General features: G+C 27.8%; 53 protein-coding genes, 1 pseudogene, 1 riboswitch and 1 other annotated feature (1 of these 56 running past the window's edge). Of the genes and pseudogenes, 13 read left to right on the top strand and 41 right to left on the bottom strand.

The window, feature by feature from the left end; genetic code table 11:
* Window positions 1-193: 193 nt before the first annotated feature.
* The 5 genes from ACTG45_RS09610 to ACTG45_RS09590 all read right to left on the bottom strand — a co-directional run bounded on the left by ACTG45_RS09610 (window position 194) and on the right by ACTG45_RS09590 (window position 6,066).
* Window positions 194-892: a response regulator gene (locus ACTG45_RS09610; RefSeq protein WP_479920231.1), complete on the bottom strand. Its 699-nt coding sequence runs from the start codon at window positions 890-892 to the stop codon at window positions 194-196.
* 27 nt (window positions 893-919) lie between these two features.
* Window positions 920-3,628 carry an ATP-binding protein gene (locus tag ACTG45_RS09605; protein WP_479920230.1) on the bottom strand — a complete coding sequence of 903 codons (2,709 nt, stop codon included), beginning with the start codon at window positions 3,626-3,628 and terminating at the stop codon, window positions 920-922.
* Between the two features lie 255 nt (window positions 3,629-3,883).
* Window positions 3,884-4,555, bottom strand: a complete 672-nt coding sequence (locus ACTG45_RS09600; RefSeq protein WP_479920229.1) for a DUF4097 family beta strand repeat-containing protein — start codon at window positions 4,553-4,555, stop codon at window positions 3,884-3,886.
* Between the two features lie 13 nt (window positions 4,556-4,568).
* Window positions 4,569-5,222 (bottom strand): hypothetical protein, encoded by a 654-nt coding sequence (locus ACTG45_RS09595; RefSeq protein ID WP_021384634.1) that lies wholly within the window; start codon window positions 5,220-5,222, stop codon window positions 4,569-4,571.
* 1 nt (window position 5,223) lies between these two features.
* Entirely contained in the window at window positions 5,224-6,066 is an 843-nt protein-coding gene (locus ACTG45_RS09590; protein WP_479920228.1) for an ATP-binding cassette domain-containing protein, read from the bottom strand.
* A gap of 110 nt (window positions 6,067-6,176) precedes the next feature.
* Between ACTG45_RS09590 and ACTG45_RS09585 the strand changes: the two genes are divergently transcribed.
* Window positions 6,177-6,959 carry a MerR family transcriptional regulator gene (locus ACTG45_RS09585; RefSeq protein ID WP_479920227.1) on the top strand — a complete coding sequence of 261 codons (783 nt, stop codon included), beginning with the start codon at window positions 6,177-6,179 and terminating at the stop codon, window positions 6,957-6,959.
* Between the two features lie 154 nt (window positions 6,960-7,113).
* On the opposite strand, the gene ftsH is transcribed toward ACTG45_RS09585, so the two are convergent.
* The 20 genes from ftsH to ACTG45_RS09485 all read right to left on the bottom strand — a co-directional run bounded on the left by ftsH (window position 7,114) and on the right by ACTG45_RS09485 (window position 29,667).
* Window positions 7,114-8,931, bottom strand: a complete 1,818-nt coding sequence (ftsH, locus tag ACTG45_RS09580) for an ATP-dependent zinc metalloprotease FtsH (protein ID WP_021384628.1) — start codon at window positions 8,929-8,931, stop codon at window positions 7,114-7,116.
* Between the two features lie 31 nt (window positions 8,932-8,962).
* Window positions 8,963-9,406: a MarR family winged helix-turn-helix transcriptional regulator gene (locus ACTG45_RS09575; RefSeq protein ID WP_021384632.1), complete on the bottom strand. Its 444-nt coding sequence runs from the start codon at window positions 9,404-9,406 to the stop codon at window positions 8,963-8,965.
* Window positions 9,407-9,726: 320 nt separating this feature from the next.
* The gene (locus ACTG45_RS09570; protein ID WP_021384610.1) at window positions 9,727-10,359 is read right to left on the bottom strand and encodes a TetR/AcrR family transcriptional regulator; all 633 of its coding nucleotides are present in this window, start codon (window positions 10,357-10,359) and stop codon (window positions 9,727-9,729) included.
* A 170-nt stretch (window positions 10,360-10,529) separates the two neighbouring features.
* The gene (locus ACTG45_RS09565; protein ID WP_021384614.1) at window positions 10,530-11,420 is read right to left on the bottom strand and encodes a homoserine O-succinyltransferase; all 891 of its coding nucleotides are present in this window, start codon (window positions 11,418-11,420) and stop codon (window positions 10,530-10,532) included.
* Window positions 11,421-11,441: 21 nt separating this feature from the next.
* On the bottom strand, window positions 11,442-12,707 hold the full coding sequence (locus tag ACTG45_RS09560; protein ID WP_021384635.1) for an O-acetylhomoserine aminocarboxypropyltransferase/cysteine synthase family protein: 1,266 nt from the start codon (window positions 12,705-12,707) through the stop codon (window positions 11,442-11,444).
* Window positions 12,708-12,814: 107 nt separating this feature from the next.
* A riboswitch (SAM riboswitch) is annotated at window positions 12,815-12,917 on the bottom strand.
* 53 nt (window positions 12,918-12,970) lie between these two features.
* A complete protein-coding gene (locus ACTG45_RS09555) occupies window positions 12,971-15,628 on the bottom strand; it encodes a cation-translocating P-type ATPase (protein WP_479920226.1) in 2,658 nt (885 codons plus the stop codon).
* A 126-nt stretch (window positions 15,629-15,754) separates the two neighbouring features.
* Complete coding sequence (yaaA, locus tag ACTG45_RS09550; protein WP_479920225.1) at window positions 15,755-16,498, bottom strand: peroxide stress protein YaaA; 744 nt, start codon at window positions 16,496-16,498, stop codon at window positions 15,755-15,757.
* A gap of 9 nt (window positions 16,499-16,507) precedes the next feature.
* A complete protein-coding gene (gene bcp, locus ACTG45_RS09545; RefSeq protein ID WP_021384605.1) occupies window positions 16,508-16,972 on the bottom strand; it encodes a thioredoxin-dependent thiol peroxidase in 465 nt (154 codons plus the stop codon).
* Window positions 16,973-17,234: 262 nt separating this feature from the next.
* Window positions 17,235-18,932, bottom strand: a complete 1,698-nt coding sequence (ade, locus tag ACTG45_RS09540) for an adenine deaminase (protein ID WP_479920224.1) — start codon at window positions 18,930-18,932, stop codon at window positions 17,235-17,237.
* Between the two features lie 374 nt (window positions 18,933-19,306).
* Window positions 19,307-20,452: a putative manganese transporter gene (locus tag ACTG45_RS09535; RefSeq protein ID WP_479918699.1), complete on the bottom strand. Its 1,146-nt coding sequence runs from the start codon at window positions 20,450-20,452 to the stop codon at window positions 19,307-19,309.
* 247 nt (window positions 20,453-20,699) lie between these two features.
* Window positions 20,700-21,539, bottom strand: coding sequence for a 4-hydroxy-3-methylbut-2-enyl diphosphate reductase (locus ACTG45_RS09530; RefSeq protein WP_021384615.1), 840 nt, complete (start codon window positions 21,537-21,539; stop codon window positions 20,700-20,702).
* A gap of 12 nt (window positions 21,540-21,551) precedes the next feature.
* Window positions 21,552-22,148: a lysophospholipid acyltransferase family protein gene (locus tag ACTG45_RS09525; protein ID WP_021384627.1), complete on the bottom strand. Its 597-nt coding sequence runs from the start codon at window positions 22,146-22,148 to the stop codon at window positions 21,552-21,554.
* A gap of 48 nt (window positions 22,149-22,196) precedes the next feature.
* Window positions 22,197-22,847 (bottom strand): (d)CMP kinase, encoded by a 651-nt coding sequence (gene cmk, locus ACTG45_RS09520; protein ID WP_021384609.1) that lies wholly within the window; start codon window positions 22,845-22,847, stop codon window positions 22,197-22,199.
* Between the two features lie 48 nt (window positions 22,848-22,895).
* A complete protein-coding gene (locus tag ACTG45_RS09515) occupies window positions 22,896-24,149 on the bottom strand; it encodes a BaiN/RdsA family NAD(P)/FAD-dependent oxidoreductase (RefSeq protein WP_479920223.1) in 1,254 nt (417 codons plus the stop codon).
* 23 nt (window positions 24,150-24,172) lie between these two features.
* Entirely contained in the window at window positions 24,173-24,814 is a 642-nt protein-coding gene (locus ACTG45_RS09510) for a histidine phosphatase family protein (RefSeq protein WP_479920222.1), read from the bottom strand.
* A 197-nt stretch (window positions 24,815-25,011) separates the two neighbouring features.
* A complete protein-coding gene (locus ACTG45_RS09505; protein ID WP_479920221.1) occupies window positions 25,012-25,425 on the bottom strand; it encodes a DUF1653 domain-containing protein in 414 nt (137 codons plus the stop codon).
* A gap of 146 nt (window positions 25,426-25,571) precedes the next feature.
* Window positions 25,572-25,913, bottom strand: a complete 342-nt coding sequence (locus tag ACTG45_RS09500; protein ID WP_021384618.1) for a LytTR family DNA-binding domain-containing protein — start codon at window positions 25,911-25,913, stop codon at window positions 25,572-25,574.
* Between the two features lie 1,609 nt (window positions 25,914-27,522).
* On the bottom strand, window positions 27,523-27,900 hold the full coding sequence (locus ACTG45_RS09495) for a BlaI/MecI/CopY family transcriptional regulator (RefSeq protein ID WP_021384626.1): 378 nt from the start codon (window positions 27,898-27,900) through the stop codon (window positions 27,523-27,525).
* Between the two features lie 564 nt (window positions 27,901-28,464).
* A complete protein-coding gene (locus ACTG45_RS09490; protein WP_479920220.1) occupies window positions 28,465-29,436 on the bottom strand; it encodes an MFS transporter in 972 nt (323 codons plus the stop codon).
* Between the two features lie 33 nt (window positions 29,437-29,469).
* A complete protein-coding gene (locus ACTG45_RS09485) occupies window positions 29,470-29,667 on the bottom strand; it encodes a hypothetical protein (protein ID WP_021384623.1) in 198 nt (65 codons plus the stop codon).
* A gap of 244 nt (window positions 29,668-29,911) precedes the next feature.
* Here ACTG45_RS09485 and ACTG45_RS09480 point away from each other — a divergent pair, with 244 nt between their 5' ends.
* Entirely contained in the window at window positions 29,912-30,391 is a 480-nt protein-coding gene (locus tag ACTG45_RS09480; RefSeq protein ID WP_021384617.1) for a DUF2798 domain-containing protein, read from the top strand.
* 129 nt (window positions 30,392-30,520) lie between these two features.
* Here the strand turns inward: ACTG45_RS09480 and ACTG45_RS09475 are convergent, their stop codons facing one another.
* Window positions 30,521-31,732: a diaminopimelate decarboxylase family protein gene (locus ACTG45_RS09475; RefSeq protein ID WP_479918697.1), complete on the bottom strand. Its 1,212-nt coding sequence runs from the start codon at window positions 31,730-31,732 to the stop codon at window positions 30,521-30,523.
* 460 nt (window positions 31,733-32,192) lie between these two features.
* Here ACTG45_RS09475 and ACTG45_RS09470 point away from each other — a divergent pair, with 460 nt between their 5' ends.
* On the top strand, window positions 32,193-32,795 hold the full coding sequence (locus ACTG45_RS09470; RefSeq protein ID WP_021384619.1) for a flavodoxin family protein: 603 nt from the start codon (window positions 32,193-32,195) through the stop codon (window positions 32,793-32,795).
* Between the two features lie 85 nt (window positions 32,796-32,880).
* On the opposite strand, the gene ACTG45_RS09465 is transcribed toward ACTG45_RS09470, so the two are convergent.
* From ACTG45_RS09465 to tnpB, 3 genes and pseudogenes are all read right to left on the bottom strand, one after another.
* A complete protein-coding gene (locus ACTG45_RS09465) occupies window positions 32,881-34,626 on the bottom strand; it encodes a cell wall-binding repeat-containing protein (protein ID WP_479920219.1) in 1,746 nt (581 codons plus the stop codon).
* Window positions 34,627-34,905: 279 nt separating this feature from the next.
* Window positions 34,906-35,667 (bottom strand): annotated as a pseudogene (locus ACTG45_RS09460) (MBL fold metallo-hydrolase); the annotation flags it as partial.
* 150 nt (window positions 35,668-35,817) lie between these two features.
* The gene (gene tnpB, locus ACTG45_RS09455) at window positions 35,818-36,927 is read right to left on the bottom strand and encodes an IS200/IS605 family element RNA-guided endonuclease TnpB (protein WP_479920218.1); all 1,110 of its coding nucleotides are present in this window, start codon (window positions 36,925-36,927) and stop codon (window positions 35,818-35,820) included.
* 875 nt (window positions 36,928-37,802) lie between these two features.
* On the opposite strand from tnpB, the gene ACTG45_RS09450 reads away from it, so the two are divergent.
* Window positions 37,803-38,663, top strand: a complete 861-nt coding sequence (locus ACTG45_RS09450; RefSeq protein WP_044213408.1) for a YitT family protein — start codon at window positions 37,803-37,805, stop codon at window positions 38,661-38,663.
* Between the two features lie 54 nt (window positions 38,664-38,717).
* Here the strand turns inward: ACTG45_RS09450 and ACTG45_RS09445 are convergent, their stop codons facing one another.
* A complete protein-coding gene (locus ACTG45_RS09445; RefSeq protein ID WP_479920217.1) occupies window positions 38,718-39,068 on the bottom strand; it encodes an SdpI family protein in 351 nt (116 codons plus the stop codon).
* A gap of 322 nt (window positions 39,069-39,390) precedes the next feature.
* Here ACTG45_RS09445 and ACTG45_RS09440 point away from each other — a divergent pair, with 322 nt between their 5' ends.
* On the top strand, window positions 39,391-39,957 hold the full coding sequence (locus ACTG45_RS09440) for a TerD family protein (protein ID WP_479920216.1): 567 nt from the start codon (window positions 39,391-39,393) through the stop codon (window positions 39,955-39,957).
* Between the two features lie 42 nt (window positions 39,958-39,999).
* Window positions 40,000-40,581 (top strand): TerD family protein, encoded by a 582-nt coding sequence (locus ACTG45_RS09435; protein WP_479920215.1) that lies wholly within the window; start codon window positions 40,000-40,002, stop codon window positions 40,579-40,581.
* 114 nt (window positions 40,582-40,695) lie between these two features.
* Here the strand turns inward: ACTG45_RS09435 and ACTG45_RS09430 are convergent, their stop codons facing one another.
* Window positions 40,696-41,613, bottom strand: coding sequence for a LysR substrate-binding domain-containing protein (locus tag ACTG45_RS09430; protein WP_479920214.1), 918 nt, complete (start codon window positions 41,611-41,613; stop codon window positions 40,696-40,698).
* Window positions 41,614-41,742: 129 nt separating this feature from the next.
* Here ACTG45_RS09430 and ACTG45_RS09425 point away from each other — a divergent pair, with 129 nt between their 5' ends.
* Window positions 41,743-43,374 (top strand): FAD-dependent oxidoreductase, encoded by a 1,632-nt coding sequence (locus tag ACTG45_RS09425; RefSeq protein ID WP_479920213.1) that lies wholly within the window; start codon window positions 41,743-41,745, stop codon window positions 43,372-43,374.
* Between the two features lie 2 nt (window positions 43,375-43,376).
* Complete coding sequence (locus ACTG45_RS09420) at window positions 43,377-44,324, top strand: 4Fe-4S dicluster domain-containing protein (protein WP_021384600.1); 948 nt, start codon at window positions 43,377-43,379, stop codon at window positions 44,322-44,324.
* A gap of 199 nt (window positions 44,325-44,523) precedes the next feature.
* Here the strand turns inward: ACTG45_RS09420 and mrpB are convergent, their stop codons facing one another.
* From mrpB to ACTG45_RS09405, 3 genes are all read right to left on the bottom strand, one after another.
* Window positions 44,524-44,787 (bottom strand): DUF1883 domain-containing protein MrpB, encoded by a 264-nt coding sequence (mrpB, locus tag ACTG45_RS09415; protein ID WP_021384598.1) that lies wholly within the window; start codon window positions 44,785-44,787, stop codon window positions 44,524-44,526.
* 98 nt (window positions 44,788-44,885) lie between these two features.
* On the bottom strand, window positions 44,886-45,131 hold the full coding sequence (locus ACTG45_RS09410; protein ID WP_479920212.1) for an MrpA family protein: 246 nt from the start codon (window positions 45,129-45,131) through the stop codon (window positions 44,886-44,888).
* Window positions 45,132-45,559: 428 nt separating this feature from the next.
* Entirely contained in the window at window positions 45,560-45,928 is a 369-nt protein-coding gene (locus ACTG45_RS09405; RefSeq protein WP_021384579.1) for a C-GCAxxG-C-C family (seleno)protein, read from the bottom strand.
* A gap of 445 nt (window positions 45,929-46,373) precedes the next feature.
* Here ACTG45_RS09405 and ACTG45_RS09400 point away from each other — a divergent pair, with 445 nt between their 5' ends.
* The 5 genes from ACTG45_RS09400 to ACTG45_RS09380 all read left to right on the top strand — a co-directional run bounded on the left by ACTG45_RS09400 (window position 46,374) and on the right by ACTG45_RS09380 (window position 50,083).
* Window positions 46,374-47,333 carry an L-threonine 3-dehydrogenase gene (locus ACTG45_RS09400; RefSeq protein ID WP_479920211.1) on the top strand — a complete coding sequence of 320 codons (960 nt, stop codon included), beginning with the start codon at window positions 46,374-46,376 and terminating at the stop codon, window positions 47,331-47,333.
* Window positions 47,334-47,575: 242 nt separating this feature from the next.
* Window positions 47,576-47,923 carry a hypothetical protein gene (locus ACTG45_RS09395; RefSeq protein WP_021384581.1) on the top strand — a complete coding sequence of 116 codons (348 nt, stop codon included), beginning with the start codon at window positions 47,576-47,578 and terminating at the stop codon, window positions 47,921-47,923.
* Window positions 47,924-47,962: 39 nt separating this feature from the next.
* Complete coding sequence (locus ACTG45_RS09390; protein WP_479920210.1) at window positions 47,963-48,934, top strand: 3'-5' exonuclease; 972 nt, start codon at window positions 47,963-47,965, stop codon at window positions 48,932-48,934.
* 106 nt (window positions 48,935-49,040) lie between these two features.
* Window positions 49,041-49,700 carry a DUF421 domain-containing protein gene (locus ACTG45_RS09385; RefSeq protein WP_021384595.1) on the top strand — a complete coding sequence of 220 codons (660 nt, stop codon included), beginning with the start codon at window positions 49,041-49,043 and terminating at the stop codon, window positions 49,698-49,700.
* Window positions 49,701-49,702: 2 nt separating this feature from the next.
* Window positions 49,703-50,083: a DUF4363 family protein gene (locus tag ACTG45_RS09380; protein WP_021384574.1), complete on the top strand. Its 381-nt coding sequence runs from the start codon at window positions 49,703-49,705 to the stop codon at window positions 50,081-50,083.
* A gap of 125 nt (window positions 50,084-50,208) precedes the next feature.
* Here the strand turns inward: ACTG45_RS09380 and ACTG45_RS09375 are convergent, their stop codons facing one another.
* The 7 genes from ACTG45_RS09375 to ACTG45_RS09345 form a co-directional block, all read right to left on the bottom strand.
* The gene (locus ACTG45_RS09375; RefSeq protein ID WP_479920209.1) at window positions 50,209-51,372 is read right to left on the bottom strand and encodes a MerR family transcriptional regulator; all 1,164 of its coding nucleotides are present in this window, start codon (window positions 51,370-51,372) and stop codon (window positions 50,209-50,211) included.
* A gap of 108 nt (window positions 51,373-51,480) precedes the next feature.
* Window positions 51,481-52,533, bottom strand: coding sequence for a BtrH N-terminal domain-containing protein (locus ACTG45_RS09370; RefSeq protein WP_479920208.1), 1,053 nt, complete (start codon window positions 52,531-52,533; stop codon window positions 51,481-51,483).
* Window positions 52,534-52,778: 245 nt separating this feature from the next.
* The gene (locus ACTG45_RS09365; RefSeq protein ID WP_479918685.1) at window positions 52,779-53,978 is read right to left on the bottom strand and encodes an argininosuccinate synthase; all 1,200 of its coding nucleotides are present in this window, start codon (window positions 53,976-53,978) and stop codon (window positions 52,779-52,781) included.
* 258 nt (window positions 53,979-54,236) lie between these two features.
* Window positions 54,237-54,444, bottom strand: a binding site (T-box leader).
* A gap of 113 nt (window positions 54,445-54,557) precedes the next feature.
* Window positions 54,558-55,295, bottom strand: coding sequence for a tRNA pseudouridine(38-40) synthase TruA (truA, locus tag ACTG45_RS09360; protein ID WP_021384584.1), 738 nt, complete (start codon window positions 55,293-55,295; stop codon window positions 54,558-54,560).
* 21 nt (window positions 55,296-55,316) lie between these two features.
* Window positions 55,317-56,750 (bottom strand): cell wall metabolism sensor histidine kinase WalK, encoded by a 1,434-nt coding sequence (gene walK, locus ACTG45_RS09355; protein WP_021384580.1) that lies wholly within the window; start codon window positions 56,748-56,750, stop codon window positions 55,317-55,319.
* Window positions 56,751-56,752: 2 nt separating this feature from the next.
* A complete protein-coding gene (gene walR, locus ACTG45_RS09350) occupies window positions 56,753-57,451 on the bottom strand; it encodes a cell wall metabolism DNA-binding response regulator WalR (RefSeq protein ID WP_021384573.1) in 699 nt (232 codons plus the stop codon).
* A 28-nt stretch (window positions 57,452-57,479) separates the two neighbouring features.
* On the bottom strand, window positions 57,480-57,671 hold the 3' end of the coding sequence (locus ACTG45_RS09345) for a hypothetical protein (RefSeq protein ID WP_021384577.1). Its footprint extends 1,188 nt past the window's final position; 192 of the gene's 1,380 nt are visible here — the last part of the coding sequence; the start codon falls outside the window, past its right edge — the gene reads right to left on this strand; the stop codon is at window positions 57,480-57,482.

Here is a 57,671-nt window from a genome sequence, read left to right as displayed (position 1 = left end):
TTTTACCATATATTTATTTTAAATCATATTTCATATTATTAATACTAAAAAATTATTGATACTAAAAAAACTAAAAAATAAAATGCATATGCTAAACTGACAATAACATATACACTTCATTCTTATTTTAATTAAATTATATAATTGTAATATATATTAAATATCTAATCTGATAATTAAATATACATAAAACCTATTCGTCGCTTAATCTATATCCTACACCAACTTCCGTAATTATATACCTTGGGTCAGCAGGTTGCTTTTCTATTTTTCTTCTTAATGTTGCCATAAAAACCCTTAAAGATTTAGTTTCATTTCCAATAATACTACCCCATATCTCTTTTATTATAAAATTATGAGTAAGTACTTTTCCATGATGTTTTGCAAGTAATGAAAGAATATTATATTCAATAGGTGTCAAATGGACTTCGTTATCGTCAACAATAACTCTTCTTTTATCAAAATCAATCAATAATTTATCCACCTCAAATGTAGACTTTACTTCTTCTCTTTGATGTAATTCCACCTGTGAGTGTCTAAATGCTACTCTAACTCTAGCCAATAATTCTACTATTGAAAATGGTTTTGTTAAATAATCATCTGCACCTGCATCAAATACTTCTACCTTTTCTCTATCTTGTTCTCTTGCAGAAACTACAATTATTGGTATCTTTGAAAATTGTCTAATAGCTTTTATTACCTCTATTCCATCCATATCTTCTAACCCTAAATCTAAGAGAACAACATCTGGAGAATATGAAACAGCAATCGATATTCCTTCTTTACCAGTTATAGCTTCCTTGACATCATAATCTTGTGTCAAAAGTGCAGTAGATATAAATTTTCTTATTGTCTTATCATCTTCTACTAATAATATAAGTTTTTTACTCATTTCTTCCTCCAAAATAACTCCCAAAATTTAATGCAATTCATTTTCCTTAGGCAAACTAAACTTAAAAGTTGAACCTTTATCTCTATTATTTTCTACCATAATTTCACCTTTATGAGCTTGAATTATGGATTTACAAATTGATAATCCAAGTCCAACACCTTTTCTAGAATCCTTAGAACCTTCTTCTCCTGTAAAAAATCTATCAAAAACATGCTTTTTCAATTCTTTTGATATACCAGGGCCATTATCAGATACTTCAAACCAAACATAATCTTCTTCTTCATATACATTTATATTTATCTTACAATCTTCTTTTGAATATTTTAAAGAGTTATCTATTAAATTAATTAAAACTTGCTCTATCAATTTTGCATCCATAGGAACGAATAATATCTGTTCTGGTATGTTAATATCTATAATCGTATTCTCAATTCTTTTTTTAATTTTTTGCAATGCCTCTGAGATAATCTCTTCAACAAGTTCAGAGTGTTTTTTGACTTCTAATTTACCTTCATCTATTTTAGTCATGCTAAGTAAATTTTCAACAAGTCTTATTAGCCATTGAGTATCTTCATATACACCACTAAGTAATTCGTCTATTATATCCTGACCTATAGTACCCTTATTTTTTATAATCGTACTTACTGCTCCAGATATTCCTGCCAATGGAGTCCTAAGGTCATGAGATACTGCTCTTAGAAGATTACTTCTTAATCTTTCTCTCTCTATTTCAAGATTGGTATTTTCTTTTGCCTCTGACAATATTTCTCTATCAAGAGCTATTGCCATTTGAGCGATTATTGTTTCAATTAAATTTACATCTTCTGCATCTAGTTTCGAATCAACACATGATATCCCAACAACACCCAAAGTTAAATTCATACCTACAATTGGTATATAGTATCCCTTTGAGCCTGGAAGTGTATCTGTGTCACTCCCTGCCACTGTTGAATTGGATAAAACCCAACTTGCAACAGCTTTTTCATCATCACTATCTAAATCATTTTTATCTTTATTAGAAGCATTTTTTTTATATAACTTTGATTTCTTATACTTATCTACACTTAAATAACAAACTACATCTCTACTCAAGCTAAGAGATAAAAGTTCTATCCCCTTATTTACTATATCGTCTTTATTTGATAACCTTAAAAATCCCTTGATTATCTGGTATATCATTTTTGTATTTTCTTCTCTTTTAGCAGCTGTTACTGCTTCATGTTGTATCTTAGATGTAAGTGTACTAGTTATTATACCAACTATTGAAAACACCACTAATGTAACTATATAATTTGAATTAGCTATTGATAATGTATATATTGGTTCTGTAAAAAAATAATTTAGTAGTATTATATTGAATACAGAGCTTATTATACCTGTACTATATCCTTTAGTCCACATTGAAACTAAAACTACTCCCAGCATATATATTAACAATATATTTTCTCTTATAAATCCTAGACTTTGCACTACATATGCTAAAACACTTATCATTAAAGTAACAATCATAAGTTTGATAAAATCAATCTTGCTAACTTTAAATTTTGATTTTATTGATAATTTATCTTTTTTAGGTTTATATTTAACTTCTGAAGCAAATTTGTAAGGTATTATATGTATATCTATATAATCCACTTCGTCTATTAATTTGTCAACTATATCTTTTCTAAATTTCTTATTAAATTTTTTATTATTTGAATGATTTCTACCTATTACAATTTTTGTTACATTTCTAAGCTTTGCAATTCTGAGTATCTGTTCAATTATATCTTCACCATGTAAAACAATTATTTCACCACCTAATTTCTTGGCAAGTTTTAAATTATTTTGTAATTGTTTTTGCTCCTGTAAAGGCAATCTTGCTGTATTTGGAGTTTCAACATATAGGGCTATCCATTTTGCAAATGTACTGTCTGATATTCTAGATGCAGTTCTAATTACTTTTGCAGAAGATGGAGATGGGCTTATACATGCAAGCAGTGTATCTGATGTAGGTATTACGCTTACACCTCCCTTTGATAATCTAGTCATTTGTACTTCCTTATTTACTCGTTCTGCTGTCTTTCTAAGGGCAATTTCTCTAAGTGCAACTAGATTATCTTTTATAAAAAAATTGTCTTTTGCTCTAATTGCTTGTTCTTTCTTATATATCTTACCTTCATTGAATCTTTCAAGAAGTACATCAGGTTCAACATCTATAAGTTCTAATTGTGTATTTGTATCCAAAAATTTATCTGGTATTGTTTCTTTAACTGATACATTTGTAATTATTTCAACAATGTCATTTAGACTTTCTAAGTGTTGAACATTTACAGTAGTATATACATTTATACCTGCTAACAATAATTCTTCTATATCTTGCCACCTTTTTGTATGCCTTAACCCAGCAACATTAGAATGTGCAAACTCATCTACCAATATAACTTCTGGTTTTCTTTGCAAAGCAGCATCTAAATCAAACTCTTTTAGTTTTATAGATTTATATTCTATCTCCTTAACAGGAAGAGTTTCTAATCCATCAAGTAAAGCTAATGTCTCTGGTCTTGTGTGTGGTTCAATATATCCAACTACTACATCGACACCTACTTTTTTCAGGTTTTGTGCAGATTCCAACATGGAATAAGTCTTTCCTACTCCTGCTGCATAACCAAAAAATATTTTTAATTGCCCTCTATTCAATTTATTTTCTTCGCTTTTAATTTTTTGTAACAATATATCAGGATTTGGTCTGTCCATTAAACAACCTCCTTACACCTTTCACTATTATTATATTATCAATTTTGGTATAAAATTGTAGTTAAAATGTATTTTTAATGATTAAGATTATGTAAAGATTTAAGTATGTACTATTAACTAAAAAATAAAAGTCTTTAATAGATGCAAGTATCTAGTAACTTTAGAGTCTAATATACATAAAAAATAAAGCAAAACACTTCAAATGAATGATATGCGTTTTGCTTTATTTATAATTTTATTTTCAGATATTTAGTTTTAATCGTTAATAAAGTCCAAAAGAATGTTTCCGTTATTTGTATAAGTTGTAAGTTTCTTTGAACCATTATGTTTATCATTAGGCAAATTACTTTTTCCCTTTTTTATATAGTTTAATATAAAAAAATCATTATAAGAACCTATTAATGTTCCACCAATATTCCCATTTTTCGTTTCAAGTTTTATAGTGTTTCCTACATCAAGTTCTTCCAATTCAATATTTCCATTACTCACCTTTATATCTACTGAACTTAAAAATGATAATTGGGATATTTCTACATCTCCATTAGATGTTTTTAGATTTAGATTTTCTAAAGATTCATTTGGTATCCATATTTTTATTGTTCTGTTTTCCATTGAAGTTTTCCCACCTATATAATCGTTCCAATCTTTATTAGTAATATATTTAATTGACAATCTATTTTTTTCAGATAAATCAATCATGTAATACTCCTTTACACTCTCATAATAAGAAATATGGATTTGTTTATTTGAAGATGGAAAAATCTCAATTTTTCTATCTTTTATATCCACTATGATATTATCTATATCTAACATAGAGTATTGCTTTTCCTTATAAGTAGTATCTGTAGAAGAACATCCTGCTAAGATACTTGATAATACGATTAATATACTTAAAATACTAAACAATTTTTTAATGTTTTTTTTCATTATCATCTCCCAATTAAATAGCCTTCTTTTTTAATACAATCAACCAAAGATACGCCAATATAAAACTACTTAATAAACAAATTCCAATATGTAACAATGAATTGCTATTGAACATCATAAGCTTAAAAAAATCTACTAATATATTACGTAAAGGTTGTATAGGCACAAATATACATATGATAGCAATAAGAGTGATATCTGTTAGCCATCCATACCAATAAGCTTGCATGGACAATAATAACTGTAAAAATATAGCTACTAATAGTAGGAAGGTAAATTGCTGAAAAAAAGCAATAAATGGTCCATTTTCCCACCAACCACATAGCTCTAATAAATTGATTACAGTTTGAGTTTGATTAATAGGGTCTATTACAAGGTGAATGAAAGTATTTATCAAAGATACTGAGAAAGCAGCAATGATATATGTTATCATACTACCCCAAAAATAATATTTTTTAGTTACATTTAAATATATTAGCTTGCTAAAATTAAAATATACAATAAAAAATGGAATTATTAAAATATAAAGGTAAGTATAATTTCCACGGCTTATGGCTATTTTTGCATCACTAGATGTACTGGATAATAGTACTACTAAAATTGTAATAATAAATCCAATAGAGCTACTCGCAAAATTACGTTTTATAATTGTTAAAATTGGCTTCATATTAAATTACCTCCTTTTTTTCAACCATATGAATAAAAAAATCTTGAAGAGACATTTTTTCTATATTAAGGCTATTGGAATTAATAGGTGCATCAAAAATATGCCTCGTCAAAAATCCACCGACTTGCTCATTTCCAATTATATTTAAATCTTTAGTAGCTTCTTCTACTTCTCGTTTTGCTCCGCTCACACTATATGCTTTATCCTTAATAACTTGTAATGTATCAAAAAAACATAATGTACCTTTATCAATAATAATTAATTTTTGCATAACTTTTGCAATTTCATCTATTATGTGAGTAGAAACAATAATAATTCTTGGTTTCCGAGAAAAACTTTCTGTTAATAAAGAATAAAATTCTGCACGCATAATTGCATCAAAACCAAGTACTGGTTCATCTAAAAGAATTACTGGTTTATTACTTGAAAGACAAATAATAGTAGAAACCATAGTCTTCATTCCCAGTGAAAGTTTATTAAATTTTTTACTTCCATCCAATTCAAAGCGTTCCATCATCTCCATAGCAAATTGATTGTCAAAAAAAGGATTTAATTTTCCTGCAATTTGAATAAGCTTTTTTACAGGAAGATTAAAGTGTTTTGCAAAATTATCAATGTAGCTTACACTAGTATCCATCGTTGCTGTACTAATAGAATATCCATTCACCCAAATATTTCCACTAGAAATATTCTGATAACCTGCAATAGATTTTAAAAGTGTGGTTTTTCCTGCACCATTTCTTCCCAACAGGCAATATATTCCCTCTGCTTCAATTGTACATGTAAAGTCTCTTAAAACAACTGCATCTTTGTATTTCTTTGTTATTTTTTTTAATTCTATCATAACTTGTTAACCTCTCTAATGTTCATTTTTTATACCATTGTGACTTATATCAACACATGATATAATGTATTATAAACTTTTGTGTTACAAAAAGGTCAAGAGGTGAATGAATGAAAAATTATTTTTCGATTAAGCAAGCTGCAGAAATTGTAGGTATGACTAGTGAAACACTACGTCACTATGACCGTATTGGTATTGTAAAACCTTGTCACAGAGATGAATCATCTGGTTATAGATATTATTCTGAACAAGAACTTGTAAAATTACAAACTATAGAATTACTTAAATCAATGGATTTTACATTAACAGAAATTGGAGATATATTACAACTTGATAACCTACATAAAGTTATTAAAGCTCTAAAACAAGCTGAAGAAAATGCAAATAAGAAAATAGCTTATCTCCAATATGCAAAAGAAAAAATTAAACGTGCTTACACCGATTATGAAAACAAACTAAATAATATTGATACTAAAAAAGATGATTTTTTTGTAATGCATATTCCCAAAAGAGTTATTCTTATTTCCAATAGCATGGAACATGCATCATTAAAAAATTTATGGAACTATCATGAACATTTCTATAAGCAACTTGATGCATCATTAGAATCACAATTTTTATTTGAGGATATGGCAGGTATGATTACAACGCCTGAAAAATCTAGACTGTTTGCTATTTGTTTAAAATATCCCTCTACAAAAGGACTGACTACATTACCAGAAGGAGATTACCTATGTGCAAACTGTACAGAAGAAAATAAAGATATAGTTTTAAGAGAATTGCTTCATAAACTAAAAATGGAATCTAATATATGTCCAAATATAATTGTACACATCATATCTGTAACTGGAATTTTGCAATGGAATTACCAAATACAGATATTGTTAAATTAAAATAACTTGTTTAGAACTTGCAAAACATAAAAATTAAAGCTAATTATGTTAAATGATATTTTTCCATATTAAAAAGTGGTACAACATTCACAAATGCTATACCACTTTTTAGTCAATCTAAAAGTATTTTATTACAAACTATTAAATAATTATTTTATTGTAAATTAAGTATTTCCATAAACTCATCGCCTGTAATAGTTTCTTTTTCTAATAAATATTCAGCAAGTTCATGAAGTTTTTCAATATTGTTTTCTAAAATTTCAGTTGCATTTTTATGACAAGTTTTTATTATTCTAAATACTTCTTCATCAATTTTAGCGGCAGTGTCTGAAGAACAAGCAAGAGAAGTATCTCCTCCTAAATATTGATTACTTACTGTCTCAAGAGCAACCATGTCAAACTCTTCACTCATACCAAGACGAGTAACCATAGCTCTTGCAATTTTAGTAGCTTGTTCTATATCGTTTGATGCACCTGATGTACAAGTATTAAAAATAACTTCTTCAGCAGCACGACCACCTGTAAAGGTAGTTATTTTATCAATTGCTTCTTCTTTAGACATAAGCACACTTTCATCTTCTGCAACTTGCATAGTATAACCTAGTGCACCTGAAGTTCTAGGTATTATAGTAATCTTGTGGACAGGAGCAGAATGTTTTTGCATAGCAGCAACAAGTGCATGACCTATTTCATGATAGGCTATAATTTTCTTTTCCTTGTCAGAAATTACAGCTCCTTTACGTTGATATCCAGCAATTACAGTCTCAACAGATTCATCAAAATCTTGTTGTTCTACCACATCCCTACCAGATTTAACAGCTAAAAGTGCTGCTTCGTTCACAATATTTGCAAGTTCTGCACCTGAGGCTCCAGATGTAGACCTAGCAACTGCATTATAATCTATATCTGAGCTTACATTTACATTTTGAGCATGTACCTTTAATATAGCTTCTCGTCCTCCAAGGTCTGGAAGTTCAACTGGTATACGTCTATCAAATCTTCCTGGGCGAAGTAATGCTTTATCAAGACTATCAGGTCTATTTGTAGCAGCAAGTATTACTACACCTATTCCACCATCGAAACCATCCATCTCACTTAATAACTGGTTTAAAGTTTGTTCACGTTCATCATTTCCACCCAATCCACTTCCATTATCACGCTTTTTACCAATAGTATCAATCTCATCTATAAATACTATACATGGAGCTTTTTCTTTTGCTTGTTTAAATAAGTCACGGATTCTAGATGCCCCCATTCCTACAAACATCTCAACAAATTCAGAACCAGATATTGAGAAAAATGGCACATTTGCTTCTCCTGCTACAGCTTTTGCGAGTAGTGTTTTCCCTGTACCTGGAGGCCCTACTAAAAGTGCACCTTTAGGCATTTGTGCTCCTATCTTTTTATATTTTTCTGGATTGTGTAAGAAATCTACTATTTCACTTAAAGCTTCTTTTGCCTCATCTTGACCAGCGACATCGTTAAATCTTTTTCCACTTTGAGCGGATACATACATTTTGGCATTGCTCTTTCCAAATTGCATACTATTGCCACCCATTCGCTTTTGCATTGATTTCATCATTAAATTACCAAATAGCATAAGAATACCTATAGGTATTATCCATGTAAGTAAAATGTTTAAAAGTGGTGAATTTTCCTTAGGAATAACCTTATTAAATTCTACTTTTGCATTCTTTAACCTATCTACTAATTCTGGGTCATCCATTCTACCAGTTATGTATATATTCTTATCCTTACTACTAGATGGGCTTATTGCTATTCTATTATTTTCTATCTCAACAGATTTGACCTTTCCTGTATCCAACATTGTAAGAAACTTTCCATAGTCAATCTCAACCATTTTTTTATCCATTAAACTTGGAAATATTAAAGCATTTAAAAACATTACTACTATTATTATTATTGTATAATAATAGAGACCAGACCTTTTTTGTGGTTTATGTTCATCCATAATTTTATTCTCCTTTAAATTATTTTTTATGTTATTTGCAATCAATGCAAGTTAAAAGCTTATTTAACTTTTCTAAACCTTCTATTATATCTTCCATATCCTGCAATTTTTCACTAGTCATATTTTCAAAATAATCATCAAAAATACTGCTTGAAATACTCTCTTGTATGTCTAATGATTTATTTGTAACCTTTACTTTTACAATTCTTTGGTCTTCCATATCTCTTATGCGATTTAAAAAACCATTTTTTTCAAGTCTCTGACAGATTACTGATACATTACTGTTTGTCATATTTAAATTTTTTCCTAAATCACTTATTTTTTTCTCTCCATGTTCGCATAGTTCTGACAAAATCAAAGCTTGTACTGCTGTAATACCAAGTGGTTGGTAAAATTGGCTTAATAGTGTTGCAAATTTTATATTTATATCTCTAGTCAATTCCAATAACTCTTTCTTAAAACTTATCTCATCCATACAAACTCTCCCTACGAAAATACTTTATTTTACTGACTATTAACCTTAGGTTTAAGTGTGTTTCACAAGCAAATACTTAATACTATAATATTTAATGTATTAAATATTATAGTATTAAGTATTTGTTGTCAATTACAATATTGTAACTTCAATTATAAATCTCTTATCTTATTGATGTTTAATTTGATACAATAAAATTTAATAAAAAATCGATGTATATATTTTACACCGATTTCTCATTTTTTAACCTCATTACAAGCAATTGTTTAAAATATAATATAGCTAAAAATCAAAAGATAAATCAATAAATGGTACAAAGTTTAATTTTTTATTATCATATCATGTACAAAATCAAAACTTCCTTTATCTGCACCTAATGTTGTTTCCATAATGTAAATGAAAGCTTCTGTTTTTTGCAGCATTTCATCTTTGTTCCAATTAAACATTGATTCATCAAATATACATTCAGAAGAAGCAATCAAAAACTCTATTGTTTCTTTCGGATATTTTGTATTGAACACTCCTTCTCTTACACCTTGTTCTACTACATCTGCTAAAATTGGTGTAAAGTTTAGGATAGTTTTAACTATTGTCTTTTGATGCATCTCTGCATTGTTGGGTAAATGGAATTGTTCAATTACTTTTTCTTTATTGTTTCCAACACTAGGTCTTTGAGACATTAATATCTGAAAAAATTTTTCAAGTACTGGAATTTCTGGATTTAAAGCAATTTTTTTTGCCATGTTTATATCATTATCTATAATTCTAGTTATAATTGCATCCATTACTTCTTCTTTAGATTTAAAGTAGTAATAAAAAGTTCCCTTTGCAATTCCAATTTCATTTAAAATATCATTTATAGTAGTTTTTGAATATCCTTTAGTGCAAAAAAGCATTTCAGATGTATCTAATATTTCAGCTTTTCGTTCTTCAGGGTCTTTTACTATTCTCATATGTTTTCTCCTTTCATTAGACCGTCAGTCGGTTTAGTATTATTATATAAAACTACTACTATAATGTCAAATTTTTTAAAAATAATAAGGTATAAAGAATCATTAAGATTATCTTTATACCTATAGCTTTCTATATCTTATTTAATTAGTTTTTATATACTATCCTAAATTTATTGTAGTAGATAATTTTTTATCCAATTTCTAAACAATAACTCAGAATGTTTCTTCCATTTGACTGTTGGCTCTTTTGAAGGGTCATTATTAATATAATAGTTTTGAGGTATTGATATTTCATCGCCCCTATCTATATCTCTCTTATATTCCTTATCAAGAGTGTACTTATCGTATTCACCATGTCCCATTACAAATACATCTCTTGAATTTGTAATTATATAAGGACCAGCTTCTTTAGAATGACTTACAATACTCAATTCTTTATTATTTTTTAGAGCTTCAGTATTTATAGTAGTATGTCTTGAATGTGGAGCAAAAAATTCTTTTTCAAATCCATCTACTATTTTACTATTTTTATCTACTTTATGCTTAAATACTCCAAAACATTTTTGACTTAATGGAAGTTTTTTTACATTGTAGTATTTGTAAAGACTTGCTTGAGCCGCCCAACATATATATAATGTAGATTTAGTTTTTCTTTTAGAATAATCCATGATTTCTTCTAGTTCATTCCAATAATCAACTTCTTCAAACTCCATTTGTTCAACTGGAGCTCCTGTTATTATAAAGCCATCAAAGTACTCTTCTTTAGCTTCATCAAATGTTTTATAAAAATCCTTAACATATTCATTGCATACTCTTTTACTTTCTCTTGTTGAGATTTTAATAAATTCCACAGATACATTGAATCCTGTTTTGTCTATCCTTCTAAGTAAATCTAATTCTGTATCCATCTTTATAGGCATTAAATTCAATATAGCTATCTTTGTATCTATACTTTTTTCATATTTTAATTCTTTATTAAAATCTTCTTTGTAAATTACATCTATTCCTTCATCCAATAATTTATTAATAACAGGTAATCCTTTTGGTAGTATTAAAGCCATATCTTTTCACTTCTCTTTCTCTTAGAAATTTAAAGCTTGATTTAAATCAGCTATTAAATCCTCTACATTTTCTATTCCAACGGATAATCTTATTAGTGAAGGTAATACTCCAGATGCAATCAATTGTTCTTCTGTTAATTGTCTATGAGTAGTTGAAGCTGGATGTATAACGCATGTTCTTACATCTGAAACATGTGTAACTAAAGATGCTATCTGTAATTTCTCCACAAATTTCTTGGCATTTTCTAGCCCACCTCTTACTCCAAATGATAAAACTCCACTACATCCTTTTGATAGATATTTTTTCGCATTCTCATAATACTTGTTATCTTCAAGTCCTGGATAGTTAATCCAATCTACATTTTCGTGTTTTTCTAAAAATTTGGCTATTTTAAGTGCATTTTCACTATGTCTCTCCATTCTAAGGTGAAGTGTTTCAACATTTAAATTAGTAAGATATGCATTAAATGGACTTAAACAATTTCCATAATCTCTAAGTAGTTGAACTCGTGCCTTAGTTGCATATGCAGCATTTCCAAATTTTTGAGTATAACTTATTCCATGATATGTTGGGTCTGGTTCAACCAACTCTGGAAACTTCCCATTATCCCAGTTAAAGTTTCCTCCATCTACTATAATTCCTCCAACACTTGAAGCATGGCCATCTAAATACTTTGTAGTAGAATGAGTAACTATGTTTGCTCCATATTTTAGAGGATTACAAAGCACTGGTGATGCTAGTGAATTATCGACTATAAATGGAACATTCACTCTCTTAGCTACATTTGCTATTTTTTCAAAATCTATAACTTCAAGAGTTGGATTTGCAAGTGTTTCTGCAAACACAACTTTAGTGTTTTCATTTGCAAGTGCTACTATTTCATCCTCACTTGAGTCTAAGTCAAATGATATCAAATCTATTCCAAATTTTTTAAGACTAGGTCCTAATAAATTGAATGTTCCTCCATATACTTTTGAAGAACAAAGTATACTATCTCCTGATTTACATATATTTAAAACTGCTAACATATTTGCAGATTGACCTGATGACACAGCCACAGAAGATACTCCTCCTTCTAGTAGACTTATCTTTTCTTCAAAAGCTTGAATAGTAGGATTGCTTATTCTTGAATATATATGTCCATCAACTTTTAAGTCAAATAGTTCAGCAAGTTGGTCTATACTACTATATTTAAAAGTTGTACTTTGATATAAAGGTAAAACTCTTGGTTCTCCATTTCCTGGTTTGTAATTTCCTTGCACACATATTGTCTCTTTATTATACATTTTTGTATCCCCCTTAGATTTTAGTAAAAAATTAAACTATTTATCAGATGAGATTTAAAATAAATAAAGCCTGAGTATATAACTCAGGCTCTGTATAAGCTTAATTATACTCATCTCTCAGCTTTCGCCGCAGGATTTAGCACCAATGTATATAAATATACTGGTTGCCGGGTTTCATAGGGCCAGTCCCTCCACCTCTCTGGATAAGATTTATTTAATTTTTCTATGTTTTATATCTTATATATTTTTCCTAATTTTGTCAACTATTTTTTTAAAAATTTTCTTTTAATAAATTTTCCAACCTCTACTTGAACTACAGACATTATGGCTAAACTAATTGTTATAAGCCATTCTGAACCATTTAAAATAGTTAAATTGAATGCATTTCTAAAAACAGGTACAAATAGTATTACTGCTATTAGTAACGCAGAAGTTAAAAATGAAATTAAAAGAAATGGATTCTTACCATTATTTTTGTTAAACATGGAATCTGTATTTGAACGTTGGCTAAAAGCTCTTAACATTTGTGAAAATGCTAATACACAAAATGCCATTGTTTGACCTACAGCATGATTTTCTATATTAAGACCAATTTTATATGCTAAAATAGTCATTATTGCCACAAATATACCTTGAGTAGCTACTCTTTGTATAAGGTTCTTTTCAAATAAGGTAGTTGATTTTACTGGTTGGTGCTTCATTATATTTCTACTTGGTGGGTCAACTCCAAGCGCAAGGGCTGGAAGTGTAGCAGTTGCAAGGTTTACCCACAAAATATGAACTGCTAGAAGTGGAGTATCCCAATTTAATAATATTGCAACAAACAATGTAAGTATCTCTGCTATATTACCAACAAGTAAGAATTGTATAACTTTCTGTATATTTCTATATACACGTCTACCTTCTTTTATTGCATAAGCAATCGTTGTAAAGCTATCATCCATTAAAATCATATCAGAAGAATTTTTTGCAACGTCTGTACCACTTATACCCATAGCTATACCAATATCAGCAGATTTTAAGGCAGGAGAATCGTTTACTCCATCTCCAGTCATTGCTGGTACTTCTCCAATTCTTTTTAGAGATTGTATAATTCTAAGTTTATCAAATGGGGACACACGTGCAAATACTGTAGCTTTTTTAACAGCTTCATCTAGTTCATCATCACTTAAATTATCAAGTTCATCACCAGATATAACAGTATTTCCTTCATTCCATATTCCTAATTCATGAGCTATTGTTGTGGCAGTAACTTTATGGTCACCTGTTATCATTATGGTTCTTATACCTGCTTCTTTACAAGTATTTACTGCATCAATTACCTCAGTTCTTGGAGGGTCAATCATACCAACCATACCTATAAATGTCAAATCATATTCTATGTTTTCATTATCTTCTTTTGGTATAGATGAAATCTCACGCTTCGCAAAACCAAGTACACGCAATGCATCTTTAGACATAGTAAGACATAATTCGTGTATATTCTTTTTATCCACTTCAGTAATATTTCTTTCACCTTTTGATGTTAATATTTTAGTACATAAGTCAAGAATTTCATCTACTGCACCTTTAGTATAAGCAGTAATCTTTCCATCTATATTATGAACAGTTGTCATACATTTTCTATCAGAATCAAAAGGCTGTTCAAATACACGTGGATATTCTTCTTCAAGAGCTTCTTGATCTATTCCAAATTTGTTGGCCATAAAAATTAATGCACCCTCTGTTGGGTCACCTAATATTTCATCTGTTTTATCTGGATTAATACACGCATCATTACAAAGTGCACCAGCATAAACAATTTCTTTATATACTAGTGGATGTTTTTTAGATGCAGTGTCTATTGATGTAATTTTTCCAGACTCAAAATCTCCATTTACAGCAATATGTGTAACAGTCATCTTATTTAAAGTTAATGTACCAGTTTTATCGCAACATATTACTGTAGCTCCTCCTAATGTTTCAACAGCAGGTAATTTTCTAATTAAAGCATTTCTTTTAGCCATACGTTGTACGCCTAAAGCCATTACAATAGTAGCTGTTGCAGGTAATCCCTCTGGAATAATTGATATGGCAAGGGAAATTGCAATCATAAACATTGGCAAGAGAGGTCTCTGATAAAATGCACCTATTGCAAATATAACAACGCATACAATAATACCTATGACACTTAATGTCTTTCCAACAGTATTAAGTTTACGTTTTATAGGAGTATCAAAATCATCTTGTGAATCTAAAAGATGTGCTATGTTACCCACTTCTGTATCCATACCAGTTGCAACTACAACACCTACACCTCTACCATATGTGACGATTGAGGATGTATAAGCCATATTGCTACGGTCTCCTAATACACATTCTTCAGATAAGATTGTATCTGAATCTTTTTCTGATGGAACAGATTCTCCTGTTAATGAAGCTTCTTGAATTTTTAAACTCGATGTTTCTATCAAACGAAGGTCTGCTGGGACCATCGCTCCATCCTCTAAAAAAACAATGTCTCCTACTACAAGATTACTTGCTGGAATAACACTTTCTTCACCCTCACGCATAACACGAGCTATAGGTGAATTCATATTTTTTAATGCTTCTAATGATGACTCTGCCTTTTTTTCTTGAACAATTCCAATAACTGCATTTACTGTTACAATTATTAGTATTACAAAAGCTTCTGTAAATTCTCCAAATATCAAGGATAATATGGCTGCTCCTATTAGTATTAAAACCATAGCATCTGTAATTTGACTCCAAAGCATTTGTAAAGTTGTTCTAGGTGGTTTTTTTCTCAGTTCATTTAAACCATTCTCTTTAATCCGTTTTTCCGCCTCGGTATCGGTGAGCCCCTCCTCTGATGAATCTAGACTTTCTAAAATTTCATGAGTTGCTCTTGAATGCCAAGGCATCTGTTTGTGATTTTCCATTTTGGAAGATCACTCCTTTCTTTTTTTGATTTAAGAATAATTATATTTTAAAATCAAGTTCAATTCAATACACAATAAGTATATTTTACCTAAATTTAACAATACTTATCAATGCTTAATAAAAGTCTACTCTTTTACAAATATGTACTCACCATTATCAGATAAATTTTCTTGATACTTATATCCTCCTAAATTAAATTTTTTGAGTTCTTCAGTATCTCTTACTCTGTTTTTTACAATATACTTTACCATCATCCCTCTAGCTTTCTTTGCTTGTGTAGATTCAACTTTTAATTTACCATTTTTACTTACTTTAAAAGTACATGTAATGTATGTATCACTATCTTTAATAAATTTTTCTATGGATTTACTGTATTCATTTGATGTCAAATTAACGATAGCCCTTTTTTCTTTGATTAATTGTTCATATATGCTATTTCCCCAATATTCATACAAATTCTTAAATTCATGTACCTGTAATTTTGTCTGCATTTCTAATCTATACTCATATATACTGTCATACGGTTTTATAACCCCATACAATCCACTTATGATTCGAATACAATTGTCTGCGAACTCTTCATCTTGTTTTGTAAAACTATCTGCCTCTATATTTTTATATTGAATTCCATCATAAGTTAAGATTGCAGGGCTTCCAAGTGTATCAAACTTAATATTCTCAAATCTATTTTTATTTAATATAGCTAATTTTTCATTGATTTTCATTCTGTTTTTAAAATCTTCTATGCTAAATGCCTTTATATTTTCCACTATTTCTTTTGTGTTATCTATAAAACAGGGTAAACTCAAATCTCTATCAAAGGCTTCTATATGCTTCATATTTTTAGCTGGTGATAACATTATAATCATAAATTCTTATTACTCCTGTTTTTCCAAATATTCAAGAATTTCTTGTGCATTTGTATCTGGTTTTGCTTTCTCAAAGACTTTTTCAATAATTCCATTTTCATCTATGATATAAGTTGCACGCACAACTCCCAATGCAGTTTTTCCATACATTTTTTTCTCTTTCCATACATCAAATGCTTTAATAGCAACTAAATCAGGGTCAGAAAGTAAAATAAATGGAAGTTCATGTTTTTCTGCAAATTTTTGATGTGATTTTATACTATCTTTACTTATACCAATAACTTGTACATCATCCTTTTTAAATCCATCATATGCATTTCTAAAAGCACAAGCTTGACGTGTACAACCTGGTGTATTGTCTTTAGGATAAAAATATACTACTACTTTTTTTCCCTTAAAATCAGACATACTCACTTTATTTCCATCTTTATCCTCTAATGTAAATTCTGGCGCTTTTGTTCCTATACTCAACATAAATATCTCTCCTTTTGTTTTTATTGATAATTTTATATTATATATTATTACCCTATATATCTGTACATAAATAAAATTTTTTATTTTTTATATATAAAGTTTCATCAATATATAATTTTCATAATATTTATATTCTAAAAATATACCATAAATATCTCAATTAAAGTATTTAAACTTAAAATCAGATTAACTAATCCATTAATTAAAATTGACAGTATTTAATATATATTAAATACTGTCAATTTACTACCATTTTCATAGTCTATATAAATTTAAATTCTTCAACATCAAACAAACCCAAATCAGTAAGTCTTATTTGTGGAACAACAGGAAGTGCCATAAAAGAAAGTGTAATAAAAGGGTCTACATATTTTGGAACTCCCATACTTCTTGCTATCTCCAACATATTATCAGTCGTTTCTTGCACTTCTTCAGCCTGAAGAGTACTAATTAGTCCTGCTACTTGAAGACTTAAGTGTGCAAGAACTTTTCCATTTGATACAATTACATAACCACCTTGAATATCTTTTAAATAATTTATTGCAACTATTATATCTTCATCATTATCCCCTGCAACTATTATATTATGAGAATCATGAGCCACAGTAGTAGCTATTGCTCCATTTTTTATACCAAATCCTTTTAGTGGAGCAATTGATATGTTTCCAGTCATTCTATGTCTCTCAACAACACAAAGCTTTGAATAATCTTCATTTGGAACAAAATATCCATCTACATTTGGTATAGATTCATATAATTTATTTGTCAAAATTTGATAAGGTACAATTTCCATTACATAATTTTTTGTATTTGATTTTAGCTGTATTTTCTCTTTGCTGATATCTTTAAATTTAACTGTATTAAGTAACTCTTTGTCTTTAATTTCATAATTATAATTAGAGAATATTTCTTTAGTTACTAGCTTACCATCTTTATAGACAGTATCTACCTCCATTTCATTTAAGTTATTCAGCACAACAATATCAGCCTTATAACCAGCTCCTATTGCTCCAATCTTTTTTAGCCCATATACTTTTGCTGAATTATATGTTGCAATCTTTATGGCTTTGATAGGTTCCATTCCTAAATCAATTGCACATTTTATATTCCATCTTATATGACCTTGTTTTTCTATATCATCTAAATGCTTATCATCTGTACAAAACATAAATTCTTCAATTGGCAAGTTATGCTTTAACAATCCATTTACTATAGATTTCAAGTTCTTCGCTGCACTACCTTCTCTTATTAAAATCTTTAGACCTGCTCTCAATTTTTCATATACTTCATCAAAAGTTATACATTCGTGGTCATTTTCTATTCCTGCACACACATATGTCTGAAGTGATTTTCCACTTATATTTGGAGCATGTCCATCTACAATTTTACTTTTAAAAAGTTCTAGTTTTTCTAAGATTTCTTTTTCAGAATCTATAACATCATTAAAGCACATTACCTCTCCTAAGCCTAAAATTCTAGGATTGTTTATGTACTTCTCCATGTTTTTTGCACTAAATTTACCTATTCCATTAGTTTCAAATCTTGTGGCAGGTACAGATGAAGGCATCATAATATATACATTAAGTGGTATATCTTTTGTCGATTCTAATAAAAAATCTATTGCACTTGCTCCCTTTACATTAACCAACTCATGTGGGTCAGCTATGATAGTTGTCGTACCTGATTTTAATAATTTTTTTGATAATTCAATTGGCATTACCATTGTAGATTCAATATGCATATGTGCATCAATAAAGCCAGGTGATATATACTTACCACTACAATCAATTTCTACATTCCCCTTGTAATCGCCAATACCAACAATAGTATCTTCCACTATTGCCACGTCTCCTACTATCAGTTCTTCTGTAAATACATTTATGATTATTCCATTTTTAAGTACAATGTCAGCTTTATCTCTTCCACTTGCTACATCACACTGTCTCTTTAAAGTACTCATTTTTACAACTCCTCTTAAGTTTTTTATATCAATATACTTTGTCGTATTATATATTATAGCTTTATTTATTAATATATATTATATATGAATTTTAATGAAAAGTATCACTTGAAATTTGTTCCATTATTCATTTACTTAAACAGAGAGAACATGAGGAATAATATTATTCCTCATGTTCTCATTAATAGTTCAGTTGTATTAAATTTTTCCTATATATTGACTCATTATTAAGGAGGTGTCTCAAATGAACTTTTTAGTTCACGAGGCTCTCTTTTTTGTATGAAATCAAATATATTTTTATCATTTCAACAATAAAAAAGAGGCTTATCTCTATTTTGAGACAGCCCCTTATCGTTATTTGTATATAACTATCTTTATCCTAAAAATACATAAACTATCATACCTACAAGTATTGCTGGTATGGTGGTAATAATCATAGCCCATAAAGACGATTTTTTATCCATTGCTAGAAGCGGGAAAAGTGCATCTCCATCTTGAGAGATAGAGTTAGCTATCACAGCACCAAGTGGTATAGTTCCCTTCAAATAGAATGACATAAGTACAATTTGTATACCACAGCCTGGAATAAGCCCAAGACCTGCACCTATGAATACACTTATTACACCTGTTGATAATACTAACTTAACTAAGTATTCATCTCCACCTAAAATTAATATTATCAAATCATAAATAAGATATGCAATAAAAATCCATGTAATTACAAATGATATTTCACCAACAGAATGTATAAGCATTTCCCTTAGAGAAATCTTTTTATTTTCTTCTTCTTTTTGGTTGGAATTTTTAAATACCTTTTTAAAACACCACATATAAATTATTGAAAATAATATTCCAATAACTGCTACCAATTCTTCTAATGAGTGTAGCTTCTCAATTATAGGAAGATTGAGACCAGAGTGAGCAAGCGACATAAATATAAAGCCTATTAATATAATTCCTATATAAATTTTATATCCTTTCCCATGTGTTATTATAAATGCAAGTCTATTTGTATTCCCATGAGATTTAGCAAGATTGTCCAAGATTATTTCATCATGATTATGTTCTTCTTTAGAGCTAGTTTTATTTATACTGTGTTTATCCAATTCTCTTCGTTTTTTTAGGCCTAATTTTTCTTCAAGTTTAAAATAATCTACTAACTGACCAGTTATTATTCCTGTAATAGTACTAACTATTGTAACAAAAAAATACATTTTAATATTTGCCGAGATAAGTACAAATGCAGCATCTCCCATACTCGCTATTAAACTTGCAATTATTGCACCAAAGCTCAACTTCCCATTTATGTATAATGGCATTATTGCTAAACTTCCCCCACAGCCTGGTATAGCTCCAATTAAAGCTCCTATCAAAGGTTGCAGTTTTCTGTTTTTTGATATGATATTAGTAAAATTTCCACTAGTTCTATAGTTAATATATCCAAATAACAAAATAAAAAACCCAATCATAGAGCCCACATGTAAAAATGCTTCTTCAGAAGCAGATATTAACATTCCCATTAATTTACCTCCTTACTAATTTTACAATAATTATATTATATTTCATTTGTTATTGATAATCAATATCAATTTATCTTTTATATTCCTAATATTAAAAAGTGCGCATCTTATATTATTAGTTTCTCACATATTAAGATACACACTTTTTGATATTAGCCTATCTATTTACCACATGTAATATGAAATCACATGTGATAAATAAGTTCTATATTATAACAATATCCAGCTGTTGTATTATCTACTAAATTTATAAATTTTCAATGAATGTTACAACTTCTTCTATTATCCAATTAGGTGTAGATGCTCCTGCTGTAATACCTAAAGTCTTATATTCTTTAAGCATATCTACATCCAATTCATCCTTAGTTTCTATTGCAAAAGTTGGAACTAAATCTTCACAAACTTTTACTAATTTTTGAGTATTAGAGCTATGTTTTCCTCCTATAACTACCATACAATCGACTTCTCTAGCCAACTCTTTGGCTGATTCTTGTCTTGTTTTTGTAGCTGAACAAATTGTATCATTAAACACTATTTCTTCTAGTTTATCTGATAGTTTAGCAACTATACTTGAATATAAATCTGGATTTATTGTAGTCTGTGCAACAAGACAATATTTTTTTGAACTATCCAATTCCATATTTTCCATCTGTTCTACAGTCTTTATTATTATTGCTGAATTTTCACACCATCCATTTATTCCTATGACTTCTGGATGTTTCATATCCCCAATAACTATTATTTCATAACCTTTATTATGATACTCACTTACTACTGTATGTATTTTCTTTACAAATGGACATGTAGTATCTACTATTTTTAATTTTTTATCTTTTGCCTCTTTATATATCTTCTCAGGAACTCCATGAGACCTTATTATCATATTTTCATAATTTGGTATTATATCAATTTCATCTACAGTCTTAAGACCTTTTTCTTCATACTTTGCTACTGCTTGTTTATTATGAATAAGAGGTCCTAAAGCATATATGCCAGAAGCATTCTTTTCTACTTCATCCCACGCCATTTTCATTGCTCTTTTAACTCCAAAACAAAAGCCAGCATTTTTTGCTATTTTTACATTCACAAGTTTCCCCCCTTATTTTGAATATTTAAAGTAATTTTGTTTTATTACTTCTAAAATCTCTTGTGATATTCTTTCATGGTCATCATTACTCAATTTTTCTTTAAAATGTTCTTCAAACGATATCGGTTCTCCAATATATACAATTACTTTACTAAATAGTTTATATTTAGATATTATTGATACTGGAACAACTTTAGACTTACTCTTTATTGTAAATACAGAAAGACCTGCTTTAGCTTTACCAAAAGAATCGCCTTTAATTCTAGTCCCTTCTGGAAATATACCTAGTATATAACCATCTCTAATAGACCTTAAAATAGTTTTTATTGTAGATACATCTGGTTTTTCTCTATTTATAGGCATAACATGCAATTTTTTTAATATAAATCCTAATGGCTTAATCTTAAATAATTCTTTCTTTGCAATTGCAGCTATTTCTCTATTTTCTATAGCAGCAGCTAAAAATACAGGGTCAAGATTAGACTTATGATTTGAGGCTACTACTATATTTCCTCTATCTGGGATATTCTCAGCACCTATAACTTCATACTTAAAAAACAGTTTAGAAAAACCTTTAAAAATAGTTATTGCAAATCTATAAAAGTTCACGTTTATCTCCCTTCAATACTACATTATATTTTATCACGATACATCAAACTAAAGATTTATTTTAGAGACAACTTCATCTACAACCTCTTCTATGGTTTTCCCTGTAGTATCTATTTCTAGTGCATCATTAGCTTTCACTAATGGAGCAAATTCTCTATTTGAATCAATTTCATCTCGTTTTATTATATCTTCAATTACTTCCTTTAAAGTAGTATTATATCCCTTATTACAAAGTTCTTTATAACGTCTACTTCCTCTTTCTTCTGGAGTAGCTACTAAAAAGAACTTATAATCTGCATTTGGGAAAACATATGAACCTATATCTCTACCATCTAATATTACTGAACTTTTTGTTCCTATTCTTCGTTGAACTTCAACCATTAACTGTCTTACTTCTTTTATCTTGGCTACAGCAGAAACATTATTACTTACTTCTATTGTTCTTATTTCTTCATTTATAACTTCTTTATCCAAGTATATATTATTATTCTTAAAATCTATATCAGAATTTTTAGCTATTTTAATAACTTCTTCCTCATTATTGACATCAATATTACTTTTTAAACACTTATAAGTAACTGCTCTATACATAGCACCTGTATCTATATAATTTATATCTAGCTTTTTTGCTACTATCTTAGCTATTGTACTTTTCCCAGCCCCTGCTGGACCATCTACAGCTATAACTAAATTACCCATATATACACCTCTATTTATTCATATTTAATTATTAATTAAAAACTACCCTTATACACTAATACCCGAAAGATATCCAGTTGAAAAAGCTATTTGTAAATTGTATCCACCAGTTTCTGCATCTATATCAATTACCTCACCTGTAAAAAATAAATTCTTAATTAATTTAGACTCCATAGTGGAAGAGTTAATTTCTTTAACTGAGATGCCACCAGAAGTAACCATACCAGTGTTTATGCCTGTGGTTCCATTACAAGTCAGCTTCATATTTTTTATATACTCAATAATTTTAATTTCATCTACCTTAGATAAATCACTTGCTTTTTTATCATTCAAAGATAACAAAGCAAGAATTTCCTTTAAGAAATTTTGAGGTAGTATTTGTTTAAGATTATTTATGATATTTTTATTTGGGAATTCTCTGATTCTACTAGAGATTTCATCAGCATTTAAATTTGGTAAAAAATCTATATTTAATTCTACCTTTTCTTTTTCAATAATCTTATTAATATAAGAGGACATTATAAGCACACAGGGTCCTGTTATTCCAAAATGTGCAAATAACATATCTCCTATTTTTGAGATTTTCTTTTTCTTAATCTTACAAGATATTTCTACACTCTTCATAGATATTCCTTGTAAATTTTTAATCCATTTTTCTTCTATTGTAAGTGGAACTAAAGCTGGATATAGTCTATTTAATGTATGTCCATGATTTTGAAGAATCTTGTACATTGAGCCATCTGAACCCGTTTTAGAATAACTTACTCCTCCAGTAGATATAATGACCTTATCTCCAAATATCTTGTCTCCATTATCTAAAATGACTCCTTTTATTATATACTTTAACTTATCCTTGTTAGAATCATCTTTTGCATTGGTTTCTTCAGTTATAATGTCTATAACTTTTTTGTTATACATTATCTTAACATTGTGGTTGATTAAATCTTTATTTAATACTTCTATTACTTCTATAGATTTATCATTTTTAGTATATACTTTATGGTCATTTTCTTCTTCAATCTTATATTCTAAATTTTTACTTTCAAAATATGAGATAAGGTCTTTATTTGTAAATGAATAGAAACTACTATAGAGAAATTTCTTATTGTTTACAACTTTATCAAAAAAATCTTCTATTTCCCTGTTATTGGTAAAATTACATCTACCTCCACCAGTTGCTCTTAGTTTTCTTCCTAATTCTCCATTTCTCTCAATTAATATCACTTCATTATTATTTTTCGAAGCTGATAAAGCTGCCATCATTCCAGAAGCACCCCCACCAACTACTATAACTTTGCTCATAAATTTCTCCTTATAATTGATTCCTACTCTAATGCAGAATTATTTATCTTTACATGATTTTTTATATGGCTTGTATCATTCATTTTTATTATAACAGGACCATAATCTTTAAATTCTACTATATTTAAAGCAGTATTATCTTGTTTAATTCTATATATGTTTTCCATTCCTGACTCTAAAAATGACAATAACATAACTCTTAATGTAATTGAATGAGTAACAAGAATTATATTTTTATTATCATATTTTGCATTTAATTCTTTTATAAAGGCATCTACTCTATCTTTTATAAGTTTAAGAGTTTCTCCTTCTGGTATATTTACTAAGTGTGGTTCATTTCTCCATGTTGAATATATATCTGAATAGTCTTTTTGAATTTCTTTTATTAAAAGACCTTCCCAAACGCCAAAACCCATTTCTCTAAGAGCTTCAGTTTTTTGAACTTCAAGGCCAAGTTTATCACCTAAAATTTGAGCCGTTTGCATTGCTCGCCCTAAGTCACTACTAAAAATATAATCAATCGAATATTTGCCTATATCTTCAGATAGTTCCTTTGCCTGTTCTACCCCTTGAGGAGTAAGGTCTGAATTGCCATGACCTTGTGTTTTTCCTAAAAGATTCCAATCTGTTTGTCCATGTCTTACTATATAAAAAGTATTTCCCATATGCCCTCCTAAATATATGCCTATTTTTATTAAATATAAATTGTTACTTCTCAAAACTTAATTATATCATAGAATACTTTACTTTGTTTCCATTTTATAATTTAATCTAGTATATTATTTTCAATAACTATTATTTATATTTACACGAGTTATTGTCCTATAACAAGATTTTTATACATCTATAAAAATTTCATACATTACTTATAAAATTCTTCAAATCTGTATTTCTGAATTGGATTAAAATATTTATCTGTATCTACTTTTGATAAAAACATATCTAATGGTCTTGCAAATATACCTGTATCATCGTATAAAGTCTTATATAGAACTAAATCATTCTTGTCTTCTTCTTCTTTATGATAAAACTTCCCATCTAAATCTATATATACATATATATCGCCTTCTCTTTCAGTATGTCTAATAACTAACTTATATTTATTTTTAATTAAATCTTCTCTACTGTATAGTTTGCATATGTTTTCTATATTGCTATTATCAACGGCTTTACTAAGTCCCATTGTAGCATAATACTTTCCTTTAAAATGTTTATAGATACAAGGATATTTTAATTTTCTTTTATTTATATCTAAGTAATTTTTTGATTCAAACATTTTATTATAATCTCCCATATCTCTTTCCTTTCTCTTAAAAAGCATTTTATATTTAAATAAGTTACTTGTTTTATATTTTATCATAACTTCAAATTTATTAATAATACAATAAATAAAGAGGCCGTATAAAATACAGCCTCTCAAGATTAATCTTCATAATTATATAATTTTTCTAATTTCTTTTTTAACTTCTTCTTTCTTTCTGAACCCAAAACTCTTATAAAATTATTATTTACAAAAATACAATTATTGCTAAGATAAAATTCACACTTGTCTAAATTTACAATATAACTATTACTACATTTGAAAAAATTTTCTTCTTTCATTAATTTTCTTATACTAGGAGCATTTTCTCCAACTTCGTAAGTGCCACTTTCTGTGTAAATCTTTGATTCATATTCTTGCTTTTCTATGTATAGTATCTCTTTGATATTAATTGAAAAACGTTTATCTTCGTATTCAATATTAATAAAATTTTCATCTTTCATTGTCATCCCTCCAAGTACTTTATTAATTTAATTTTAGTGTTTTTTATCAATATAATCTATCGGAAATATATGTAAGATTGATTCATTTAAGATATTTAAAGTATTACTTTTGATACTGTAGTATCTGTTTACTTTTTCACATTATTTTTTAAAGTTAAAAATACTTTTTTAGATTATATTCATATATATATTTATATATGTCTTTAATAAAATAACTTTTCTATAAGTCTATGTAAAATTATACATAAAGAAGTAATTATTAACTTTTTATTTAAATGAATTTTGTTAGAAATTATATTTGAAGGGGTAGCTTAATTTATTTATATGACATGTCTATTTACAAGTGATTTTTTAGATAAAATGAATTTTGTTAGAAGATAGCAACTAAACATATTTGCTATCTCCTTTTATACCTAACAATTTATATTATTTTTTTCTCTTTAATCTTAAGTATTATACGTATTAATACAAATATTGAAATATTAGATAATATTAATAAGAAAACTATTGCTAAAAAAGCAATTCTTTTCTCTGGAGAAATTTTAACAAGATTGATGATATAATCATAGAGTATAAAAAATGACAATAAATTTGCTATAATAGGAATACATATGTATATTTCTTTTTTACTGATTTTAAAATTTTTACGAGAAATTTTATAAATATAAAGCAATATAGCTAAAATTAATTTTCCTAAAAATATGGCCTCATTCCTATATAAATTTCCACTAAGTAAAATGTTCATATTATCCAAATTATTTACTGACATTACTAATAGCATACTTAATGCATTTATACCTATCAATACCAACCAATAAAAAAATGAAATTACCAGACATTTATATATATTGACTTTGTAATTAGATTTATAAAAAACAATAGTTATAAGTATACATATCCATATTCTACTATCCGCCCCAACATTTATATAGAAAGAAGAAATAATAAGAAAAATAGAAAACAAGAAAGATATATTTAATTTTTTAAAATTAGCTTTTGCTTGACTTGTGTAATCAAAAACTTTTTTGCATGCCCATATTTCTACAATAGAAGAGACAATTGTTATAAGCGTATCTAACATAATAATATCCTCAAAGATGATTAAATTATATTTTTTTTATAAAATAATATAATAAAAAATACATACTAATTATAGCATAAACATACAATTAAATTTGATATAATTAGCTAATTTTTTTAATAATTTTTTTAAATACCTATGAAGTATCAACTATATATTTAATGATAATTTTAAAATATATAAAATTTTTTTTACTTTTACTTCATCTATAATAGCAAAAACAAATTTATGGTTGAAACAATTAAAAATAATCACGTATATTTTTAATATGGTTGAATAGAAATAATGATTTAGATTAAGGAATATTGATATGTTATAAAACTATTTTAAATGTTAAAAATTTTTATTTACTAAGATAAGTGGTATCATTTAACTTGATACTCCCTATTCCAATTATTTTAGGTATTTTACTAAATTAGAACCTACTTAATATTACTTTATGAATAGTGAGTAACTGATTAAATAATACCATTTATGGATTTTTTCAGACATCTATTAATTGAAAGTTTAGAGCTTTAGCTTATCTAATTACTCCTCTTCTAAATCTTTAAAATGACTTTCAAATAAATCTAATGCATCTTTGTCAATGACTTCATCATCATGTAGTGCTGAAATCAGACTCTGTAAAGAATTATCATGTATGTTACTTAAAAAATCTTTTGTCTCAACACTTAAATACTCTTTATGTCCAACAACTATTGTATAATGAGTATATCTATCTATTTTTTCTGCATTTAAAAAATGTTTTTTAACAAGTCTTGATAAAAGTGTCAATGTAGTTGTTTGTTTCCATCCATATTTTTGTTCCATAGCTTCAATAGTTTCTTTTGATGTTACAGTATCATTTTTTTCCCAAATAAACTTCATAACTTTTAATTCTGCTTGTGGTATTTTTGAAATTGTCATAGCCTAACGCCCCTCTCATACTTTTATTAAATTAATACTATCGCAATATAGTTTTTAAGTCAAAGATTTTGTCGATAATAATATTTTCCAATTTTTACCATGTACTATTTTTTGAGATAATTCTATAATAAATTACATAAGAATTGTTTATTCTACATTATGAAATTAAATATAGAAACAATATCTACACTATAAAAAAATTATAATTTTAAACATTTTTTAATACATAAATAGAAATTGTCAATATATTTCAAGTGTCTCTTACTTACTATTAAAGCTTCTATAAAATATTCTCCATTATAGTAAAGAATTCTATAAAACTCTTGTTACAGTTATATTAAAATATAAAAAACACTAATTTAAAATATACTGAAGTCTATATTTTTATAATTTCTACTATTATACAACAGGTGAGTAAATGGCACAAGGATATTGTAAAAACACAATTTTAGGGCTAATAAAAACAAAAGAATTCATAAAAATGAATTCTTTTATATATAACCTTAATTCGTTTTTTTTATATAATACTAAAACTACTCTTCTTTATTTATCAAAATTTAAAAATTATTTTACTTTATTCCTAGTAAACAATCCAGTAAATTTATACATCCAAAGTGCATTCATAAATAATAATAGACTTGTTGAGAAAAATACTGTTCTAATACCTAAGTGAGCTGATATTTGTCCCCCTAAGAAAGCTCCTGATGAACAGCCCATATACTGGGCAGATGCATTATATCCAAATATTTTTCCAACATATTCTTCTGGTGTAATTTTTTTTAATAAGCTATTTACAGAAGGATTAAGACCTGCCACTGATAGTCCTAATAAAAACCTCAACAACATCAATTGCCATGCAGTTTTTACAAAAGCTTGTGGTATAAATACAACCCCTGCCCATAAAAGTGAAATTAGCAATACCTTTTGAGGACCTATTTTATCTGACATTTTTCCAAGTTTTTGAGCTGCTAATAAGTTTGCTAACCCAGATGCAGAAAATGTTAACCCTGCTATTAAAGCCACATTTGATGCAAAATTTGTAAGCTGTAATATATATATTGTTACAATTGGCTCTATAGAATATAACGCTAGCTGAGTAATAAATGTAGTCACAAAAATTGATACAATTAAAAACTTATTTGGTAATGGATTTAATGGTTCCCTAGGTACAGAAATTGACTCTTTTATTTCTTTAGGTCTAAAATTATCTACTACAAATAGAATAGATATTATAAATGATACAAATAACAATCCTCCTGTTATAATAAATACACTTTTAAGTCCTAAAATTGATTCTATATATCCTCCTACTGTTGGTCCAATTAATGAACCAGTAGTTGACGCTGTTGCAAGTGTACCTAAAGCCCAACCAGAGTGATTTTTATCTGTCTGGGTTGCAATCAGTGTAGTACATGCAGTAGCATAACCTGTAAAAACGCCTTGAAGAATCCTTAACCCTAATAACTGATAAACATTTTGTACAAACGCCATGGTAAATATCACTATTCCCATACCAACACTTGCACGTAGAAGCATTGATTTTCTACCATATTTATCAGCAGCTTTCCCTCAAATCGGGGAAAAAAATGCTGCTACTACAAAAGTACATCCAAAAATTATACCTGAATACTGTTGTATTAAGCCAACATCAGTTACACCCAACTGTTTAATATATAGTGGAAGTATAGGTGCTATTTGGCTCATACCTATAGAACTAAAGAACATCCCTATCCAACATACAAATAAATTTCTTTTCCACAACTCCATATAGAACTACCCCCCCTATATTTTATTTTTTTTGACAACACTATAATTTAATTACTTTTATACTATTAATTATAAAGTTTAAAAAAACCAATTTCCATGGATAACTCTAAAAAATAAAAATTTTTTATATTCATTTATGTCTATTTCAAAAATAAATTTCAAATTTAAAAAAATTTACTTACGACAAAATTTTTCTTCATGTATAATCCTAATATAAATAAATTACACTTGGAGGTAAATGAATATGCCACAAAATAGAAAAGAAAGTTTAATATTTACAGTACTTATGTGTGCTTTTATGGTATTTTTTATGAGCGTTTATAATATTTCTATACATGATAAATTCTCATTAGATACCTTTAGAAGTGCATGGTTGGACTTCCCAACTACATATGTTATAGCTATGGTTTTTGACTGGTTTATTGTTTCTAATATCGCAAAGAAAGTAGCATTCCGTATTATAAATCCAGATGCTAAACAAATTATAAAAGCTATTGTTATATCTAGTTGTATGGTTTGTGGAATGGTCATATGTATGTCTTTATTCGGAGCTCTTAAATCAATTGGGAGTACTAATACACTTGTCACTATATGGATGATAAATATAGCAAACAATTTTATTGTTGCATTGCCACTACAGCTATTAATTGCAGGGCCATTAGTAAGATTTATTTTTAGAACATTATTTCCAGAAGGTACAATTATTGAAGTAGTAAACTCTTAAAATAAATAAAGGTATAAAGAGTTATTGTACTCTCTATACCTTTTATCACTCTAAATTAAAATTATATTTATTTCCAGTACTATACATAAAGAATCATATCTATTCTATATTAAATATTTAAAATATAATTTATTCAATGTATCCATCTTTTCTCTTATAATATTGTTTAGGAAACTCATAACTAGAAAATAATAGTGGAGATAGAGAATATGAGTAACTTCCCGCGTTATTAATCGAAATCAAATCCCCTATATTTGCTTTTTTCAATTTTACATTATTTGCTATTACATCTAATGAAGTGCAAAGATTTCCAACAACATTTACATACTCTTCTTCTTTTACATTATTTAATACTGCAAGAGAAAATGCATGGTTTGATGTATATAATGGTTCTTGACCTTCTAATTCTACTCCACAAGTAACCTTTTCAACTAGATTAGAAATAATAGGTCTCATAAATCCATTAAGTCCATTTTTTACAATAAGATATTTCTTTCCTCTTGATACTTTAATATCTACAATTTTGACATAATAATTACCTGATTTACAAACTATGAAACGACCTGATTCAATAAGAAGCCTTGCATTCAATGTCTTTGAATTAGTTAAGGCAATCTTTTCAGTTAATTCTGAAAGTTTTTTAAGATTAAGTGGATTCTCTCTAAGATTATCATAAACTACTCCAAGGCCACTACCAAAATTTATGAATTCGATATTAACATATTTACTTTTATTTAAGTTTAAAGCTATAAGAAAACATTTTTCATAATAGCATCCTAATTTTTCAAAATCCAATACCTGAGATTTAATATGTATATGAATTCCAACTATAGATATATAATCACAAATGCTTAACATCTTTAAAACACTGTCAATATCTTCTATATCAATACCAAATTTACTTGATATAGCATTATCATCATCCATAGTAAAATCAGGATTTATTCTAATTCCTATTTTAGCTTTCTTATTACTTTTTTTTGAGATTTTATTTATAAGTTCTATTTCTGTAATACTATCTGCAATAATTATACATTTATCTAAAACAGTTTCTATGTCAGATTCTGTTTTACCTGGTGATGAATAATATATATCATCTTTGGCAATTCCACATTCTGATGAAAGTAGCACCTCATTAATTGAAGCAGCATCTGCCCCAAATCCTTGTGATACAATACTTCTCACAATTTTATTATATGGATTTGTTTTTATGGAATATAAAAAATCAAAACCTAAAATATTATTTTTTAGCTCTTTACACTTTTCAATTATATTAGTCTCATCATATATGTAACAAGGTGCATGTTCTTCTATAAATTGAATTTCTTTATTTGAGTACATATTTTTACCTCCAAGTTTATAAAATTATAGTTATCTTTTCTTAGTTTTTTAGTAATTTATTTCAAATTTATTACAAGTTTGGAAAGGATATTGTTGTTAACGCATTATCATAGTATCCTAAAACTATATTAAACTCTAAAATTGTGAGGTTATTTATGAAATTCTTAATGGTTTTTTTAGTATACTTTTTGATGTACATTTTACTTGTGCGTATTGGGAAAAGGCTTAATAAAGTATATCCATATAAAAATCATATTTTTACATGGATGATTTTAATTTTATTATCATTTTATATAGTTACAAATATAGCTGTTTTTTTTAAATCACTTATCTAATACTCTTGATTTTAAGGTATTATGATAAAATAAACTTCATTCTATGTAACTTGTCTTTAAAAGTTTTTTATGCAGATATTGTTATATAATTAAAAACTATTTTAAAATACTATGGAGGTGTCAATATGGAAGTATGTATTCTTATGGGAAGCCCTAAGAAAAAAGGTAATACTGCTGCTATTCTAAAACCTTTTATTGAGGAATTAGAAAATTATAATGCAAATATTGAAGTAATATGGTTATATGATTGTAAAATAGAACCTTGTATTGCCTGTAAGAAATGTCAGAAAAATTTATCCGAATTTGGATGTTACCATGAAGATGATGTTCAGAAAATTTTTAAGAAAATTCTTATGTGTGATTTAATTATTTTTGCAACTCCAATTTATTCTTGGTACTGCACTTCACCAATGAAATCATTACTTGATAGATTGGTATATGGAATGAACAAATACTATGGTGGTGAAAAAGGACCTGCATTATGGGCAGGAAAATCATTAGCACTTATTACAACATGTGGATATAAACCTGAAAAAGGTGCTGATATTTGGGAAAACGGTATTAAGAGATATTGTAAACATTCTCAGTTAAAATATATAGGAATGCTTGTTGAGCGTGACTTAGGTAAACCTAATTTCATGGATACAGAAAAAGAAGAACATTCTCGTCAATTCGCAAAACAAATTTATAATGTTTTAGATAATTCATCTAATGCAGATAACTGTTAAGTAAATAATGCTATAAGTAAAATGTTAATAATGTAAGTAAAGCTTATATAATTTAAAATTTATATAAGCTTTATTTTAATATATTTTATTCTCCAAGTGTTATATTATTTATACCATTATTTTTAACTTCAATAACTGGATGCCCATTTCCTAAAATATAATCTTTAGACCAACCATCTGGTAACTTATTTAATCCATTTCCAATCAACTTCAAGTGTAAATTTGCTGGTTCTTTTTTCAAGTTCAATTTAAAGATTCCATCAAAGTTATCTTTGCCATCTTTGCCAAATAAACTTATATCTCCGCTTATGTTCGTAGCTGTTACATCTACAATTCCATCATTGACTCTAAATTTTATTTCAGATGATATAGTTTCAGCTGTTACACCTGAAATACCATCATTAGTATTTATATTAAAAGGGTATGTTACACTACTATCGACAATTTTTGCAATTCCATCATTAACATCAATTGTAGCTCCACCTTTAATATTATAAAGTTGCACTACACCGCTTTCAACATCTACGTTAAAATTAGAATACACTTTATCAGGAATCCCAATTCTTATAACATTTACCATTTTATCCTTATTTGCACTTATCATATTATCGCCATTCATATCTTGTAAAGAGCTATCTTGCTTCTCTATTTTTTTCTTAGCACTTACGACCAATTTCCCACTTTTTATATTATTAGAAGATTCCTCTTTGTTCACAGAAAAAGTACAATTTTTTTCATTAGTTACACTTACATAATCAAATTCGAATTTATTAGTATTTGTCTTTTCAACAACTACACCTAAATTATCTATCTCTATAGATACTTGAGAAACTTCATTCCCTTCAATTGAAGTTAGATGTTTTACAATATTAGGAGTTATGTTCATATCATTATATTCCACTACATCTAAACATTGTTTGTATGTATTAGCATCAATTCCTCCAACTTTTGTTATGCTTTTAGCTCCTTTTAGAACTCCTTTATTACTTCCATCAGCAACTAAAACAATTGGTTTCTCTTTAGCTAAAGGAGATAGTGTCAGTGCATCTACTAGTTGATAACCCTTTGTTATGTAAAAATCAGTTGCTCCATTATAAAACTTCTCTATTACCCTTTTATTAGTTTCAAATCTATCATTTCCACCAATTCTAGTGGCATTAGTTTTCTCTACTAAGTCTTCATTTATTGCAGACTTACCCCCTATAGCATAAACATTTAAGCCTTTAGCACTAAATGGAATTGATTTACCATCTGTAAGTATTATGGCTCCTTTGTTTTTTGCAGCTACAGGTGCTACACTCATAGCATCAGCCTCTCCTACAAATCCATTTGTCAGCATGACTTCTTTTACCTTACTTACTTCATTTATTTTTTTTGCTACATTGTAGCTAGTTTCAATTCTATTATTTCCATTTATTCTTTCAACTTCAATACCTTTTCTTTTTATATCTTTTTCTACTGAATTTTCAATAGTATTATAACCACCAATTATATATACTTTTTTTACAGCATTCAAGGTCTTATTATCCAGTCTGTTTGAAGTAGCTTTTGGTATTTCATTTTTTTTAGTTAAAAGTATGGGTGCATTAATAGCCCCAGCTAACCCACTTGACGAAAGACCATCAGATAAGCTTTTATCTCCATTAACTAATATTACAGTATCATAAGTCTGCCTATCTGCTATAAGTCCTGCTGTTTCATACCTATCATTTCCTGTTATTGAATCCTCTTTAAACTGTGCATTTACAGTTAGATTATTTAAAAAAAATATGGTCAAAGCCAAAGTTGATATGCTTATTTTTTTACTGAATTTTTTGAATTTTTTATTCATAATCTCTACTATTTCCCCCTATAAATTAAATTCTTTAATTTGCTTATAACTTATCCTCTTATTTACAAATTATAACATAATTTTATAATCAAATATCTATTTTTCTAAAATTATAAGTCACTTTATATCAATTATTTTATTCACTATAAAATTTATTGGCTATAAAGCAAAAACTAAATTTATAATTAAGACTTTTATAAGCTTTAAGAGGTACTGTTATCTATTTTTAGCAATTAATTAGTAATAAATTTCATTTTTATCTTATTTTCTAACTAATACTTATACAGTTTTCACCATCATCTTACCACCATCAAATACATATTCAACCATATTATTTTCATATAAATATGTTATATAAGAACGTATTGTACTTCCAACTAATACATATTGATTAGCATCAAGTTTGACATTATATAAATCACACATCTTTTCAATAACTTCATCAATCATAATTGGTTCAAAACAAACTTTTTTAATATTATCTATTATTTCCTCCATTTTCTTTTTATTAGTATCAATTAAATTTTTTATATCTGTCATTTTAACAGAATGACTTGGAACAAAAAAATCCGCTTCTAAAGTTCTCATTTTATCTAGCGTCTTAAATTGTGATTCTATATCTAATAGAAAGAAAAAATGATATTTCGTAATTATATTTTCTGGTGTAAGACTATCTGCAACAAACAAAACATTATCTGGAGTTCTAATACCAATCATTTCAAAATAATGACCTGGAAGAGAAATTGCTTCAAGTTCTGTATCTACAATTTTTCCATTTGAAGGTATAATATAATCAACTTCACTTTCTTTTGCTAATAGAAACTTGTTTTTAAGTGCTTTACTTGGATAACCTCCATATAAGAATGCTGATTCTAGTATTGGATTTTCTGTAAAATATCCTTCCATTTTAGTTGTAGCAATCTTGCATTTTGTCTGATTTTTCAAATATGCATTTCCTCCTATATGGTCTGCATTTGAATGAGTGTTTATTATTAATTTAGGATTTAAATTATGCTCTTCTAATAATCTTAGAACCTGTCTAGCTGTATCTTTGTTATTTCCACTCTGAACCTCCCATAACTAAAGTCACAGGGTTCCTGTTTCATAGAATTTCGCATACTAAAATATGTCTTACCAATTCTCCACAGGCTATCCCCGTAGTTCCTACGGTTCTTACATACGTTATCTATTTTAAACTGTTATTAGTCTTAATCCTTCTTTTAGTATATTTATACTCGCATTTATATCTCTATTGTGAGTTACATTACAACAAGGACAAATCCATTCTCTTATACTTAAATTCTTCATTTCCTCATTTTTGTACCCACATTTATTACATATTTGTGAACTTGCAAAGAATTTACCTACCTTTACAATTTGTCTACCATACCAATTAGCCTTGTATTCTAATTGACGAACAAATTCTGACCATGACACATCAGAAATTAAGCGAGATAGTTTATGATTTTTAGTCATATTCTTTACTTGTAAATCTTCTATGCAAATAATATCATTCTCTCGTATTAATTTAGTAGATAGTTTTTGTAGAAAATCCTTCCTTTGATTAGCTATATGTTCTTGAAGTCTTGCAACTTTTAATCTTGCTTTATTTCTATTTAAACTACCAATTGTTTTTCTTGATAATTCTCTTTGTAATTTTGCAAGTTTGTTTAATGACTTCTGAAGATACTTCGGATTTTCTATAAAGTCTCCACAACTTGAGATACAAAATTCTTTAATTCCTAAATCTAAACCTATCTGACTATTAGTATTTTCAAATGCTTTAATATCTATATCAGTACAGCATAATGATACATAATATTTACCACTTGCTTCTTTGGATACTGTAGCATTAAGTATTCTCTCTTGAGGTACTTGTTTATCCCTTACTTTAACCATGCCAAGTTTAGGTAATTTTATATATTGACTAAAGTACATAATATTTCCATTGGTAAAGTTAGTTCTATATGAAAATCTATTAGTTTTCTTTGATTTAAATTTAGGAAATCCTGTATTTTCTTTAAAGAATTTTTTATATGCGTTTTCTAAATCTTTTAAGGTGTTTTGTAGTGAAAATTTGTCAGGTTCTTTAAGCCACTCTAATTCTCTTTTTAAATTGGTCAAATCAGAACTACACTGTTTATAAGTAAAAGTTTCTTTATCACTTTCATAAACTTCTATTTTTTTAGCAAGATACTTATTATATACAAATCTACAACATCCAAAAGTTTTGTTAATTAACTCTTGCTGTTTTTTATTTGGATACATTCTAAACTTATAAGCTTTTTCCACTACTATCACCTCACTTTAATTGTTTTTTATGATTATTAATATACATATCCGAGTAACTTCTATTTTTCATCACCCATTATAATATTAACAAACGTAATTATTTAAAACAATTATTTCGAAGGTTTTATATTTATTTTTAAATAACATATTTAAGAACCGTAAGTCCTAACTTTTATCATTTTTGAGGTTGTCGTTCACATAAGTTCGCTACTACCTATGCAGTTCTCTTATGAACTTCTTACACTTTCATGTAAGCACAGACTATATCTTATCCTTCGGCATTATCCGTTAAGGTCTACCCACTTCCACTACCGATAACTTGTAGTGTACTTCCCTCAAGAGGAATAGTCGTTGAAGTTTCTCCTATTTGGAGCTTACCTGCTGATTGCCCATTTTAAAGTACTTAGGGTTTAACCTTATACAATCTAACCAATTTTTTCTACTTTCGTAACTTTCACACTTAGGTTTATTTCATCCTTATGTTTTAGTTTGGTTAGCTTTAGGGGTTTCCAGCAATTCAAGTAGTATTGGATAGGTTCTATCCTATCTCTACATATAAGTTTCCCTATATGCTGACTATTTTAGCTACTAACTCACGACTAAAGTCACGAGTGTGCGTAGCTATTTTTTAATCAATTAAAATCGCATCATTACCATCTGCATATACACCTACTATTGTAGGGAGTGGAATATAATATGTGTTTCCTTTTATATGTTCTAGAGTTAATTTAGCCATTTTATAACCTCCCTTTAAATTTATTTTTAATTATATCATTAATTTTCAGAAAATTCCAATCAAATTATTTTTATAATATATTTTTATTTTTTTTATTAAAAATTGGAAAAACTATATAATATATATTATAATCTATATATAAGGAGTGATGTTATTGAAAAAAGATAGAATAACCTTTTCAGAAATTTTAATATTAATTGTAGGCTGTATATTAATGGCAATTTCTCTTAACTTGTTTTTTAATCCACATGCAATTGCTGCTGGTGGTATAACAGGACTTGGAGTTGTTTTTAACTCATTATTTGGTGTAGAACTTTGGATTGTCAATTTAATTTTAAATATTCCATTATTCATATTTGCTTACAAGATACTTTCAAAGAAAGATTGTTTTAAAACAGTTTTAGGAATAATTTTTCTTACTATAGCACTTAAACTTACTGCAAATATGGCTACACTAGATATCACAAATGATATGTATCTTGCAATTATATCTGGTTCTATTTTAATGGGAGTTGGTCAAGGTCTTATTTTTAGAATAAATGGCTCTACAGGTGGAACTGATTTGATGGCACTCCTACTAAATAAATATTTTCCTACATTTAGTATACCTGTTTTGATGGGAATTGTTGACTGTGTCGTAGTAGTTCTATCAGGTATAGTAAATAGACAGGTTGAAATTGCACTTTATTCAACTGTAGCTTTATATATTTTAGTAAAAGTTAGTGACTTACTTATTGAAGGATTTAATTATTCAAAATCATTCACTATCATATCTGACCTTTCAAAAGATATAAGTAAAAAAATAATGGAAGATTTAGATAGAGGTGCAACTATTCTAAAAGGCGAAGGTGCTTATACTGGAGAAAATAAGAATGTACTCTTAGTGGTAGTTGAAAAGAAAGAAGTTGTCGAATTAAAAAAATTAGTAAAAAATGTCGACCCCAATGCATTTATTATAATTGCAGATATACATGAAGCTTTGGGTAATGGATTTAAAAAAATAGAATAAGTACAAAACAAATGGCAGGCATAATTAACATATATAAACAGAGCTTTTTATATGTTAATTATGCCTGCTTTTAAACTTCTTTTTCATCTTATTATCAATAATTGGTACTGGAATTACCATCCCAATTAGACTAATTATAATATTTATCAAACTTAAGTATTCAGGACTTATTTCTATAAACATCTTATTAAAAAAAATAACAATTGCCAAAATAATGCCTGTAATAATCCATATATTTGCCCCATAACTATGTGCATAATCCCAAGCCTCTTCAGATTTCATTGACTCTTTAGTTCTATATCCATGAAATTTATTTATATCTTTTGGAGCTCTATATTTATATGAGATTCCTATCAATATAATCATTATTGGTACTATCATATCGATAATCCAAAATATTTCCATCGTAACTACCCCCAGACTTTATATGAATTTTTCTAGCTGTACTTGAACTTAAATATAACATTCTAAAATTTTATAATTATTATCCTCAATTATATCATCTGCTCTATTTTATAACAATCAAATTTGAATCCAACGGTATAATACCACAGTTTATTTTAAATCATATAATAGCACTCTATTTAAATTATAAAAAACTTACATAATTATATAATAAATAATATATATATAGCCAAATCGGTCTAAATATGTATATAATATATCTAATATAATTCTTACACTTATAAGTACCAATAAAAATTAAAATACAGAAGGAGAACTAAAAATGAGTGTTAGTTTACAAAAAGGACAAAGAGTAAGTTTAGTAAAAGACAATAATCCTGTAAAAAATGTGATTGTAGGATTAGGATGGGACATGAACAAAATAGGTAGAAAAAATTACGACCTAGATGCATTTGCGATAGCATTGACTAGCCAAGATAAAATGAGTTCTAAGAGTGATTTAGTTTATTTTGGTAATCTTAAGCATCCTTCTAAAGCTATCATACACACTGGAGATAACTTAACTGGAAGAGGTGAAGGTGATGATGAACAGATAATGGTTAATTTAGATGATATTCCAGAATATGTACATAAGATAGTTTTTGGAGTCTCTATATTCAAAGCTAACAAAAGAAATCAAGATTTCGGTCAAATGAATAATTCTTTTATAAGATTAGTTGATGCAAATTCTAAACAAGAATTATTTAAGTATAACCTTCAAGAAGATTTTTCTGGTAAAGTCACAGTTTTAGCAGGTGAAATTTATCTCAGAAATGGAGAATGGAAATTTAACGCTTTAGGTATTGGTCAAAATGAAGAGATTCGTGAATTAGCTAATGTATATAGTTAATAATAATTACAATGAAAAATTTATAATAAGGAGTTGTTTTAAATGGGTATAACTTTAGCAAAAGGACAAAAAGTAAGTTTAACAAAAACTAATCCTGGTCTTAAAAAAGTAGTAGTAGGATTAGGATGGGATACTAACAAGTATGATGGTGGATTTGATTTTGATTTAGACGCTTCTGCATTTTTAACTGGTGCCGATGGTAAAGTTACAAATGATGGAGATTTTATATTCTATAATAATTTAAAACATGCTTCTGGAGCAGTTGAATATATGGGTGATAATAGAACAGGTGTTGGTGAAGGTGATGATGAACAAATAAATGTGGACTTATCTAAAATACCACAGGATATTGCTAAAATATCTTTTACTGTTACTATAAATGAAGCTGTTACAAGAAGACAAAACTTTGGACAGGTTGAAAATTCATATATAAGAATATACAATGAAGAAACTAATGAAGAGCTTATTAAATATGAATTAGGTGAAGATTTTAGCATAGAAACAGCAATAGTAGTTGCAGAATTGTATAGACACAATGAAGAATGGAAATTCAATGCTTTAGGCTCTGGTTTTGAAGATGGTCTTGCAGGATTATGTGGAAATTTTGGTGTTAATTTAGGTTAAGATTAATTTAAAATAGTAAAGATATTTTTTAAACTAAATCGATTTAATATCATAATAGTGAATAAAAAAAGAGTATATTAATATACTCTTTTTTTATTTCCTATTTTTAGTATGTTATAAAACATTCATTTTTTTATTCTTTTTTCTCATTTGCTTTTTTCCAAACTCTACTGAAATATCAAAAAACGATGAAATATTTTCTGTAAAGAATTTATTTTTATGATATGCAATGTCGAATGTCCTCTGTAAATTGATACCCTCAATATCACAAGACCATAAAAGATGCTTTTTCAAATAGTCCTCAACAAGTAATTCAGATATGACTGCAATACCAAAGTTATCTACAACTGCTCTCAATATAGCTTCAGAATTATAACACGACCATTTAATATTCATTGGTATTTTCAATTCTTTTAGCTGACTTTCTAATTGAGCTCTTGTGCCACTTCCCAACTCACGCATAATTAATGGTTGATTTGAAAGTTCTGAAACGTTTATGTAATCTCTTTTGTAAAATTCATGCTTATTAGAACATATAAGCACAAGATGGTCATTAATAATGCTTTTTGTAACAATATCTGGATGCTTTATTTTACCTTCTACAATTGCAATATCTAATTCACTATTAAGTAGTTTCTTTGCAATCAACCTTGTATCCTCTACAAATACTTCTGGTTCTAACAAGGGATTTACCTTATATAATTCTAATATTATTGGACTTATTACACATGTTCCAACAGTTACTGTAGCTCCAACTCTTATACGAATGTTTTTTGCACAGTGTTTCATGCAATCATTCATTTCTTCATTTATAGATAAAAGATGCCTTCCATATCCAAGAAGTTTTTTCCCTGCTTCTGTTAAGTATAATTTTTTTGAAATTCTATCAAATAACTTAACTCCATACTCTTTTTCTATTTCTGAAATAACTTGGCTAACTGATGACTGTGTAATATACATATTTCTTGCTACTTCACTCATTTTACCACACTCGGCAACCTTAACAAATATCTCAAGACTGCGAATAGTCATATTATCACAACCTTAGCAAACATTAGTAAATACTTATGATTTTATTAATATTTTAGTATTTTACAAATGTATTGTCAAGGACTATAATTTTAGCATAGAGTTATAAAAGAGATTGGAGTGTGATATATTGTGAAAGTATTAATTATAGGTGGAGTTGCTGCTGGAACAAAGACTGCTGCAAAAATAAAACGTGAAATGGGTGATAACTGTTCTGTTACGATTCTAAATAAAGGTGAAGATATTTCTTACGCTGGTTGTGGTCTACCATACTATGTTGGAAATGTAATTGAAGATAAATCATCTTTAATTGTAAATACACCAGAAAGTTTTTCGAAGCTAACAGGAGCAGAAGTTCGTTGTGGAGTTGAAGTTACATCTATTGATAGAAAGGCAAAACAAGTAAGTGTGAAAACGATTTCAACAGGAGCAGAAGAAAATTTATGCTATGACAAACTTGTAATTGCTACAGGAGCAGACCCAATAAAACCGCCAATACCTGGTATTGACCTATCTGGAGTATTCTTTATGCGTACTCCAAATGATGCTATAACACTAAGAGATTCTCTTGGAGATGGTGTTAAAAGAGCTGTTGTTATTGGAGGAGGTTTTATTGGTCTTGAAATTGCTGAAAACCTTTCTGCAATGGGTATACGTGTAAGTGTTATTGATATGGCTGAACATGTTATGCCTGGATTTGATACTGATTTTGCTGAATATGTTGAAAATCACATGGCTGATAAAGGTATAATGATTTTTACAGGTGACCAAGTTGTAGGTATTGAAGGTCAAAATAAGGTCGAAAAGCTTCGTACTAAAAATAGAGTTATTAAAACAGATTTGGTAGTTATGTCAGTTGGAATTCGTCCTAACACAGATTTTCTAAAAGACACAGATTTAGAATTTGCTCCAAATAAAACACTTATTACAGATGAGTATATGCTTACAAATGATAAAGACATCTATGCAGTTGGGGATTGCGCTTTTGTAAAAAATGCTTTAACAAATAAACCTACATGGTCACCTATGGGCTCATCTGCAAATCATGAAGGTAGGATTTGTGCACAAAATATATCTGGCAAATCTAAAACTTATAAGGGTGCTCTTGGAACAACTGTAGTAAAATTGCCTGAACTCAATGTAGGTAAGACAGGTTTAAGTAAAGAAGCTGCTGAAAAAGAAGGTTATAATGTTTGTTCTGTAACTATAGCGACTGATGACAAAGCTCACTATTATCCAGGTGCTTCTAATTTTATTATAAGAATGGTTGCTGAAAAGGATATTAGAAAATTATTAGGTGTTCAAGTTATGGGACCTGGAGCAGTCGATAAAATAGTAGATATCTCTGCTACTGCAATAACTTTAGGAGCTGACCTTTATTCACTAGAAAGTATGGACCTTGCATATGCACCATCTTTTTCAACTGCTATTCATCCATTTGTCGTATCAGTAAATGTTTTACAAAACAAACTAAATGGAGAACTCGATAGTGTTTTACTTGATGAAATAGAAGACTTCGACAGCTGGACTAAACTAGATGTTTCAAAAGCTCCTTCTATTCCTGGTTTACGTTATCTTCCTGTTGGTGAGATTAATGGAGAAATTGAAGGTCTTTCTAAGGATGAAAAAATTCTTCTTATATGTGCAAAAGGTAAAAATAGCTATATGGCTCAAAATCGTTTAAAACGATTTGGCTATACAAATACAAAAGTTCTTGAAGGCGGAATACTATTTTATCCAAATCTTAAGGTAATGGAGGATTAATTATGAGTAATATTACAGCAGAACAAAAAAAAGAATTAAAAGGTAGAGGGTTTTTACCAAGTAGAGATGGAGAACATTTTGCAGCACGTATAATAACTGTAAATGGTGTAATAAACACAGCTCAAGCAAAAAAGATTGCAGAAGCTGCTGAAAAATTTGGAAATGGTCAATTAGCATTTACTACTAGATTAACAGTAGAATTACCTGGTGTAAAATTTGAAGATATTGAAGCTTTAAGTGAATTTATTGCTAGTGAAAATCTAATCACAGGCGGAACTGGCTCAAGAGTTCGTCCTGTTGTAGCTTGTAAGGGTACTGTTTGTGTTCATGGATTAACTGATACACAGGAACTTGCTGCTGAAATACATCAAGAATTTTACAAAGGTTGGTATGATGTAAAGCTACCTCATAAATTTAAAATTGGTGTTGGAGGATGCCCTAACAATTGTATTAAACCCGACTTAAACGACCTTGGAATTGTTGGTCAACGTGTACCTGATTACGACTCTGAACTTTGTGTTGGTTGTAAAAAATGTGCTGTTATGGAAGTCTGTCCTGTCAAAGCAGCTAAATTAACAGATGAAGGTAAACTTGAAATAGACAGCAATCTATGTAATAACTGTGGTAAATGTATAGAAAGTTGTAATTTTGACAGTATTGAAGAAAAAGAATCTGGTTATAAAGTATATATTGGAGGAAAATGGGGCAAATCTGTTCGTCCTGGAACACAGATTGATAGATTATTTTCAAAACAGGAACTTATGACTTTAATTGAAAAGGCAATTCTTTTATTTAGAGAACAAGGTAAGACAGGTGAACGTTTTGGAATAACAATTGACAGAATTGGTGTTGATAAATTTATAGAAATGCTTTTATCAGATGATGTTTTGGAAAGAAAAGAAGATATACTTGATGCTCTTTTACACCTTACAGGTGGAGCTCTATGCTAACAAAAAAGGTTTTAATTGTATAAATAACATTGACATATGTAAAAAAATTTAGTTAAGAATAATTAAAAAAGTAATCATTGTAAATAATTTGTAAAGATATATTTATTTATATCTTTACAAATTATTATTTTATAATAACTATTTATTAATTCTATTCTAATTATATAAAATACACAATAATTAATAATATCCGACATTATTAATTTTGAATTGTATTAATTGAAAAGTTAACTATCCCACTATTTCCATCTTGATTTACAACCAGATACCATGTCCCTGTATTAGGTACCCTCATTCTGCATAAATTTTTCTTAGCAAATCCACCATAGTAATCATAATTTTTTTGATTTTTAAATTTCACATAGTTTATATGATCTAGCAATATTACGTTAGCTTGTTTTTCTAAATTCACTTCTACAATATCCCCTTTTTTTAGATTCATCTTGCTATAACTATATTCCATTAAACTACCCCTCCAGTATCGAATAATCTTTGTTATTTACTCATATCATATATATGAAAATCCATTTAAAATATTATAAATACTATACAATTGCATTATTATCCAGTTTTAACCTTGTCTACTACAACCCAAAGTTTATTAAAAATATTATTGCCAACAATTTCTCCATCCCATACTACTTTTTCTTCTTTATTTTCTAATAAAGCATAATACCCAGAGTCAGAACTTTCATCTTTATAGACTGTAACGTAAAATTCTTCATCACTATATCCGGGCTTATCTTTAAAGTCTTCAGATATTTTACATTTTAATATATATCCTTCTAATTCTTCCTCTATAAACAAATCAATTCCTCCAATCTCTATATTTTTACTAATTATACCATATTATGCTATAATCTTTGTATTTTATTGAAAATTTCTATTTTTTCTTTATTTCATAAATAAATTATATAAATTTTTGTTTTTTTACTTTATATTATATTAATTATTCCTTTTATTTTAATATATATTTCTTTATAATTTATAAATTTACTCACTAGTTTATATAGCTTTATCTAGACGAATATAGCAACTCACTTTATATTAAACAATTTACATTTTCTTAATTTCTATATTTGTATTTTTTCTTGTCAATTATTATTTTTTAAAGTAATTTATATTAATTAAAATATAATGAGATTGATTTAAATATTATAATAAAATCATTATCTATTGAAAATAACATAAAAAAACAAGTATTCTATAAAATGCAAAATACTTGTTCTTTATAATTATTTTTGATTTTCTAGCATTTCATTTAAAGCATCGTATGTGAAATTTATTATTTCTTCACAACTTACTTTATTTTTTTTCAATGATGCACATATTTCTGTACTGTATTTTCCTCTTACTCTATTCATTAATTCTCTTGAATACTTTCTTGCCATATTTTCATCCAAATTACTATTTCTTCCATTTAAGTAGCCTATTATAACAATAGCTGCGTTTACAGCTCCACAGACACTTCCAACAGTAATTCCAACCCCCATACCACTTCCTATAGAAATCGGTATATCTGTGTTATGCTCTTCATTATATGATTTTATTAATGCCTCTGCACAAGTGTATCCTTGACTATGATATATTGATGGTCTTGTCATTTTTATACTTCCTTTCAGATTTTATTTTACATATTTTATCATTACTTAATATAATAATATCAATATTTTATATAATATTTTTATACCCAGAAACTCTAACTTATATTTATGATAGGTAAATTTATAGTTTTCTAAATTTAAATTACTTTTTTATGAAATTGCCTTCATTAAATCTTTCAGATGATATGCTTTTATTATATCTTAAATTTATTTTAGTTTCTGTGACTTAGTCACACAATCTATATCTATTTGTAATAATTTAATCTAATTTTCCAGTATTATATGATATACCTTTATGTATTAATTATAATTTTTCAGACAGTAACTAAACTCTATTAAATTAAGCAATATATTATTGAGTTTAATTCTTTGTATTTAAACAAAAGATTTGCTAAAATAAAAATAAGCAATACTACATAAATCAAACCCCGAGGAGGTTGTCAAATTGAAAAAAATACTTATAACAGGTGCATTAGGACAAATAGGTTCAGAATTAACAATAAAACTTAGAAATGAATATGGAGAAAAAAATGTAATTGCTAGTTCAAGAAGAATAAAAGAAGGGAATCCTGTGTGTGAATCTGGTATATTTGAAATATTAGATGTTACAGATAAAAATCACTTCTTGGAAATTGCAAAAAAATACGATGTAGACACTATAATTCATCTAGCTTCTTTACTTTCTGCTGTTGCTGAAAGTAAACCTTTAGAAGCATGGAATTTAAATATGAATGGATTAATAAATGGTCTTGAAGTAGCTAGAGAATTAGATTGTAAATTTTTCACACCTAGTTCAATTGCTGCATTCGGTGAAAATTCTCCAAAAAATATGACTCCTCAAGACACATTACAAAGACCTAATACTATGTATGGTGTGACTAAAGTTTCTGGTGAGTTATTGTGTGATTATTATCATTCAAAATTTGGAGTAGATACTAGAGGAGTTAGATTCCCAGGCCTTATTTCTTATGTTACTCCTCCTGGTGGAGGAACTACAGATTATGCAGTTGATATATATTACGAAGCATTAAAAAATAAGAAATATAAATCTTATATAGCAAAAGGTACTAAGATGGATATGATGTATATGCCTGATGCACTTCAGTCAATAGTAGATTTAATAGAAGCTCCAGCTGATAAACTTATTCATAGAAATGCTTTTAATATTACTGCTATGAGTTTTGCTCCTGAGGAAATAGCCGATTCTATAAAAAAATATATTCCTGACTTTGTAATAGAATATGATGTAGACCCTGTAAGACAAAGTATCGCTGATTCTTGGCCTAATTCTCTAGACAGCAGTAGTGCAGTAAAAGAATGGAATTTTAAATTTAATTACGATTTAGATAAGATGACTAAAGATATGTTAGAAAAATTATCAGAAAAAGGAATAGGTAAATTCTAAATATAATTTACTTCAAGTAACCTATAATGGCGAAATTCCTCTTCCTCTCCGCAGGAGGTAGAGGATATAAGCCTAACCGATAGGTTATTTCTTTTGATTGATTTTCATAAAAATGTATTCTATTATTAAATCAGTAGTAAAAACTAAAAGGAAAGGAAAAGCTACTATTTTAAGTGTAGTAAAAAATTTGCTTGAATTTTACTACACTTTATATAATATATTATAAGTAGCAGGGACTAATATTGCTAAACTTAAGAGAAATTAGAGAAGAAATAATTAAAAAATATATAGGTGATAATTTAATTTCTGAGCTTACAGAAGAATTAAAGAACATACTTATAACTGATTTGCAGTCTAACCCATTTAAAAGTAATATTGAACTTAGTATAATACCAGCAAATATAGAAATATTTAAAAAAATAGAAAGTACATTGCTAGACTCTAAAGTTAATTTAAAAATGGGCTGGGAAAGGATACTTATAAATTACATACTAAAAGATTTATTTGAGTTAAATTACGAAATAAATAAAAGTTGTAATGAGCCTTTGATGTTTAGAATCATTATATCTATTGATTCTTATGATGCTTAATCTTACTAAATAATATACATGAGGATGTGCTTTATATTTATGAAATACAAGTTATTTATAGACTTTGAATTTAATATATTGGATGATAATAAAAACAAATCAGAATATAGTGGAGCTGAATTAATTTCAATTGGTGGAGTTTTAGTTGATAATAAATTTAATATATTGGATGACTATTATTCTTTAGTTAAACCAAAATATAATGAAATACTTTCAAATAAATGTAAAAAACTCACTAAATTAAACCAATTAGATATTGATAATGCTCCTAATCTTTTATATGTTATGGATGATTTTTATAAATGGTTTTGTAAATTTAATGATATTACAATATATAATTGGGGTGATTTTGACATTGCTGGTCTTCTAAATTCATTTAGAGTATATAAATATACTGGTAAATGCTTAGAATTATTTAATATGATGATTGACATTCAACCTTTTATCTCTCAACATATTACATACAATAATAGAATCTTATCTAAACAATTATCTTTACTGAATATGAAAAAGATTTTTTCTTTAGAAGGAGATATTAAACATAACTCACTTTCAGATGCTATGGATTTAATGAATGTATGTAAAGGCTTTTACCTTAACTACCCTAAAAATATCAATACTCTTGAAGAATTATATGATAAATTACCTCCTATCAAAACTCCTTTATATTATATCCCATACTTTGAAGATGAAAATTTCGAACTTAAATTCGATAAGACTCCAGAAGATATAATAATATATCTTAAACAAATATTAAATATACTAAATATAAGTAAAAAAGAAATCTATTTTAAAAAAAGAAGTGTGTTAGTAAATAACACCAAAATTATTAATTTTAAAAATCTATCTTCTTCTTTTAAATTAACAAAACTCAATGAATTTGAAGAATACCCTGATTTTATCTTAAAATTAGGAGATAAAAAAAATTTTGTTGAATCTGTTGTTAAAATAAATAAAAGCAATAGAAAATCTATAAAAAATTTAATATTAAAGTTATCAAGAACACCTTAAATAATTGAATTCAGTTATTTAAGGTGTTTTTATATCTTGAATTAAAATTTTTATACGGGACATAATAACTAAATGCAAATATTTTTTAAAGGAGTAATTGATAGATATGACAGTAGTATTAGTAAGAAGTATTATATTATACATAACAGTGCTAATTGCGCTTAGAGTCATGGGAAAAGGTGAGATAGCTGAGATGAACTGTTTCGATTTAGTTATAACACTTTTAATTGCGGAAGTTGCATCTGTTCCAATGGAAAATAATAATATACCAATTATAAATGGCGTTGCAGCAATAACTGGACTTGTAATTATGCAGACTCTAATTTCATTCCTATCATTAAAAAGTAGAAAATTAAGTTCATTTTTATCAGGTAAACCTTCTATACTAATAGATAAGGGAAAAATTGTATATAAAGAACTTAAAAAAGAAAGAGTTAGTATAGATGAATTGTTAGAACAACTGAGAATTCAAGGATACTTCAATCTAAGAGATGTCCAGTATGCCATTTTGGAGACTGATGGTAATTTAAGTGTTGTACCAGCATCGAGTTATAATAGTACTCCTCCAAGAGCATTTAATCATTTACCAATTCCACTTATATTGGATGGTAGGATAATAAATAAAAATTTAGATATAGCTGAAAAAGACACTAATTGGTTAATGGGTATCTTAAAATCTAACCACATAGAAACTTTTAAGGATGTTCTTATTTGTGTTTTAGACGAAAACGACAAAATATTTATTCAAAATAAAAAGGGTGATTAATATTGAAATCTACAACATTTGTTATAATATGGGCTATTTTATTCTTATTATTTGGATTTTACATTAATAATAAACTATATGATTTTACAGAGGGCTACAAAGATAATATGTCTATTTTGGAAAAATCTATAGAAAATGAAGATTGGGAAAAAGCTCAAAAAGAAGCTGATTCCATATCTACAAGATGGGACAAAGAAAGAAATCATTGGTATAAAGTTTTAAACCATGAGTATTTTGATGAAATAGGTCTAAGATTTAATATTCTTGATAAGGCAATTTATACTGAAAATAAATTAAAATCTTTAGAAGAGGTTGAAGGTATAAAGACATATTTAGGAAATATTGTTGAAAGTGTCAAATTTGATATCAATTATATATTTTAATAACTTAAAACAAGGATATTGATAAAAGTAATATAATCTATATCCTTGTTTTCTGCTTTTATGAAGCATATTAATAGCATATACAGATTTTTTACTCTAAAATTTGCAATAGTTATTGCTTTTATTTATAAGTTATTACTATCAAAATAAATTTTAAAAGCTTCTCCAATAAACTTAGATGCACCATCACCATATTTCTTATCATTTACTTTTATATATGTAGAATTTGATAAATAAAGTTCTGCCATGTAATCAAAATATCTTTCTCCATTATCTATTTTATAAAAATCGTTGCTCTTTTTCATTTCATTGTCTATTTCTTTAACAATACTCTGAACCTCTTTTGATGAACAATCTCTACTTAAATCTGATACAAGCTTTTCATACAATAGATTTATTTTAGGCTTTTTATCTCCTAAATAAATCTCTAGGGTTTGTCCAATAAACTTTCCTGCTCCACTTCCATATTTTTCATCTACATCGTTTATCCACATAGGATTTATCAAATAATTTTGTACCATGTAGTACCAATTATCATCTCCAGTATCCATATAAAAAATTTCGTAATCTTTCTTAGATATATCAGTTATTTCTTTGGCTATCTCTTGAAGTTCTTTTGAAGAAGGATTCTTATTTAAGTCTTCTACGAGTTTTCTATATAATTCTTTTAATTTAGGATGTTTTTCTTTTAAACAATCATTTTTATATATATCAAATTTTTCTCCTAAATTCAATATATCACTGCTAAAGTTTGTTTTTATAGCCTTGGCAAACTTCTCAATAGTTCCATATTGCTTTATAGCCATTTTAGCAATTTTTTCTTCACTAGATTTAACTTTTTCAATAAATTCATCATATTTTTCTACATTACCATAAATTTTAATTATCTTATTTTTATGCTCTCTTTTAAACTCCTGTAGAACACTAAAATATTCACTCATATCAAATTCTTTAAAATTAATAGTACCCTCTCCTTTTATAGTTTTATTTATAAGTTCTATTAATTCATCCAATCTTTTTCGTTTTAAGATGAGTAACTTCTTTTGATTTTTTAAAGCTTCTACTTTATCAAAGTATTGGCTTGACATTATCTCTTTAACTTCCCTCAAAGGTATGTCAATCTCTTTAAAAAATAAAATTTGTTGGAGAGTCTTAATAGCTTCATCATCATAAAGCCTATATCCTGCATCTGTAATTTTATTTGGTTTTAAAAGACCTATTTCATCATAGTAGTGTAATGCTCTGATGCTTATTCCTGTCAAATCTGAAACCTGCTTTACTGTTCTCATATCAACACCTCAAAACTTGATTTTATAGCTATCAATATTTACTAATACATTCAAGCTATATTTTCATATTACACTATTACGTTATGTTAGGGTCAATAAAAATATCTTTTATACGTCCAGAATTGAATATACTGTCTTCATATTCTTCAAAATTTCAGAAAACAGTAAAGGAAGTTGCTCTGTATCATCATCCTTTTGAGTTAAATAATCTATTATAATATTAGATATTATCTCAATTATAGTAGCACACTTATCAAAAATCTCAGCTCCTTGTATGAAAGAGTCATTTTTATATTCATCTCCAAGCTGATTAAGCATTCTACTCATTTTATCAAAACCACCTTTAAATTTGACACTATCTGGTCCTTCAATTCCTCTAATTGCATTTGGAATCGTTGGCACTGTCCCAAAAAACATAACCATATTAGATAATATCTTATCATAATCATCTTTTTCTAGTTCATTTTTCCATCGTGGTAATTCCTTGATAAATTTTTCAAAACCTTTGTATCCCAAAAATCCTTTAGGTGGATTTAAAAACACATTGCTCTTTATAGCAAGTGCTTCTCTTGCAATCTCATATTTATTCTTTGAACCATTCATTCTAACTGTACAAATAGTATTTGCCTTACTCAACCCTAAATAACTACAATTCATACTTTGACGTAATTCGTCATAAGAAAGATATAATAACTCAGTTCTTCCACAATCATACAAGTATATTCTTCCTTCCTTATCGTCATACCCTACCATTAATATGTAATGAAAAGGAATATGCTCTTTATGATATAACTTCTGATAATATGGTAAATAATACATATCTAAAGCTCCTAAAACGACTGGATACCCATCATCAATTTCAGACTTCGCTTTTTTTAATGCTTGCTCATATCTTCTAAACTCATGATGTTTGTATTCAAAACCAACAATTGGTGCTAAAAATTCATACATCTTTTTTGTTCTTCCATCTCCCAAAGCTACCATTCTTTTTAACTCTGCTTTATTTGTTTTCATATAACAAAAGGAACCAAAACCTGATAGCAAAAAGAAAAAATCGTTTGGAAGGTATTCTCCTGTTTTATTTATATATAAATCTTCTATACCATTCCACATACACTCATAATCATGTGAATGATGCTTAATTTCAATTATTTTTCTCATATAGTCTATCTCCTCACTATAAATTTTTATTAGATTTAGTATAAACCCTCTTACAATGAGAGAGTCAATAGCTCTTATACTTATAAAGTTTATATTTAAGGACATTACATTTTTATATTACTAAGTTATTTGAAATTATAATATATCTTACTCTATTGTGTATTACATAATAGAATAAATCTAAATAAAAAAAGAGCATATAAAACTAAAAATAGTTTTTATACGCTCTTAAACAATTTATTATATTATTTTCCAGCTTTCATAGCTCTGATTTTTAATGGTAAAGTAAATAAATTAATAAATCCTTCTGCATCTTTGTGGTCATAAAGTTCACTATTTCCAAAAGAAGATATTCCTTCATCATAAAGAGCATTTTCAGTAAATATTCCAGCAGGTTTTATATTACCTTTATAAAGTTTAACTTTTACTGTTCCTGTAACATTGTCTTGAGTTTGCTCCATAAATGCATCTATAGATTCTCTTAACTTACAATACCATAATCCATTGTAAATAAGTTCTCCATATTTATAAGATACCATTTGTTTAAAATGTAATGTATCCTTGTCTAGAGTAGCACTTTCTAAAATATTATGTGCTTCATAAAGAATTGTTCCTCCTGGAGTCTCATATATACCTCTTGATTTCATACCAACAAGTCTATTTTCAACTATATCTATAACACCAATTCCATGTTTACAACCTAATTCATTTAATTTATGAATTAATGCAACTGGAGGTAATTCTTCACCATTTACCTTTTTAGGCACACCCTTTTCAAAGTAAACTTCTACATATTCAGCCACATCACATGCATCTTCTGGGTCTACACATTGTTTGTAGACATCTTTCTTATGTTCATTTTGTAAATGCTCTATATCTCCACCTTCAGTTGATACATGCCAAAGGTTAGCATCTACTGAATATATTTTAGTTTTAGTTGCTGTTACCTTTATATTGTGTTTTTCAGCATAATCTATAGCGTCTTCTCTTGATTTTATATCCCACATTCTCCAAGGTGCAATAACTTTTATAGTTGGGTCAAGAGCTGCAATTGTAGCTTCAAATCTAACTTGGTCATTACCTTTTCCTGTGCATCCATGACATATATATTTTGCACCTTCTTTATGAGCAACTTCAACTAGTTTTTTAGCTATTATAGGTCTTGCTAAAGAAGTTCCTAATAAATATTTCCCTTCATATTTAGCTTCTGCTTTTATAGCCTTAAATATAGTTTCAGTTACAAATTCTTCACTTATATCATCCACATATGCCTTTGATGCTCCACTTTGTAAAGCTTTTTCATAAACATCTTCCATTTTATCTTCTTGACCTACATTTCCACAAACAGCTATAACATCTATGTCTTCATAATTTTCCTTTAACCAAGGTATTATTATTGATGTATCAAGACCTCCTGAATATGCTAATACTACTTTTTCCTTCATTTTCAATTCCTCCCAATTTAAATTATGATTTTTATTTTTTATTTAATAGAAATTCTTAATATTGAATGATTTTGAGAATTTAAGTTCACTTAAAATCATTTTAATACTAAAAAAACCTCTCAGTATTTTAAAATACTAAGAGGCGAAATATCCGCGGTACCACTCTTATTGATAAACTTAGCTAATCAATTAGCAAATGTTCAACATACTATATAAACATTAGTAATTAAATATATTAAAAAACGCCTCTTGGAAAAACCAAGAGACGAAATATATCCGCGTTACCACTCTAATTGATAAGATAAACTTATCCACTCTTTCTCTTAAGGCGAGATTACCTACTAACATACTAAATTCAATTAGCATCCTCCAAAGTTCTTTTCACCAATACTCATTTGCTAAGCTTCCACCATCCTTAGCTCTCTATAAAACGCATAGAAGTTACTCTCTTTCTCACAGGATTTAAATATAAACTTTTTCATAACTCTCTTATAAAATATATAATAGTTTATTTTTCCATTTATGTCAACTATATAATTTATTTTATTTTTATTTCAAGAATATTTTCTATAGAATTAACTAATATCTTACTTTCCAAAGACATAACCCTTTAGCTGGTGCCGTATCTGATGATTGGCTTCTATCCTTCGATTCAAGCATATACTTAATATCTTGTGGAGCTTTTCTTTTAAGACCTACATCTATCAAAGCACCCACTATTATTCTTACCATGTTATACAAAAATCCATTTCCTTCTATGTATATTTCTATAACATTATCATCTTCTTTTATATTTATTGAATAAATTTCTCTTATATTTGATTTTTTCTTAGACTTAGAAGAAGCAAAACTAGTAAAATCGTGTTCTCCTATTAAATATTCACTTGCTTTTATCATTCTATCTAAATCTAATTTTTTACTTATATGAGTAGCATATCTTCTTATAAAAGGATTATGATATTTGTTATTGTCAATTTTATACATATAAGTCTTTGATTTTACATTATATCTTGAGTGAAATCTTTCATCAGCTTCTTCAACAGTTTTTACAACTATATCTTCTGGCAAATATTCATATAAGTATTTTTGAATTTTGTCCACTGAATCCATACAATTTGTTCTAAAATTTATCACTTGCCCTCTAGCATGAGCTCCCATATCAGTTCTTCCAGAACCAATTATCTCAACTGTTTCATTAGTCATTTTACTTAAGACAGTTTCAAGTTTTTCTTGTATAGTCATATTATTGTCACCTAATTTTTGGTATCCTTTATATCTTGAACCATCATATGCTACTATCATTTTTATGTTTCTCATATTAATCCTCTTTCTAAGAATTTATGCTTGTTTAGCAAATTTATTTTTTATATTAAAAGTTATTTTTGTTCCAACATTCTTTTCACTTTCTATTTTCATTCTTCCACCATGAAGCTTTACAATTTCATTACTAATTGCTAAGCCTAGTCCACTACCAGCTTTATTATAATCTTCTTGGAAGAACTTATCTAATACTTTATTTAGATTTTGCTTTTCTATACCTGAGCCGTTATCTTCAACTGATATGGTCGTTATATCTTCATTTTGAGAAACTACAACTTTTATGTAACCACCTTGACTAGTAAATTTAAATGAATTCTGTATTAAATTTATAAGAACTTGTCTTAATCGGTTCTTATCACCTTGAATGTTCTCTATAAACTCATTTTCAAATTCAAACAAAAGTGCTATATCTTTTTCAGCAGCTTTAACTTTAAGTTGATTTACAACACCTACGACTAAGCCTTCAACATCAACTATATCAACATGAAGTTTTATCCTATCTGAAGAAAGTCTTGAAAAGTCTAATAACTCTTCCACAAGTTTTATAAGCCTTTCTGTTTCATCTTGTATAATACCCAGACCTAAATCTAACTCTTCTCTTGTTATACTTTCATAACCTAAGGTTTCACTCCATCCCTTTATAGATGTAAGGGGAGTCCTTAGTTCATGTGATACAGAAGATATAAATTCTTCTTTTAATTTTTCACTCTTATCAATCTCATGTGCCATATGTTCAAATGTCTGTGCCAAATCACCAATCTCATCATCTACAATTTTCATGTTTTCTAATTTTATATTATAATTTCCTACAGCTAATTCATTTGCAAATTTCTTTAATTCTCGTAATGGTTTTATAAGAGTCTCAGCAAATTTAAGACTTATTAATATAGCTATTATAAGTATAAATATTCCAGCTAATATAAGCCATGTAGCTTGTTTTAATATCGCATTATCAATAGCATCTAATGAAACTGTATATCTAACAACACCTTCTATTATATTATTTACCTTAAGTGGCAGAGAGATACTCATAACATGTTCTCCTGTATCTGGTATTCTATAAGTATATGGTGTTAAGTTTTTGGTCTTTATATCTTTTAGTGCATTATTGACATCTTCATAATTTGCTTTTTCTTTACTCTTAAAACCATATTGGTCTAATATAATATTTTTATCCTTATCTATTATTGAAATTCCAAATTCTGAGTTCTTAGTTAATGGTTGTTTATCAAATATGTTTTTTACTTTTTTCTCAAAGCTTGTAGTTTCCATTGTAATAGCATTATATTCATCAGCATATTTTATTTCAGATTCAAGTAGTTGTTTGACAGAATCATAGTAGTAGTTTTGTATATAAAACATGAACAATCCTTCAAACAGAGTAACCATTATAATAATTATTATAAAGTAGTTTTTTATTACTTTCTTTCTCAGACCTTCAAAATGTAACACTATTATTCTTCCTTTCTAAAACAGTATCCATAACCCCAAATAGTTTGTATATATTTTGGCTTTGATGGGTCATCCTCTATTTTATTTCTTATCCTTCTTATATTTACATCTACTATTTTAAAATCATACAAGTAATTAGTTCCCCAAACTTCATCTAATATTTGGTCTCTACTTAATGACTGCTTGGCATTTGATATCAGATATTTCACTATTGAAAACTCAGTTGGAGTAAGCTCAATTTCTTTTCCATTTTTAAATAACTTTCTTTTATCTATATCAAGTATAAATGGAGGAGAAACTATCTCACTTGACTTAACATTTGAATCATCCTTTGCTACTCTTCTAAGAAGAGCTGAAACCCTAACTAAAAGCTCCTTTATACTAAATGGTTTTATGATGTAATCATCTGCTCCTGAAATAAATCCTTCTATTTTATCATCCTCTTGGGCTTTAGCAGTAAGCATTATTATGCCTACTTGGTCAAAGTTTTCCCTTATAAATTTACATACCTCTATTCCACTTATATCTGGAAGCATCACATCTAAAAGAGCTATTGTAATATCACTTTCTGTTGTCATTTTTTCTATAGCTTCTCTTCCAGTACCTGCCTCAACTATCTCATAACCTTCTCTTTTTAAGTTTATACTAACAAAACTTCTAATACCAATTTCATCTTCTAGTATAAGTATCTTTTCCTTCATAAAATAAAACCTCCAATTGAGTATAATATTAACCATATATTAATGAGAAATATTCTTTTAATGCGTCTATAGTAATATCTAGCTTATCCATTCCATTTGCATCATTTATAACTAGCAAGAAAGTATATTCATCACTCTCTTGAAGTACGATAGAATTTTGAGTATTTGGATTTTTTCTATCTTCAAGTTTATTTTTACTCTCTACTACTATATTAAACAA

It is taken from the genome of Clostridioides sp. LIBA-7602 (assembly GCF_056688945.1).
The sequence above is the reverse complement of the archived record's forward strand: the minus strand, read 5'-3'. Positions and strand labels throughout refer to the sequence as shown.

Coding starts and splice junctions, on each gene's coding strand:
- ACTG45_RS09610 (WP_479920231.1), bottom strand. CDS start 892: ATGAGTAAAAAACTTATATTATTAGTAGAAGATGATAAGACAATAAGA.
- ACTG45_RS09605 (WP_479920230.1), bottom strand. CDS start 3,628: ATGGACAGACCAAATCCTGATATATTGTTACAAAAAATTAAAAGCGAA.
- ACTG45_RS09600 (WP_479920229.1), bottom strand. CDS start 4,555: ATGAAAAAAAACATTAAAAAATTGTTTAGTATTTTAAGTATATTAATC.
- ACTG45_RS09595 (WP_021384634.1), bottom strand. CDS start 5,222: ATGAAGCCAATTTTAACAATTATAAAACGTAATTTTGCGAGTAGCTCT.
- ACTG45_RS09590 (WP_479920228.1), bottom strand. CDS start 6,066: ATGATAGAATTAAAAAAAATAACAAAGAAATACAAAGATGCAGTTGTT.
- ACTG45_RS09585 (WP_479920227.1), top strand. CDS start 6,177: ATGAAAAATTATTTTTCGATTAAGCAAGCTGCAGAAATTGTAGGTATG.
- ftsH (WP_021384628.1), bottom strand. CDS start 8,931: ATGGATGAACATAAACCACAAAAAAGGTCTGGTCTCTATTATTATACA.
- ACTG45_RS09575 (WP_021384632.1), bottom strand. CDS start 9,406: ATGGATGAGATAAGTTTTAAGAAAGAGTTATTGGAATTGACTAGAGAT.
- ACTG45_RS09570 (WP_021384610.1), bottom strand. CDS start 10,359: ATGAGAATAGTAAAAGACCCTGAAGAACGAAAAGCTGAAATATTAGAT.
- ACTG45_RS09565 (WP_021384614.1), bottom strand. CDS start 11,420: ATGGCTTTAATACTACCAAAAGGATTACCTGTTATTAATAAATTATTG.
- ACTG45_RS09560 (WP_021384635.1), bottom strand. CDS start 12,707: ATGTATAATAAAGAGACAATATGTGTGCAAGGAAATTACAAACCAGGA.
- ACTG45_RS09555 (WP_479920226.1), bottom strand. CDS start 15,628: ATGGAAAATCACAAACAGATGCCTTGGCATTCAAGAGCAACTCATGAA.
- yaaA (WP_479920225.1), bottom strand. CDS start 16,498: ATGATTATAATGTTATCACCAGCTAAAAATATGAAGCATATAGAAGCC.
- bcp (WP_021384605.1), bottom strand. CDS start 16,972: ATGTTGAGTATAGGAACAAAAGCGCCAGAATTTACATTAGAGGATAAA.
- ade (WP_479920224.1), bottom strand. CDS start 18,932: ATGAGTACTTTAAAGAGACAGTGTGATGTAGCAAGTGGAAGAGATAAA.
- ACTG45_RS09535 (WP_479918699.1), bottom strand. CDS start 20,452: ATGGGAATGTTAATATCTGCTTCTGAAGAAGCATTTTTACATGTGGGC.
- cmk (WP_021384609.1), bottom strand. CDS start 22,847: ATGGGTAATTTAGTTATAGCTGTAGATGGTCCAGCAGGGGCTGGGAAA.
- ACTG45_RS09515 (WP_479920223.1), bottom strand. CDS start 24,149: ATGAGCAAAGTTATAGTAGTTGGTGGGGGTGCTTCTGGAATGATGGCA.
- ACTG45_RS09510 (WP_479920222.1), bottom strand. CDS start 24,814: ATGGGAAATACTTTTTATATAGTAAGACATGGACAAACAGATTGGAAT.
- ACTG45_RS09505 (WP_479920221.1), bottom strand. CDS start 25,425: ATGTTTGAATCAAAAAATTACTTAGATATAAATAAAAGAAAATTAAAA.
- ACTG45_RS09500 (WP_021384618.1), bottom strand. CDS start 25,913: ATGAAAGATGAAAATTTTATTAATATTGAATACGAAGATAAACGTTTT.
- ACTG45_RS09495 (WP_021384626.1), bottom strand. CDS start 27,900: ATGACAATTTCAAAAATACCACAAGCAGAATTAAAAGTTATGAAGTTT.
- ACTG45_RS09490 (WP_479920220.1), bottom strand. CDS start 29,436: ATGCTTCTACGTGCAAGTGTTGGTATGGGAATAGTGATATTTACCATG.
- ACTG45_RS09485 (WP_021384623.1), bottom strand. CDS start 29,667: ATGGAGTTGTGGAAAAGAAATTTATTTGTATGTTGGATAGGGATGTTC.
- ACTG45_RS09480 (WP_021384617.1), top strand. CDS start 29,912: ATGCCACAAAATAGAAAAGAAAGTTTAATATTTACAGTACTTATGTGT.
- ACTG45_RS09475 (WP_479918697.1), bottom strand. CDS start 31,732: ATGTACTCAAATAAAGAAATTCAATTTATAGAAGAACATGCACCTTGT.
- ACTG45_RS09470 (WP_021384619.1), top strand. CDS start 32,193: ATGGAAGTATGTATTCTTATGGGAAGCCCTAAGAAAAAAGGTAATACT.
- ACTG45_RS09465 (WP_479920219.1), bottom strand. CDS start 34,626: ATGAATAAAAAATTCAAAAAATTCAGTAAAAAAATAAGCATATCAACT.
- ACTG45_RS09450 (WP_044213408.1), top strand. CDS start 37,803: ATGTTATTGAAAAAAGATAGAATAACCTTTTCAGAAATTTTAATATTA.
- ACTG45_RS09445 (WP_479920217.1), bottom strand. CDS start 39,068: ATGGAAATATTTTGGATTATCGATATGATAGTACCAATAATGATTATA.
- ACTG45_RS09440 (WP_479920216.1), top strand. CDS start 39,391: ATGAGTGTTAGTTTACAAAAAGGACAAAGAGTAAGTTTAGTAAAAGAC.
- ACTG45_RS09435 (WP_479920215.1), top strand. CDS start 40,000: ATGGGTATAACTTTAGCAAAAGGACAAAAAGTAAGTTTAACAAAAACT.
- ACTG45_RS09430 (WP_479920214.1), bottom strand. CDS start 41,613: ATGACTATTCGCAGTCTTGAGATATTTGTTAAGGTTGCCGAGTGTGGT.
- ACTG45_RS09420 (WP_021384600.1), top strand. CDS start 43,377: ATGAGTAATATTACAGCAGAACAAAAAAAAGAATTAAAAGGTAGAGGG.
- mrpB (WP_021384598.1), bottom strand. CDS start 44,787: ATGGAATATAGTTATAGCAAGATGAATCTAAAAAAAGGGGATATTGTA.
- ACTG45_RS09405 (WP_021384579.1), bottom strand. CDS start 45,928: ATGACAAGACCATCAATATATCATAGTCAAGGATACACTTGTGCAGAG.
- ACTG45_RS09390 (WP_479920210.1), top strand. CDS start 47,963: ATGAAATACAAGTTATTTATAGACTTTGAATTTAATATATTGGATGAT.
- ACTG45_RS09385 (WP_021384595.1), top strand. CDS start 49,041: ATGACAGTAGTATTAGTAAGAAGTATTATATTATACATAACAGTGCTA.
- ACTG45_RS09375 (WP_479920209.1), bottom strand. CDS start 51,372: ATGAGAACAGTAAAGCAGGTTTCAGATTTGACAGGAATAAGCATCAGA.
- ACTG45_RS09370 (WP_479920208.1), bottom strand. CDS start 52,533: ATGAGAAAAATAATTGAAATTAAGCATCATTCACATGATTATGAGTGT.
- ACTG45_RS09365 (WP_479918685.1), bottom strand. CDS start 53,978: ATGAAGGAAAAAGTAGTATTAGCATATTCAGGAGGTCTTGATACATCA.
- truA (WP_021384584.1), bottom strand. CDS start 55,295: ATGAGAAACATAAAAATGATAGTAGCATATGATGGTTCAAGATATAAA.
- walR (WP_021384573.1), bottom strand. CDS start 57,451: ATGAAGGAAAAGATACTTATACTAGAAGATGAAATTGGTATTAGAAGT.